This is a genomic window from Pseudomonas sp. 10B238 (assembly GCF_000970615.1).
GTDB lineage: Bacteria > Pseudomonadota > Gammaproteobacteria > Pseudomonadales > Pseudomonadaceae > Stutzerimonas.
In genome coordinates this window covers 111,949-169,619 of record NZ_KQ033934.1, presented here as the reverse complement: position 1 = coordinate 169,619, position 57,671 = coordinate 111,949, and the positions used below count along the sequence as shown (strand labels likewise).

At 60.4% G+C, this 57,671-nt stretch carries 45 protein-coding genes and 5 tRNA genes (2 of these 50 only partly in view); 31 read left to right on the top strand and 19 right to left on the bottom strand.

The annotated features are described in order from the left end of the window. The 4 genes from hflK to RT21_RS13790 form a co-directional block, all read left to right on the top strand. Positions 1 to 654: the 3' portion of an FtsH protease activity modulator HflK gene (gene hflK / locus RT21_RS13805; protein WP_046163173.1), read on the top strand. It extends 537 nt beyond the left edge of the window; only the last 654 of its 1,191 coding nucleotides appear in the window; its start codon lies off the left edge, out of view; its stop codon occupies positions 652 to 654. Then, positions 654 to 1,526: a protease modulator HflC gene (hflC, locus tag RT21_RS13800; protein ID WP_046163172.1), complete on the top strand. Its 873-nt coding sequence runs from the start codon at positions 654 to 656 to the stop codon at positions 1,524 to 1,526. The genes hflK and hflC overlap by 1 nt, the downstream gene beginning before the upstream one ends. A 282-nt stretch (positions 1,527 to 1,808) precedes the next feature. Then, positions 1,809 to 2,996, top strand: coding sequence for an ATP phosphoribosyltransferase regulatory subunit (locus RT21_RS13795; protein WP_045424420.1), 1,188 nt, complete (start codon positions 1,809 to 1,811; stop codon positions 2,994 to 2,996). Between the two features lie 75 nt (positions 2,997 to 3,071). Continuing rightward, complete coding sequence (locus RT21_RS13790) at positions 3,072 to 4,367, top strand: adenylosuccinate synthase (RefSeq protein WP_046163171.1); 1,296 nt, start codon at positions 3,072 to 3,074, stop codon at positions 4,365 to 4,367. Between the two features lie 159 nt (positions 4,368 to 4,526). On the opposite strand, the gene RT21_RS13785 is transcribed toward RT21_RS13790, so the two are convergent. Together RT21_RS13785 and RT21_RS13780 are read right to left on the bottom strand one after the other, a co-directional pair. After that, positions 4,527 to 4,613 (bottom strand) — tRNA-Leu (locus RT21_RS13785). A 102-nt stretch (positions 4,614 to 4,715) separates the two neighbouring features. After that, positions 4,716 to 4,802: transfer RNA gene (locus RT21_RS13780), tRNA-Leu, on the bottom strand. 204 nt (positions 4,803 to 5,006) lie between these two features. Here RT21_RS13780 and rnr point away from each other — a divergent pair. The 10 genes from rnr to RT21_RS13730 all read left to right on the top strand — a co-directional run bounded on the left by rnr (position 5,007) and on the right by RT21_RS13730 (position 17,974). Then, positions 5,007 to 7,544: a ribonuclease R gene (gene rnr / locus RT21_RS13775; RefSeq protein ID WP_046163170.1), complete on the top strand. Its 2,538-nt coding sequence runs from the start codon at positions 5,007 to 5,009 to the stop codon at positions 7,542 to 7,544. After that, positions 7,541 to 8,296 (top strand): 23S rRNA (guanosine(2251)-2'-O)-methyltransferase RlmB, encoded by a 756-nt coding sequence (gene rlmB / locus RT21_RS13770; RefSeq protein WP_046163169.1) that lies wholly within the window; start codon positions 7,541 to 7,543, stop codon positions 8,294 to 8,296. Before rnr ends, rlmB begins: the two co-directional genes overlap by 4 nt. A 193-nt stretch (positions 8,297 to 8,489) precedes the next feature. Continuing rightward, positions 8,490 to 10,655, top strand: a complete 2,166-nt coding sequence (locus RT21_RS13765; RefSeq protein ID WP_046163168.1) for a PAS domain-containing protein — start codon at positions 8,490 to 8,492, stop codon at positions 10,653 to 10,655. A gap of 181 nt (positions 10,656 to 10,836) precedes the next feature. Continuing rightward, entirely contained in the window at positions 10,837 to 11,259 is a 423-nt protein-coding gene (gene rpsF, locus RT21_RS13760) for a 30S ribosomal protein S6 (protein ID WP_045424432.1), read from the top strand. Positions 11,260 to 11,287: 28 nt separating this feature from the next. After that, the gene (gene rpsR / locus RT21_RS13755; protein ID WP_019340128.1) at positions 11,288 to 11,518 is read left to right on the top strand and encodes a 30S ribosomal protein S18; all 231 of its coding nucleotides are present in this window, start codon (positions 11,288 to 11,290) and stop codon (positions 11,516 to 11,518) included. A 34-nt stretch (positions 11,519 to 11,552) separates the two neighbouring features. Then, a complete protein-coding gene (locus RT21_RS13750; protein WP_045424435.1) occupies positions 11,553 to 12,446 on the top strand; it encodes a YybS family protein in 894 nt (297 codons plus the stop codon). 20 nt (positions 12,447 to 12,466) lie between these two features. Next, the gene (gene rplI / locus RT21_RS13745; protein WP_045424436.1) at positions 12,467 to 12,913 is read left to right on the top strand and encodes a 50S ribosomal protein L9; all 447 of its coding nucleotides are present in this window, start codon (positions 12,467 to 12,469) and stop codon (positions 12,911 to 12,913) included. A 109-nt stretch (positions 12,914 to 13,022) separates the two neighbouring features. Then, positions 13,023 to 14,417: a replicative DNA helicase gene (dnaB, locus tag RT21_RS13740; RefSeq protein WP_045424438.1), complete on the top strand. Its 1,395-nt coding sequence runs from the start codon at positions 13,023 to 13,025 to the stop codon at positions 14,415 to 14,417. Between the two features lie 81 nt (positions 14,418 to 14,498). Continuing rightward, complete coding sequence (alr, locus tag RT21_RS13735; protein WP_046163167.1) at positions 14,499 to 15,578, top strand: alanine racemase; 1,080 nt, start codon at positions 14,499 to 14,501, stop codon at positions 15,576 to 15,578. 110 nt (positions 15,579 to 15,688) lie between these two features. Then, entirely contained in the window at positions 15,689 to 17,974 is a 2,286-nt protein-coding gene (locus tag RT21_RS13730) for a YgiQ family radical SAM protein (protein ID WP_046163166.1), read from the top strand. Positions 17,975 to 18,023: 49 nt separating this feature from the next. Here the strand turns inward: RT21_RS13730 and RT21_RS24180 are convergent, their stop codons facing one another. Continuing rightward, on the bottom strand, positions 18,024 to 18,803 hold the full coding sequence (locus RT21_RS24180; RefSeq protein ID WP_234463435.1) for a methyl-accepting chemotaxis protein: 780 nt from the start codon (positions 18,801 to 18,803) through the stop codon (positions 18,024 to 18,026). A gap of 1,232 nt (positions 18,804 to 20,035) precedes the next feature. Beyond that, positions 20,036 to 21,649: a response regulator gene (locus tag RT21_RS13720; RefSeq protein WP_046163164.1), complete on the bottom strand. Its 1,614-nt coding sequence runs from the start codon at positions 21,647 to 21,649 to the stop codon at positions 20,036 to 20,038. 217 nt (positions 21,650 to 21,866) lie between these two features. Here RT21_RS13720 and RT21_RS13715 point away from each other — a divergent pair, with 217 nt between their 5' ends. Then, positions 21,867 to 22,922: a DUF2333 family protein gene (locus tag RT21_RS13715; RefSeq protein ID WP_046163163.1), complete on the top strand. Its 1,056-nt coding sequence runs from the start codon at positions 21,867 to 21,869 to the stop codon at positions 22,920 to 22,922. A gap of 39 nt (positions 22,923 to 22,961) precedes the next feature. Here RT21_RS13715 and RT21_RS13710 read toward each other — a convergent pair whose 3' ends face one another. The 4 genes from RT21_RS13710 to RT21_RS13695 form a co-directional block, all read right to left on the bottom strand. After that, positions 22,962 to 24,302: a sigma-54-dependent transcriptional regulator gene (locus tag RT21_RS13710; RefSeq protein WP_045431581.1), complete on the bottom strand. Its 1,341-nt coding sequence runs from the start codon at positions 24,300 to 24,302 to the stop codon at positions 22,962 to 22,964. A 107-nt stretch (positions 24,303 to 24,409) separates the two neighbouring features. After that, positions 24,410 to 26,002, bottom strand: a complete 1,593-nt coding sequence (locus RT21_RS13705) for a sensor histidine kinase (RefSeq protein WP_046163162.1) — start codon at positions 26,000 to 26,002, stop codon at positions 24,410 to 24,412. Further along, positions 25,992 to 26,225 carry a PP0621 family protein gene (locus RT21_RS13700; protein WP_046163161.1) on the bottom strand — a complete coding sequence of 78 codons (234 nt, stop codon included), beginning with the start codon at positions 26,223 to 26,225 and terminating at the stop codon, positions 25,992 to 25,994. The genes RT21_RS13705 and RT21_RS13700 overlap by 11 nt, the downstream gene beginning before the upstream one ends. Before the next feature lie 60 nt (positions 26,226 to 26,285). Then, complete coding sequence (locus tag RT21_RS13695; RefSeq protein WP_046163160.1) at positions 26,286 to 27,293, bottom strand: outer membrane protein assembly factor BamD; 1,008 nt, start codon at positions 27,291 to 27,293, stop codon at positions 26,286 to 26,288. A gap of 290 nt (positions 27,294 to 27,583) precedes the next feature. On the opposite strand from RT21_RS13695, the gene rluD reads away from it, so the two are divergent. From rluD to RT21_RS13665, 6 genes are all read left to right on the top strand, one after another. After that, complete coding sequence (gene rluD, locus RT21_RS13690) at positions 27,584 to 28,558, top strand: 23S rRNA pseudouridine(1911/1915/1917) synthase RluD (protein WP_045424455.1); 975 nt, start codon at positions 27,584 to 27,586, stop codon at positions 28,556 to 28,558. Then, complete coding sequence (gene pgeF, locus RT21_RS13685) at positions 28,555 to 29,289, top strand: peptidoglycan editing factor PgeF (RefSeq protein ID WP_046163159.1); 735 nt, start codon at positions 28,555 to 28,557, stop codon at positions 29,287 to 29,289. The genes rluD and pgeF overlap by 4 nt, the downstream gene beginning before the upstream one ends. A 180-nt stretch (positions 29,290 to 29,469) precedes the next feature. Continuing rightward, entirely contained in the window at positions 29,470 to 32,034 is a 2,565-nt protein-coding gene (gene clpB, locus RT21_RS13680; protein WP_046163158.1) for an ATP-dependent chaperone ClpB, read from the top strand. A 203-nt stretch (positions 32,035 to 32,237) separates the two neighbouring features. Next, positions 32,238 to 32,313: transfer RNA gene (locus RT21_RS13675), tRNA-Asn, on the top strand. Between the two features lie 10 nt (positions 32,314 to 32,323). Continuing rightward, positions 32,324 to 32,400, top strand: a tRNA-Pro gene (locus RT21_RS13670). A gap of 5 nt (positions 32,401 to 32,405) precedes the next feature. Beyond that, positions 32,406 to 32,481, top strand: a tRNA-Lys gene (locus tag RT21_RS13665). 156 nt (positions 32,482 to 32,637) lie between these two features. Here RT21_RS13665 and RT21_RS13660 read toward each other — a convergent pair. The 3 genes from RT21_RS13660 to RT21_RS13650 all read right to left on the bottom strand — a co-directional run bounded on the left by RT21_RS13660 (position 32,638) and on the right by RT21_RS13650 (position 36,605). Then, positions 32,638 to 33,933, bottom strand: coding sequence for an NAD(P)/FAD-dependent oxidoreductase (locus RT21_RS13660; protein WP_046163157.1), 1,296 nt, complete (start codon positions 33,931 to 33,933; stop codon positions 32,638 to 32,640). 49 nt (positions 33,934 to 33,982) lie between these two features. Continuing rightward, positions 33,983 to 34,156 carry a DUF3094 family protein gene (locus tag RT21_RS13655; protein ID WP_045424464.1) on the bottom strand — a complete coding sequence of 58 codons (174 nt, stop codon included), beginning with the start codon at positions 34,154 to 34,156 and terminating at the stop codon, positions 33,983 to 33,985. Positions 34,157 to 34,313: 157 nt separating this feature from the next. Beyond that, on the bottom strand, positions 34,314 to 36,605 hold the full coding sequence (locus RT21_RS13650; protein WP_046163156.1) for a DUF1631 domain-containing protein: 2,292 nt from the start codon (positions 36,603 to 36,605) through the stop codon (positions 34,314 to 34,316). Positions 36,606 to 36,929: 324 nt separating this feature from the next. Here RT21_RS13650 and nadC point away from each other — a divergent pair, with 324 nt between their 5' ends. Next, a complete protein-coding gene (nadC, locus tag RT21_RS13645) occupies positions 36,930 to 37,778 on the top strand; it encodes a carboxylating nicotinate-nucleotide diphosphorylase (RefSeq protein ID WP_046163155.1) in 849 nt (282 codons plus the stop codon). A 38-nt stretch (positions 37,779 to 37,816) separates the two neighbouring features. Here nadC and RT21_RS13640 read toward each other — a convergent pair whose 3' ends face one another. Beyond that, complete coding sequence (locus RT21_RS13640; protein ID WP_045424472.1) at positions 37,817 to 38,248, bottom strand: Z-ring associated ZapG family protein; 432 nt, start codon at positions 38,246 to 38,248, stop codon at positions 37,817 to 37,819. A gap of 246 nt (positions 38,249 to 38,494) precedes the next feature. Here RT21_RS13640 and RT21_RS13635 point away from each other — a divergent pair, with 246 nt between their 5' ends. The 3 genes from RT21_RS13635 to zapE all read left to right on the top strand — a co-directional run bounded on the left by RT21_RS13635 (position 38,495) and on the right by zapE (position 41,838). After that, positions 38,495 to 39,124, top strand: coding sequence for an alpha/beta hydrolase (locus RT21_RS13635; protein WP_046163154.1), 630 nt, complete (start codon positions 38,495 to 38,497; stop codon positions 39,122 to 39,124). 116 nt (positions 39,125 to 39,240) lie between these two features. Next, positions 39,241 to 40,599 carry a tryptophan--tRNA ligase gene (locus RT21_RS13630; protein WP_046163153.1) on the top strand — a complete coding sequence of 453 codons (1,359 nt, stop codon included), beginning with the start codon at positions 39,241 to 39,243 and terminating at the stop codon, positions 40,597 to 40,599. A 144-nt stretch (positions 40,600 to 40,743) separates the two neighbouring features. After that, positions 40,744 to 41,838 (top strand): cell division protein ZapE, encoded by a 1,095-nt coding sequence (zapE, locus tag RT21_RS13625; RefSeq protein WP_045424478.1) that lies wholly within the window; start codon positions 40,744 to 40,746, stop codon positions 41,836 to 41,838. 65 nt (positions 41,839 to 41,903) lie between these two features. On the opposite strand, the gene RT21_RS13620 is transcribed toward zapE, so the two are convergent. Next, positions 41,904 to 42,896, bottom strand: coding sequence for a GlxA family transcriptional regulator (locus RT21_RS13620; protein WP_046163152.1), 993 nt, complete (start codon positions 42,894 to 42,896; stop codon positions 41,904 to 41,906). Positions 42,897 to 43,062: 166 nt separating this feature from the next. Here RT21_RS13620 and nfi point away from each other — a divergent pair, with 166 nt between their 5' ends. The 4 genes from nfi (at position 43,063) to RT21_RS13600 (ending at position 47,543) form a co-directional block, all read left to right on the top strand. Beyond that, positions 43,063 to 43,788 (top strand): deoxyribonuclease V, encoded by a 726-nt coding sequence (gene nfi / locus RT21_RS13615; protein WP_046163151.1) that lies wholly within the window; start codon positions 43,063 to 43,065, stop codon positions 43,786 to 43,788. A gap of 71 nt (positions 43,789 to 43,859) precedes the next feature. Continuing rightward, on the top strand, positions 43,860 to 44,411 hold the full coding sequence (gene ampD / locus RT21_RS13610; RefSeq protein WP_046163150.1) for a 1,6-anhydro-N-acetylmuramyl-L-alanine amidase AmpD: 552 nt from the start codon (positions 43,860 to 43,862) through the stop codon (positions 44,409 to 44,411). 23 nt (positions 44,412 to 44,434) lie between these two features. Further along, positions 44,435 to 45,271 (top strand): regulatory signaling modulator protein AmpE, encoded by an 837-nt coding sequence (gene ampE, locus RT21_RS13605; RefSeq protein WP_046163149.1) that lies wholly within the window; start codon positions 44,435 to 44,437, stop codon positions 45,269 to 45,271. Between the two features lie 241 nt (positions 45,272 to 45,512). Continuing rightward, positions 45,513 to 47,543: a methyl-accepting chemotaxis protein gene (locus RT21_RS13600; protein ID WP_046163148.1), complete on the top strand. Its 2,031-nt coding sequence runs from the start codon at positions 45,513 to 45,515 to the stop codon at positions 47,541 to 47,543. Between the two features lie 89 nt (positions 47,544 to 47,632). On the opposite strand, the gene RT21_RS13595 is transcribed toward RT21_RS13600, so the two are convergent. Genes RT21_RS13595 through ada form a run of 3 tightly spaced genes read right to left on the bottom strand, consistent with a single transcriptional unit; the run spans position 47,633 to position 49,781 of the window. After that, positions 47,633 to 48,412: a TatD family hydrolase gene (locus RT21_RS13595; RefSeq protein WP_046163147.1), complete on the bottom strand. Its 780-nt coding sequence runs from the start codon at positions 48,410 to 48,412 to the stop codon at positions 47,633 to 47,635. Between the two features lie 35 nt (positions 48,413 to 48,447). Further along, positions 48,448 to 48,693, bottom strand: coding sequence for a hypothetical protein (locus RT21_RS13590; RefSeq protein WP_045424495.1), 246 nt, complete (start codon positions 48,691 to 48,693; stop codon positions 48,448 to 48,450). A gap of 50 nt (positions 48,694 to 48,743) precedes the next feature. Beyond that, positions 48,744 to 49,781, bottom strand: a complete 1,038-nt coding sequence (gene ada / locus RT21_RS13585) for a bifunctional DNA-binding transcriptional regulator/O6-methylguanine-DNA methyltransferase Ada (protein WP_046163146.1) — start codon at positions 49,779 to 49,781, stop codon at positions 48,744 to 48,746. Between the two features lie 158 nt (positions 49,782 to 49,939). Between ada and RT21_RS13580 the strand changes: the two genes are divergently transcribed. Next, entirely contained in the window at positions 49,940 to 50,830 is an 891-nt protein-coding gene (locus RT21_RS13580) for a PA4780 family RIO1-like protein kinase (RefSeq protein ID WP_045424500.1), read from the top strand. 554 nt (positions 50,831 to 51,384) lie between these two features. Here the strand turns inward: RT21_RS13580 and RT21_RS13570 are convergent. From RT21_RS13570 to RT21_RS13560, 3 genes are read right to left on the bottom strand one after another with little or no spacing between them, the layout of a single operon-like run. Then, positions 51,385 to 52,887 carry an efflux transporter outer membrane subunit gene (locus RT21_RS13570; RefSeq protein ID WP_046163144.1) on the bottom strand — a complete coding sequence of 501 codons (1,503 nt, stop codon included), beginning with the start codon at positions 52,885 to 52,887 and terminating at the stop codon, positions 51,385 to 51,387. Continuing rightward, positions 52,887 to 55,940 carry an efflux RND transporter permease subunit gene (locus RT21_RS13565; RefSeq protein WP_046163143.1) on the bottom strand — a complete coding sequence of 1,018 codons (3,054 nt, stop codon included), beginning with the start codon at positions 55,938 to 55,940 and terminating at the stop codon, positions 52,887 to 52,889. Before RT21_RS13565 ends, RT21_RS13570 begins: the two co-directional genes overlap by 1 nt. A gap of 4 nt (positions 55,941 to 55,944) precedes the next feature. Then, entirely contained in the window at positions 55,945 to 57,027 is a 1,083-nt protein-coding gene (locus RT21_RS13560; protein ID WP_046163142.1) for an efflux RND transporter periplasmic adaptor subunit, read from the bottom strand. A gap of 220 nt (positions 57,028 to 57,247) precedes the next feature. Here RT21_RS13560 and bfr point away from each other — a divergent pair, with 220 nt between their 5' ends. After that, positions 57,248 to 57,671: the 5' portion of a bacterioferritin gene (gene bfr / locus RT21_RS13555; RefSeq protein ID WP_045424510.1), read on the top strand. It continues 44 nt past the right edge of the window; only the first 424 of its 468 coding nucleotides appear in the window; the start codon lies at positions 57,248 to 57,250; the stop codon falls past the right edge of the window.

Genomic DNA, 57,671 nt, shown 5'->3' with positions numbered 1-57,671 from the left:
CAGCATGCGACTGACAGTGCTGTACGTCACGTAGTCGGCTCGACGGCGATGGACCAGGTCCTGACCGAAGGGCGTGAGGCGATGGCGGCTGAGGTTAAGGAGCGCCTGCAGCGGTTTCTTGACAACTACGGTACGGGCATCATCGTGACTCAGGTGAACCTGCAAAGCGCAGCGGCGCCGCGTGAGGTGCAGGAAGCGTTTGATGACGTTATCCGTGCCCGAGAAGATGAGCAGCGCGAGAAGAATCAGGCCGAGTCTTACGCCAACGGTGTGATCCCTGAGGCGCGCGGTCAGGCTCAGCGCATGCTGGAGGAAGCCAGTGGTTATCGTGACGCGGTGATCTCACGCGCCCAGGGTGAGGCGGATCGCTTCTCCAAGCTGGTGGCCGAGTATCGAAAGGCGCCAGATGTGACGCGTGAGCGCCTGTATCTGGAAACCATGCAAGAGCTCATGAGCAATACCAGCAAGGTGCTCGTGACTGGCGAACAGGGTCAAAACAACCTGCTCTATCTGCCGCTGGACAAGATGATCAATAGTCGCGGCGCTGCTTCTGGACAGTCCCCTGCGGCGTCTGCGTCAGGCGCTTCGACGCAGACAACGAGGCTGCCTCCGGAGCTGGATCCGCGTGAAGTGCGTACAAGGGAGGTCCGCTAATGAGCAATAAATCCCTGACCGCACTCATTGTGGGTGTGGTGCTGGCGATCGTGGCGTGGAACAGCTTTTACATCGTGTCCCAGACAGAGCGAGCGGTATTGCTGCGATTCGGTCGTATCGTTGAACCCGACGTAAAGCCGGGCATGCACCTGAAAATCCCTTACGTCAACAGTGTGCGCAAGTTCGATGCGCGTTTGATGACGCTGGATACGACGACGTCGCGCTTCCTGACGCTGGAGAAGAAAGCGTTGATGGTTGACTCCTACGCCAAATGGCGTGTTGACGATGCTGAGCGCTTTTATACGGCGACTTCAGGCATGAAGCAGATTGCAGATGAGCGACTCGCGCGCCGTCTCGAAGCTGCGCTGCGAGATCAGTTCGGTAAGCGGACGTTGCACGAGTCTGTTTCCGGTCAGCGCGACGAGCTGATGAGTCTGGTGACCAATAGTCTGAATCGTGCTGCGCAGCAGGAACTCGGGATTGAGGTGGTGGATGTCCGAGTCAAGGGCATTGACCTCCCGCGCGAAGTGAACCGTAGCGTGTTCGAGCGAATGAGCTCTGAGCGCGAACGTGAAGCACGGGAGCATCGCGCTAAAGGTAAGGAGCTGGCTGAAGGCATTCGTGCCGATGCTGACCGGCAGCGTCGAGTGCTATTGGCTGAGGCGTTCCGTGAGGCCGAAGAGTTGCGCGGTGACGGCGATGCGCAGGCGGCGGCCATCTATGCTGCGGCGTATGGGCAGGATCGGGAGTTCTATTCCTTCCATCGCAGCCTCCAAGCCTACCGAGAGAGCTTCGCCAACAAGGAAGATGTTCTGGTGCTAGATCCCAATAGCGATTTCTTCCGTTATCTGGAATCCGCAACAGCGCAGTGACTGCTGAAGGGTTGTCCGGCGGGCTGAGTGCAGTCCGCCGGGTGACCCGTTGGCGAAACGTTGTTATGATCCGCGAGCCGGGAAAGCCCGGCTTTTTTGCGTCTGCGCCCCGGAGGCAGCAGGCTGATCCGGGCATGGCCAGCCATGCCGATCCCCTTGGCGGGGCGTGGCGCTGTCGCCATGGTTCCAACACAATCGCACGCGACCGATGGGCGGCTCAGGCTGTCGCCCCGGCGTTCGTCTGCTTGACTAGGCTTGCCGTATCGAGAGGTGATTGGCGAAATGGCAACGATAGACCGCTGGCTTCTGCCAGATGGCATTGAAGAGGTGCTGCCGCCCGAAGCGGCGCGTATCGAAACTGCACGGCGTCGTGTGCTGGATCTTTTCCAGTGCTGGGGCTACGAGTTGGTTATTACCCCTCATGTGGAGTTTCTCGAGTCGCTCCTGATTGGCGCGGGGCAGGACCTTGATCTTAAGACCTTTAAGGTTGTCGATCCGTTGTCAGGTCGGCAGATGGGCTTGCGAGCGGACATCACGCCGCAAGTGGCGCGGGTGGATGCTCATACGTTGCGCCGCGAAGGGCCCAGCCGCCTGTGCTATGCCGGCAGCGTCCTGCATGCCAAGCCACAGGCCCTCGCCACGTCGCGAAGCCCGATTCAGCTGGGCGCCGAACTATATGGGGACAGCAGCACGTCCAGCGATCTTGAAGTGATCAGCTTGATGCTGGAAACCCTCATTCTCGCCGATGTGCCGGACCTACACATGGATCTCGGTCATGTGGGGATCTATCGCGGATTGGCGCGCGCCGCCGGTCTCTCTGGAGACGCAGAGCAGCGCCTCTTCGATGCCTTGCAGCGTAAGGCGATGGACGAGATCGCAGCGCTGACCGCCGACGTCGAGCCCGCCTTGGCGAGCATGTTGCGCGCATTAGCGCGGCTCTGTGGTGGTCGCGAGACGCTTGACGCTGCTCGCGAGGTGCTTGCCGGTGCGCCTGCTCCGGTTCTTCAATCGCTCGATGGTTTGGCGCATATCGCCGAACAGTTGGCGATGCGGTATCCCGAGCTGCCGTTGTATTTCGATCTTGGTGAGCTGCGCGGCTATCACTACCACACTGGTGTCGTCTTCGCGGTATTCGTCCCGGGCGTCGGCCAGTCGATCGCTCAGGGTGGGCGTTATGACGACATTGGTGCTGATTTTGGGCGGGCGCGTCCGGCGACCGGCTTTTCGACGGACCTAAAGACGCTGGTCAGGCTGGGCAATGCCGAGCTCGTTGGCCCATCGGCCGGTGTCTGGGCGCCATACAGCACCGATCCGGCTTTATGGCAGGCAATCCGTCGGCTGCGTGAGCAGGGTGAGCGGGTAGTGCAGGCCTTGGACGGGCAGCAGGGCGACGCCGCGCCAGGTGTTGGCTGTGACCGGCAGCTACTGTTGCAAGAGGGTTCCTGGGTTGTAACGCCGCTGGTCCGCTGATGCGGCCGCGTCAGACAGGTTTTTCTGATTTTCGCCGGTCATAACCGGTAATGCTTCGCCAAGAGGACAAGGTTTATGGGTAAGAATGTCGTGGTCCTGGGCACCCAGTGGGGTGATGAGGGCAAGGGCAAGATCGTTGATCTGCTGACCGACCAGGCTGCGGCCGTGGTGCGTTTCCAGGGCGGTCACAATGCTGGTCACACGCTGGTCATCGATGGCGAAAAAACTGTGCTGCATCTGATTCCGTCCGGAATTCTGCGTGAGAACGTACAGTGCCTCATCGGTAATGGCGTGGTCGTGGCGCCGGATGCCCTGATGCGTGAAATCACCAAGCTCGAAGAAAAGGGTGTCCCTGTTCGTGAGCGCCTGCGCATCAGTCCAGCCTGTACTCTCATTCTGCCGTATCACGTCGCTCTGGATCAGGCGCGTGAAGCTTCGCGTTCCGAAGGCAAGATCGGTACTACGGGTCGTGGCATTGGGCCGGCCTATGAAGACAAGGTTGCCCGTCGTGGTTTGCGCATCGGCGACTTGTTCAACCCTGAGCGTTTCACGGTCAAATTGCGTGAACTGCTCGAATATCACAACTTCATCTTGCAGAATTTCTACAAGGTCGAGCCTGTCGATTTCCAGAAGACGCTCGATGAGGCGCTGGGCTACGCCGATATCCTCCGGCCGATGATGACGGACGTCTCGGCGCGACTGCATGAGTTGCGCAAGCAGGGTGCGCGCATCATGTTCGAGGGTGCGCAGGGTTCGTTGCTCGACATCGATCATGGCACCTACCCCTATGTCACCAGCTCCAGCACCACGGCGGGGGGCACTGCCACTGGTTCCGGTTTTGGTCCGCTATATCTGGACTACATCCTCGGCATTACAAAGGCCTACACCACGCGCGTCGGGTCCGGCCCTTTCCCCACTGAGCTGTTCGATGAGGTGGGTGCTCGTCTGGCTGAGCGTGGCCATGAGTTCGGCTCGACCACTGGTCGCGCCCGTCGCTGCGGTTGGTTCGATGCGGTCATCCTGCGCCGCGCAATCGAGATCAACAGTGTCTCAGGTATCTGTCTGACCAAGCTGGATGTACTGGACGGCCTGGAAACCATCCGTATCTGCGTCGCTTACAAGGACCGTGATGGGGAGGTGCTGGTTGATGCGCCGACCGACGCGGACAGTTATCAGGGCTTGCAGCCAGTATACGAAGAGCTGCCTGGCTGGAATGAATCCACCGTCGGGGTCAAGTCGCTCGAGGCTCTGCCGGCTAATGCGCGTGCTTACATCAAGCGTATCGAGGAGCTTGTCGAGGCGCCGGTCGATATCATTTCCACCGGGCCGGACCGCAACGAGACCATCGTGCTGCGTCATCCCTACGCCTGATCACTGGCGTGAAATACAAAGACCGCCCTGGGGCGGTCTTTCTTTTGTGCGCGGCAGTCTAAATGTTGGCCGTGTGATTATGTTAGCGGGGCTGTTGCGTGTGTTGAGCCTAAGCAGAAACGAAAAAACCGAGCCAGTGGCTCGGTTTTTTCTGAAGAGTGGTGCCCAGGAGAAGACTCGAACTTCCACGATGTTGCCATCGCTAGGACCTGAACCTAGTGCGTCTACCAATTCCGCCACCTGGGCACATTGCGATGATTGCTCACCGACTTATGTCTATTGTTGGTCAAGGTCGACAAACCTTGTGTATATGAAACACTCGCTGTCGCAAGTGTCTCATCGGATAAATGGTGCCCAGGAGAAGACTCGAACTTCCACGGTGTTGCCACCGCTAGGACCTGAACCTAGTGCGTCTACCAATTCCGCCACCTGGGCACTGCAAACGATGATACTTCGTCGTTTCCGTGTTACAACGTCTACCAGACATTGTGGGCGCGAACTATACGGGCGGGGTTATGCCTTGTAAAGCCCCGTCCAGGAAAAATAATTCGCGTGAAAGCTGCCGTCGGACGGCGTTTCGCGCTTCAATAGATATAGGGCGTTCTGCCTCTATAAATGAATGAAAGGTGACATCTCTTAATGGCCGATTGGCAATCCCTCGATCCCGAGGCCGCACGTGAAGCGGAAAAGTACGAAAACCCCATCCCCAGCCGCGAATTGATACTCAAGCATCTGAGCGAGCGCGGCTCGCCAGCGGCCCGTGAGCAGCTGGTGGAAGAGTTCGGATTATCCTCCGAAGATGACATTGAAGCTCTGCGCCGCCGTTTGCGCGCGATGGAGCGTGACGGTCAGGTGATCTATACCCGGCGTGGCACCTATGCCCCGGTAGACAAGCTGGACCTGGTTTGCGGTCGCGTCAGCGGTCATCGCGACGGTTTCGGTTTTCTCATCCCTGATGACCGCAGCGACGACCTGTTCTTGAGTCCAGCACAGATGCGTCTGGTGTTTGACGGTGATCGCTGTCTGGCTCGCGTGGCCGGGCTTGATCGCCGCGGCCGCCGCGAAGGTGCGATTGTTGAGATCATCGGTCGTGCCCACGAAACCATCGTAGGCCGCTACCAGGAAGAAAGTGGAATCGGCTTTGTGATGGCTGATAACCCCAAGATCCAGCAGGAAGTGCTGGTCACGCCGGGTCGATCCATGGATGCCACGCCGGGTCAGTTCGTCGAGATCAAGATTACCCACTGGCCGACTCAGCGGTTTCAGCCGCAGGGCGACGTGGTCGAGGTCATCGGCAATTACATGGCTCCCGGTATGGAGATCGATGTCGCGCTTCGCAGCTTCGACATTCCGCATGTCTGGCCGGATGCGGTAAAACGCGAAGCCGCCAAGCTCAAGCCGGAAGTCGAGGAGAAGGACAAGCAGAAACGCGTCGATCTTCGGCACCTGCCGTTCGTTACCATCGACGGCGAGGATGCGCGTGACTTCGATGATGCCGTTTACTGCGAGAAACTCAGTGGCTGGAAGCTGTTTTCCGGTGGCTTCCGCCTGTACGTGGCGATCGCCGATGTCTCGCACTATGTAAAAGTCGGCTCGGCGCTGGATCAGGAAGCTGAAGTACGTGGTACCTCGGTGTACTTCCCCGAGCGGGTCGTGCCGATGCTGCCGGAAGAATTGTCGAATGGGCTCTGCTCGCTAAATCCGCATGTCGACCGTCTGGCGATGGTCTGCGAAATTACCCTGAGCAAGTCGGGGAAGATGACGGATTACCAGTTCTATGAAGCGGTGATCCATTCCCACGCACGACTGACCTATAACAAGGTCAGCAGCATGCTTGAACAGCCATCTTCGGCTGAAGGCAAAGGCCTTATCGGCGAGTACGGTGAAGTGCTACCCGACCTTAAGCAGCTCTATGCGCTCTATAAGATATTGCTCAAGGCGCGGCATGCCCGCGGGGCGATCGACTTCGAGACGCAGGAAACCCGCATCGTTTTCGGCGCTGGTCGCAAGATCTCGGAAATCAAGCCGACCGAGCGCAACGACGCGCACAAGCTGATCGAGGAGTGCATGCTATGCGCCAACGTGGCCACTGCACGCTTCCTTCAGGATCACGATATTCCGGGCTTGTATCGTGTGCATGATGGTCCCCCCCTGGAGCGTCAGGAGAAACTCCGAGCGTTTCTCGGCGAGCTGGGCCTGACCTTGCACAAAGGCAAAGAGGGGCCAACGCCTAAGGATTACCAGGCGCTGTTGGAGCATATCCAGGGGCGTCCCGACTTCCATGTGATTCAGACGGTAATGCTTCGCTCCCTCAGTCAGGCGGTTTACAGCCCTGACAACAATGGCCATTTCGGCCTGAACTACGAGGCATACGCACATTTCACATCGCCGATTCGCCGCTACCCCGATCTGCTGATCCATCGGGCAATTCGCAGCGTGATCCGCTCCAAGCGCGACACGTCGCACGTTCGCCGTGCGGGCGCTACCAGCATGCCTAAGGCGCGCATCTATCCGTATGACGAGGCCGCGTTGGAGCAGTTGGGCGAGCAGTGCTCAATGACCGAGCGCCGCGCCGATGAAGCGACACGTGACGTCGTGAACTGGCTGAAATGCGAGTTTATGAAAGACCGGGTCGGTGAGAATTTCCCCGGCGTTATCACGGCCGTGACCGGCTTCGGCCTGTTCGTCGAGCTGACCGATATCTACGTCGAAGGGTTGGTGCACGTGACGGCGATGCCGGGCGACTACTACCACTTCGATCCGTTGCATCATCGCCTGTCCGGTGAGCGCAGCGGTCGCAGTTTCCGTCTTGGCGACAGCGTCGAGGTGCGGGTCATGCGTGTCGATCTCGATGAGCGCAAGATCGACTTCGAGTTGATTGGCGGTGGCAGCAAGACCGGAGCCGGCGAGCGCGGAGCCCCGGACGGCCGCGGCGGACGTAAAGACGGTCGCGGCAAGAAAGGCGCTGATGCGTCTTTGTCGAAGGGCAATGAGTCGGTCAGCGATGACGTGCGCAAGAGCCGTGAGATTAAGAAGGCACTGTTAGGCGACGCCAAGGCAGGCAAAACCTCGAAGAGCAAGCCAAAGCGCAGCGGCTCGAAACCGAAGGCGGCCGCCGGCAAGGCCACGCCGAAGCCTGAGGGCGCCGCGCCTCGTAAGCGCAAGGCCAAATCATGAGCGATCTAGAAAAGGTTTATGGTCTTCATGCCGTCGAGGCGTTGCTTCGCCATCATCCGAAGCGAGTCAAACAGATTTGGCTGGCAGAGGGGCGTGATGATCCGCGCGTGCAGAATTTGCTCCAGCTGGCTGCCGAGTCGAAGGTTCGAGTCGGCCAGTGCGAGCGCCGCGAAATGGACGCCTGGGTCGAGGGCGTGCATCAGGGCGTGATTGCTGACGTCAGTCCCAGCCAGGTTTGGGGCGATGCGATGCTTGAGGAGCTGCTTGATCGCACCGAAGGCGCCCCCCTGTTGCTCGTGCTCGACGGCGTCACAGACCCGCATAATCTAGGGGCCTGCCTGCGAACTGCCGATGCGGCCGGCGCACTGGCCGTGATAATACCCAAGGATAAGTCCGCGACGCTGAACGCTACGGTGCGCAAGGTGGCCTGCGGTGCTGCCGAAGTCATCCCGCTGGTAGCTGTCACCAATCTCGCTCGGACGCTGGAAAAGCTGCAGCAGCGCGGTTTGTGGGTCGTCGGTGCGGCTGGTGAGGCCGAGCAGGAGATCTACGATCAGGATCTCAGCGGGCCGATCGTTATGGTGATGGGCGCCGAGGGCAAGGGGATGCGGCGCCTGACCCGTGAGCACTGCGATTTCCTGGTGCGCTTGCCCATGGGTGGCAGCGTTAGCAGCCTCAACGTCTCCGTCGCTACCGGAGTTTGCCTGTTCGAGGCCCTGCGCCAACGGCGCTCGGCCCGCTCCGCGAGCTAGCGTCTACTTCGCTTGGCCTGTTCTGTTAGGACCTTTGCTCTTCAGCGGAAACGGATCGTTTTCGCTGCGGTCAACTGTCCGTTCTGACTCTGACGCTCGAGCCGTCACTTTATTGGTTTGACTGGGCGTCGGGCGTAGACCTGGCGCCAGCTTTTGATCGCGACCAGCGCCAGGCTCGCATCATGGAGGTGGTATGCCGCAACGCCCGTCTTTCGAGGCTCTGTTCAGGGTTTCGCCAAATGCCTACCTGCTGCTGGATCCCGATCTGGTAATTCTGGATGCGAACGCGGCTTACCTGGAACTCACCGCACGCAGCATCGAGGAAATCGCTGGGCGGCGAATTCAGGACGCGTTTGCCGCCGACCCGCAATTTCCCGAGTCGACTCATGTCGACGAACTCCTCGACTCCTTTGCTAGGGTCCTGCGTACGAAGGCTTTGGATACCTTGCCCGTTATCCGATATTCCATCGCGGTCAGCTCCGGCAGCGGTGCAGCATATGAGGACCGCTACTGGAGCGCGACGCACACACCTTTGTTGGACGATAACGGCGAAGTCATCGCCATCCTTCAGCACACAGTGGATATCACTGAACTGCAGCAGCTGAAGGACTCCTTGCGCTCGGAAGAGTCTGCTGGTCAGCCGGCTCAACAGATCGAGGCGGCGATCATATCCCGAGCGCGGTTCATACAGGATGAAGGCAATCAACTGCGCCGGTTGTTTGCCCAGGCACCTGGTTTCGTCTGCTTTCTGCGTGGTCCCGAGCATGTGTTCGAGCTGGTCAACGAGGCGTATCAGCAGCTTACCGGCCACCGCCAGCTGCTCGGCAAGCCTGTGCGTGACGGGCTGCCCGAGCTGGAGGGCCAGGGTTTTATTACGCTGCTCGATGAGGTGTACCGCACCGGCGAACCCTACACCGACAAAGGCATGCGGGCACTGCTAAACCGCCGTCCGGGTGCCGAACCGGAGGAGCTGTACGTCGATCTGGTGTTTCAGCCAATCATCGAGCGCGACGGCCGAACGTCCGGTATTTTCGTGCTCGGCAGCGACGTTACCGAGCAGCATCGCAGCCAGCAGGAGTTGCGTGAGTATCGCGAACATCTCGAAGAACTGGTGCGTGAGCGCAGCCGCGAATTGCTTGACAGCGAGTCCGCACGTCGCACCGCCCAGGCAGCCCTGATGCAAGCGCAAAAGCTTGAGGCTGTCGGCAAACTCACCGGGGGCATCGCGCATGATTTCAACAACATGTTGCAGATCATCGGCGGCAATCTGCAGTTGTTGCGTCGCAACCTGAGCGGTGACGAAACGGCCCAGCGGCGGCTGGAGTCGGCTGTGGGCGGTGTAGAAAAGGGCGCTCGTCTGGCGTCGCAACTCTTGGCCTTCGCAAGCCGTCAGCCGTTGCAGCCACAATCTGTGGATGTCGGTGAATTGCTCGGTCAGATGAGCGAGTTGCTCAACGGTGCCCTGGGGCGCGCAGTCCAGGTTGATGTCGATGTCGCATCGGACCTGTGGCCAGTACTGGCGGATGTCGGCAATCTGCAGGCGGCGATACTCAACCTGGCCGTCAACGCGCGCGATGCGATGGGCGATGGCGGGACTCTTTGCCTGCGCTTGCGCAACCAGAGCCTGGATGCTGCTCAGCTCGCGGGACAGCCCGGCGCCGATCCCGGTCCGTACGTTGAACTTGCAGTCATCGATCAGGGAGAGGGCATGCGCCCGGAAATCCTCGAGCGCGCGTTCGAGCCATTCTTCACCACGCGCAAAGATAAAAATGCGTCTGGCCTTGGTTTAAGCATGGTCTATGGCTTCGTCAAGCAGAGCGGCGGATTCGTTGTGCTGGAAAGCGAAGAAGGCGAGGGTACGTCGGTCCGGGTCTACCTGCCGAGCCGCGTTGCGCTGGGTGAGCAGGGGAGGCGTGTTGCAGCGATTTCCGAGCAGTGCGACTCGGCATCAGCTTCATCCGAGCAGATCGAGCCGACATACGCGTCAGGCCTTAGGATTCTGTTCGTCGAGGATGACCCGACACTGCGCATGCTCACCGGAGAAGTCATGGACGAGCTGGGGCACCAGGTCAGCCTCTGCGAGTCGGCCGAGGCTGCGTTGAAGCAACTCGAGCAGCATCCATTTGACGTGCTGCTTACCGATGTCGGTCTGGCTGGCATGAGCGGTATCGAGCTGGTTCGTGAGGCCAGGTCGCGCGATGCCAGCCTGAGTGTCGTCATTGCTTCGGGCTACGCCGTCGATGCTCGGGACGTGGGTCTGGACGACCTGCGCACCATGCTCAAGCCCTACGATATCCATCAAGTCAGATCGTTGCTCGAAAGCATTCAGGCCGAACGGACCATCGCAGGGCGTAGCTAGTCGTTGGTTGGTTAAATATTCACCAAATCGCCTTGCGTGGTCGTCCGGGCTTCTCTAGAATTGCGCCCCTTGTCCGGATGGCAGGCGTTTGCTCGCCTCTCTGGCTGGCAAGACAACATAACTGATTCACTCCTTGCCTGATCCGCGTTGTGCGGCAGGCTGCAACCCGTAAGGAGCAACAATGCGTCATTACGAAATCATCTTTCTGGTCCACCCCGACCAGAGCGAGCAGGTTGGCGGCATGGTGGAGCGTTACACCAAGCTGATCGAAGAGGACGGTGGCAAGATCCATCGTCTGGAAGACTGGGGTCGTCGTCAGCTGGCTTACGCCATCAACAACGTCCACAAGGCTCACTACGTGATGCTGAACGTTGAGTGCAGTGGTAAGGCACTGGCTGAGCTGGAAGACAACTTCCGCTACAACGACGCCGTCATCCGTAATCTGGTCATCCGTCGCGACGAAGCCGTGACTGAACAGTCCGAGATGCTGAAGGCTGAGGAAAACCGTAGCGAGCGCCGTGAGCGTCGTGATCGCCCTGAATCTGACTCTGCCAATGAAAATGACAGTGACAGCGACAGCCGCGACAACAACGCTGACGAGTAATCCACGGACCTATTGAGGAGCCTATTTCATGGCACGTTTTTTCCGTCGTCGTAAGTTCTGCCGTTTCACTGCAGAAAACGTGAAAGAGATCGACTACAAGGATCTCAACACGCTGAAGGCCTACATTTCCGAAACCGGCAAGATCGTTCCTAGCCGTATTACCGGAACCAAAGCACGCTATCAGCGCCAGCTGGCTACCGCTATCAAGCGCGCCCGCTTCCTGGCCCTGCTGCCCTACACCGACAGCCACGGCCGTTAATCGAACTGTTAGACAGACGTAAAGGATAGATCGCATGCGCGCCCTGGCTGAGTTCATCATGCGCGGCCGTATGCAGGCAATTGTTGTTGTGGCTGGGTCTGCAGCGCTGCCGATGTTGTTCTGGTTGTCTGCTGCGGCGGGAAGCCTGGTGTTGCTGCGTCGCGGGTTGAATGACGCACTGGGCGTATTGGTCTGGGCTGTATTGCCCGCGCTGGTCTGGTGGTATTTCGGTGATCCGCGGACATTGCTGGTGCTGCTGGGGTCGTTCGGGTTAGCGCTGTTGTTGCGCAATCAGAGCTCCTGGTCCCGAGTAATGCTGTGTAGCGTAGGGCTCGGGTTGTTGTATGCCTGGGCGCTGGGAATGGTTTTTGGCGAGCCAATTGCGGCACTCGCCACCGAGTTGCAAAAAGTGCTCCCCGACATGTTGTCGGATGCCTATCAGCAACTTTCGGTGGATGAGCAGGCCCGGTTGGGAGCATTGCTGGCACCGGTTCTGACCGGTTTGTTGGCAGGGCTACTGCAGATCACCACGCTGCTCAGTCTGATGCTTGGTCGGTACTGGCAGGCATTGTTGTACAACCCCGGTGGCTTTGGTCTCGAGTTCCGGTCGCTGCGTTTCTCAGCGTTGCCTGCGATGGTGTTGTTGATGGGCATGCTGCTGGGACCAAGTCTCGGTGTGCAGGTGGCGATGCTGGCACCGTTGTGCAGTGTTCCGCTTGTGTTTGCCGGCATCGCGCTGGTGCACGGGCTGGTCGCAAAGAATCGGATGTCTCGGTTCTGGCTGGTGGGGCTCTACGTCACGCTGGTGCTGTTCATGCAGTTGATTTATCCGTTACTGGCCGTTGTGGCCATTGTCGACAGTTTGTTTGATTTTCGCGGTCGGGCATCTCGTGATGACGATGCGGGACCTGCGAACGGTGAAGGTTAAGTTAAAGAGGTAAGACTCAAATGGAAGTCATCCTGCTGGAAAAAGTCGCAAACCTGGGCAACCTGGGCGACAAGGTAAACGTCAAGTCTGGTTACGGCCGCAACTATCTGCTGCCGCAGCGTAAGGCTACTGCTGCAACTCCGACCAACATTGCCGAGTTTGAAGCTCGCCGTGCTGATCTGGAAAAGGCTGCTGCTGATCGCAAGGCTTCTGCCGAAACTCGCGCTGCTCAGCTGGCTGAACTGGAAGTCACCATCACCGCTACTGCGGGCGATGAAGGCAAGCTGTTCGGTTCCATCGGTACTCACGACATCGCTGACGCGCTGACCGCCTCTGGCGTGGAAGTGGCGAAGAGCGAAATCCGTCTGCCAAACGGCACCATCCGTCAGGTTGGTGAGTACGACGTTGCTGTGCACCTGCACACCGACGTTGAAGCGACCGTAAAGCTGATCGTGATCGCTGGCTGATACCGGCTATCGTCTGGCACCTCTGGTGCCTGACGGTTACCATCGGGCACGTTTCCACGCGAGTGGAACGTGCCCTTTGTTTTTCTGAATGCCAAGAATCTCGAGTGCCATGAACGACATCAGTGTGCCCCAGCAATACGACCTGGAAACCGCAGCGCTCAAGGTGCCGCCACATTCCATCGAGGCCGAACAGGCCGTGCTGGGCGGCTTGATGTTGGATAACAATGCGTGGGAGCGCGTGCTGGACCAGGTGTCGGATGGCGATTTTTACCGCCATGACCACCGACTTATCTTTCGCGCGATTTTCACCCTCGCCGAGCGCAACTCCCCGTTCGACGTGGTGACGCTCTCCGAACAGCTGGATAAAGAAGGGCATCTGCCGCAGGTCGGTGGGCTGGCGTATCTGGGTGAGCTCGCAAAAAACACCCCATCGGTTGCGAACATCAAGGCTTACGCGCAGATCATTCGTGAGCGCGCCACCTTGCGTCAGTTGATCGGCATCAGTAACGACATTGCCGACAGCGCTTATGCGCCGCAGGGGCGCACGGGAGATGAAATCCTCGACGAAGCCGAGCGGATGATTTTCCAGATCGCCGAAGCGCGCCCCAATACCGGTGGGCCGATAGGGATCAACGATATTCTGGTCAAGGCCATCGACCGGATTGACTCGCTGTTCAACGCGGGCGAGGACATTACCGGCCTGTCAACCGGCTTTGCCGATCTGGACGAGGCGACTAGCGGCCTGCAGCCGGCTGACCTGATCATCGTGGCCGGTCGTCCTTCCATGGGCAAGACCACGTTCGCGATGAACTTGGTGGAGAACGCAGTCTTGCGCTCCGACAAGGCGATCCTGGTCTTCTCGCTGGAAATGCCCGCCGACTCCATCGTGATTCGTATGCTGGCCTCTCTTGGCCGGATCGATCAGACCAAGGTGCGGACGGGTAAGCTCAGCGACGACGATTGGCCGCGCCTGACCTCAGCGGTCAATCTGCTCAACGACCGCAAATTGTTCATCGACGATACTGCCGGTATCTCGCCTTCGGAAATGCGCGCGCGCACGCGACGTCTAGCCCGGGAGCATGGCGAAATCGGCATGATCATGGTCGACTACCTGCAGTTGATGCAGATTCCTGGTTCCAGTGGCGACAACCGAACCAATGAGATTTCCGAGATCTCCCGCTCGCTGAAAGGCCTGGCCAAGGAATTCAATTGCCCGGTTATCGCGCTCTCCCAGCTCAACCGCTCGCTTGAGCAACGCCCCAACAAGCGCCCGATCAACTCGGACCTTCGTGAATCTGGTGCTATCGAGCAGGACGCCGACATCATCATGTTCGTCTACCGGGACGAGGTTTATCACCCCGAAACGGAATACAAGGGCGTCGCCGAAATCATCATCGGCAAGCAGCGTAACGGTCCGATTGGGACCACACGTCTGGCGTTCCTTGGTAAATACTCTCGCTTCGAGAACCTGGCGCCGGGCAGTTACCAGTTCGACGACGAATAACCGGCAGATGCCGCACCCGCTTGCGGGCCTGACAGAAACCGCCGGACAATAACGGCTCACTTCTGTCCTGAAGGGCTTTCCATGCGTCCCCTGGTTGCAATGGTCGATCTTGCCGCGCTTCGTCACAACTATCAGCTAGCCAAACAGTGCGCTCCAGGGCGTAAGGCCTTCGCCGTGGTCAAGGCTAACGCTTACGGGCATGGTTCGCCCGCGGCAGTCGAGTGTCTGCGCGATGTGGCTGACGGGTTCGCCGTAGCGTCGCTGGAAGAGGCGGAGCAGGTTCGATCGGTCGATTCGAATGCGAGGCTATTGTTGCTCGAAGGCTGCTTCGAGCCGAGCGAATATGTCGCAGCGGCCGAGCTTGGGTTGGACGTCGCCGTTCAAGGCGAAGCTCAGCTGGACGCGCTGCTGGCGGCACATATCGAGCGGCCGTTGAGCCTGTGGCTGAAGCTCGACTCCGGTATGCACCGCTTAGGTTTCAGCGCCGATGCGTTGCGCCGCGCCCATGCCTGCCTGCAAGGCGCGACGCAGGTTGCAGAACTCAACTTGATGAGCCATTTCGCCTGTGCCGATGAGCGGGGCCATCCACTCAACGAGGCGCAGCTGGAGCAATTCACTGGTTTGCTGGATCTCGAATTCGACAACCGCTCATTCGCCAACTCCGCCGCTGTGCTGACCATGTCTGCTGCACACATGGATTGGCTGCGCCCCGGGATCATGCTGTACGGTGCTTCGCCATTCGCCGAGTTGAGCGCTAAGACCCTGGGGCTGAAGCCGGTAATGACGCTGACGGCTTCGATCATCGCGATCCGCGAGGTTTCCACGGGCGAAAGTGTTGGCTACGGCGCCAGTTGGGTGGCCCAGCGTCCTTCGCGTATCGCCACGGTTAGTTGTGGTTATGCTGATGGGTATCCGCGTACGGCGCCGCCCGGGACGTGCGTGGCGATCCGTGGCCAGCGTGTTCCGCTGGCTGGTCGGGTCTCGATGGACATGCTCACAGTCGACATTACCGATCTGCCGCCCGCGGGCCTTGGCGATGCAGTGGAGTTATGGGGCAACAAGATCCCTATCGACGAACTGGCGCAGGCCTGCGGCACCATCGGCTACGAGCTGCTGACCAAGGTTACCCAGCGCGTGCCACGGCGCTATATCAACGGTTAGGCGCCGTTTCGTTTGCACAGCATCAGTAAAAGCCGACTAATCTGGTCGGCCTTCCTGATCATTTTTTGTGCTATATTCCGCGCCCGTTTTCGTTGCCCCGGTTTCTAGCCATGCACGCAGCCAAGCCCCTTTTTGACTATCCCAAGTACTGGGCCGAGTGTTTCGGTCCGGCGCCGTTCCTGCCGATGAGCAGGGAGGAGATGGATCAGCTCGGCTGGGATTCATGCGATGTCATCATCGTGACCGGGGACGCTTACGTCGACCATCCGTCGTTTGGCATGGCCATCATCGGGCGTCTGCTGGAAGCCCAGGGGTTTCGCGTTGGCATCATCAGCCAGCCAAACTGGCAGAGCAAAGACGACTTCATGAAGCTCGGCCAGCCGAATCTGTTTTTTGGCATCGCTGCCGGCAACATGGACTCGATGATCAATCGCTACACGGCTGACCGCAAGATCCGATCGGACGACGCCTACACCCCAGGCGGGCAAGCCGGGAAGCGCCCTGATCGGGCGAGTCTGGTCTACAGCCAGCGCTGCAAGGAAGCTTACACTGACACTCCAGTCGTGCTCGGTGGTATCGAAGCATCGTTGCGCCGCATCGCCCACTATGACTACTGGCAGGACAAGGTGCGCCGCTCGATCCTGATGGACGCCACGGCTGACATCCTCCTGTATGGCAACGCCGAGCGGGCTATCGTCGAAGTGGCGCAACGCCTTGCGCGTGGTGAGACAGTTGAGCAAATCACCGATGTTCGCGGCACTGCATTTGTTCGGCGTGACGCGCCTGAGGGCTGGTTCGAGATCGACTCAACCCGTATCGATCGTCCGGGCAAGGTCGACAAGATCATCAACCCCTATGTGAATACGCAAGATTTGCAGGCCTGCGCCATCGAGCAGGAGAAGGGCCCAGTCGAGGATCCGAACGAGGCGAAGGTCGTCCAGCTTCTGCCCAGTCCGAAGATCGAACGTGACCGAACCGTGATCCGCCTGCCGTCGTTCGAGAAGGTTCGTAACGACCCTGCGCTATATGCCCACGCCAATCGGGTGCTGCATTTGGAAACCAATCCTGGCAACGCTCGCGCTCTGGTGCAGCGTCACGGCGATCATGACATCTGGCTGAACCCGCCGCCGATACCCTTGACCACCGAAGAGATGGACTACGTATTCGCATCGCCGTATGCGCGCGTGCCGCATCCCGCCTATGGCGGCGAGAAGATCCCTGCTTACGACATGATTCGCTTCTCGGTGAACATCATGCGTGGTTGCTTCGGTGGCTGTACCTTCTGTTCCATTACTGAGCACGAAGGCCGGATCATCCAAAACCGCTCGCACGAGTCGATCCTGCACGAGATCGAAGAGATGAAGAAGCTGCCGGGCTTCACTGGTGTGGTATCGGACCTTGGTGGGCCGACCGCCAATATGTACCGCATCGCCTGCAAGAGCCCTGAGATCGAGCAGCATTGCCGCAAGCCATCCTGCGTCTATCCGGGCATCTGCGAGAATCTCAATACCGACCACAGCTCCTTGATCGAGCTGTACCGCAAAGCGCGTGCGTTGCCTGGTGTGAAGAAAATCCTGATCGCATCCGGGCTGCGTTACGACCTGGCTGTCGAATCGCCGGAATACGTGAAAGAGCTGGTCACCCACCACGTCGGCGGCTATCTGAAAATCGCGCCTGAGCATACCGAGCGCGGTCCGCTGGACAAGATGATGAAGCCGGGTATCGGCAGCTATGACAAGTTCAAGCGGATGTTCGACAAGTATTCGAAGGAGGCGGGCAAGGAGCAGTACCTAATTCCGTACTTCATCGCGGCGCACCCTGGCACCACTGACGAGGACATGATGAACCTCGCGCTGTGGCTGAAAGCCAACGGTTTTCGCGCCGATCAGGTTCAGGCTTTCTATCCGTCACCCATGGCGAGCGCCACGGCGATGTACCACAGCGGCAAGAACCCGCTGCGCAAGGTCACTTACAAGAGCGAAGGCGTGCCCATCGTCAAAAGTGAGGAACAGCGCCGTCTTCACAAAGCCTTTCTGCGCTATCACGACCCGAAGGGCTGGCCGATGCTGCGCGAAGCCTTGCAGCGGATGGGGCGCGTCGATCTGATCGGTAGCGGTAAGAATCAGCTGATCCCGGCGCATCAGCCTGCGACCGAAGGCTATCAGAGCGCCCGTCGCAAGAATTCGACCCCGGTCGGCAGCAAGAAGGCCGGACAGGGCGGCAAGATTCTCACCCAGCACAACGGTTTGCCTCCGCGCAGCCACGATGGCAATGCATGGGACAAGCGTGAAGAGGCCAAGGCGGCAGCCGAAGCGCGGCGTAAGGCTGCAGCCGGTGGCGGCAAGCCTAGCGCAAAGGGGCGTAAGCCTTCCCAGCGTCCCGCTGTCCCTCGTTGAGCCATAACTGGCGCCCATCTGAGGCGCCAGAGCTTCTATACGACCGCGTTCAGCCTTTGAACGCCAGTGTCGCCTGGTTCAGCTCGCTGGCCAGGTGCAGCATCTGTTCACTCTGCTCACGGCCACGGCTGATATGCGTCAGGTTGCTATCGCCGAGCTGATGAATACGTTCGCTGTGGCCACGGATTTCGCTGACCGCTTCGCTCTGCTGGGCGGTGGCTAGCGCGATCTGTGCGGCCATCTGCTCAATGGAACCGATGGTGACCACAATCTGATTCAGCGCCGAATCCGCCGTCTCGGCCAGCTGGGCTGTCTCTTCGGCGTGATTAACCTGGATGCGCATGGCTTGGACCGATTGATGTGCAGCGGTCTGCAAGCTCCCGATCAGCAGCTGGATTTCCTCAGTGGCACCACTGGTGCGTTGCGCCAGGGTACGTACCTCGTCAGCTACGACGGCAAAGCCACGTCCCTGTTCGCCAGCTCTTGCGGCCTCGATCGCTGCATTCAGAGCAAGCAGATTGGTTTGCTCTGCGATCGAGCGAATGACGGTCAGTACCTTGCCAATCGTTCCGGTTTCGTCAGCCAGGCGTTCGATGGCCAAGGCGTTGCTTTGCACTTCGCTAACCAGGCCGTGCAGTCCGGTCAGGCTTCTGCCGATGACCTGCTGTCCCTGGGTTACGGCGTGGCCCGCGGCGCGGCCGGCCTCGGCCGTCTGGTCTGCGCTGGTAGCGACATCTTGGATGGTGGCTTCCAGTTCACCCAGCGCGTCCCGGATCTGCGCGGTGTCGCTGCTCTGGCGGCTGGCACCTTGGTGCAGATCATTGCTCATTTCCGCGAGGCTCCGACTATTGCCAGTCACCTCTAGTGCATGTTGGCGCAGCGTGCCGACAAGCGTGAGCAGGTAGCTGCGTAGCTGGTTGAGCGACGTGCCGATTTCGACCAGCTCAGGCGTTTTGGAGCGGATATCGATAGGTTTTTCGAAATCGCCGCCGGCCCAGGCGGAGAGCGCCGGAGCCAGTTGCCCAAGCGAGCGCGTGAGTTGGCGCTGCAAACGATCAATGGCAAGTGCAACCAATAGAATCAACGCGATGATGGTGCCCTGAATCAGCCGTACTTCTGCTTGGATACGGCCGTGTTCTGCGCGGATCTCTGGCTCTAGGTCGTCGAGTGCCATTTGTAGGGATGCGACTTTCTGCTCTGTGCTGTCCATTAGTTTCAGGCGTTGCTCGATCAGTCCGCGTGTGCGTTGCAGTTCTCCCGGATATCGCTTCAGGAGGCTGGAGAGGTCGCGTTTGAAGGCGATGCCTTGGTCTTCAGCTGTCTGCGCCGGGGCTTGCTCGTCGAGGTCCAAGAGCGCAGCGAAGGTGCTTGCGCCGGATGTTTGCTCACTCGCAACGCCGAGCAGCGGTAGGGCTTTCAGCGTTTGCGCTTCCTTCGTTATTGTTTGCAGCGCTTGCTCTACCTCGGCCGCCAACTCGCCGTTGCCGCTGGCCGTCAGCTTGGCTCTCGCGTGGCTGAGGCGAAGCAGTTGTCGACTTGCTTCGAACAATGGCTGTTGATAAAGAGTGACGGCTTCATGCTGACCTTGCGCGGCATAGCGATGCAGCTGCTCCAGTACGCCTGCTATTTCACGCTCGGCTTGCAGTAGCAGGCCTTGGGGGTCTCCTGCCAGCTTGCCTGCGGCGAGCAGCTCAGTAGCGGCGAATTGGTGGAGCTGTTCCAGGCTCGGCTGCAGACGATTGGCGAACGGGCCGGGCAGGGCGCTCACATCTGCTGCCAGCCCCTCTAGCTCAGTCAGTGCGGCCTTGTGTCGTAGGGCGTCGCCACTGCTCAGGTAGGTCTGGATATTGTCGGCGACCTGATGTTGAAAACGCTGGGAAAGGCTCAGGTACTGACCCATCAACTGGTACGGACGCTCCAGCGCACGCTCCGACCACCAAAGCGTTGCGCCCAGGGCAAAGCAAATGGCGACGAGCAGCAAGGTGTTTAGGGTGGTAAGGGACTTCAGGCGCATCCTGGCCTCCGGGGATTCTGGAGGCTAGAAGATATGGCTGTTTGATGTCAGTTCTGTGACGGCCAGAACTTGTCCACTCGGTTTCGTCCAGCATGTTTAGCGCTGTATAGCGCTTCGTCTGCCTGCTGCGTCAATGATTTGATGTCCGCGCTCGGGGTGAGCTCGGCAATGCCGCAGCTAAAGGTGCAGGCCAGATCGACTGGCTGCGCCGGGTAGCGGATTTCGGAGAAGCGTTCGCGTATTTCGTCCAGCACCTTCGCGGCGTTCTGCACCGTGGTGTCGGGCATGACCACCGCAAACTCTTCACCACCATAGCGGCCGATGTGGTCGGTCTTGCGCAGGCGTTGCTTGAGAAACAGGGCGAGGCTCTTGATTACCCGGTCTCCCATTGGATGGCCATAGGTGTCGTTGACCTTCTTGAAATGATCGATATCGATCATTGCGAAGCACAACGGTTGCCCGTCGCGGCGGGCACGAGAGCTGGCGTCTTCGAGCAGTTGAAGGCTGTGCGTATGGTTGTAAAGGCCGGTCAGGCTGTCTCGGACGATCCTGGCTTTCAAGCTGCGGGCCCGCTCAGCGCGGGTGCGAACCGTGGCAATCAGATGGCTGGGTTTGATCGGTTTGGTCAGAAAATCATCGCCGCCTTCGTTCATGGCGTCGAGCTGCTTGTCGAGGTCGTCTTCGGCCGAGAGATAAATGATGGGCACGCTGACGTAGCGCTCATGCTGCCGGATCACCTTGGCCAGTTCAGTACCCATGCACTCGGGCATGTACATGTCGAGGATGATCAGATCCGGCTGGAATTCGGCGAGGTAAGTGATCGCCTGAATCGGCTCATTGAGCGTCTGGGTGATGATCCCCGCGTTGTTCAACACCCTTTCGGTGTGCGTCGCCTGGGCTCGCGAGTCGTCGATGATCAGGACGCGGAAGGGTTCGTAATGCGCAGTGCGGGTGAAGATTTCGATTTTTTCCAGAAGGCACGACGCATCGATGGTGCCTGTGAAGAATTCCAACCCTCCGGCGCGCACGGCGGCCAGTCGCATCGGTGTGTCGGTTTCCTGATGGCTGAAGAAAATCAGCGGCAGCTTTTCATCCAGTCCTTGCTGAATGCGCTCGGCAAGCCGCAGGCCTTCACCGGGCCCATTGAAATCGACGTCCATGACGATCGCGGCCGGGTGCCGCTCATGCATCGCTGCGCGGAATTCCCCATCGCTGGCGAAAGCCTGCGCATTCATGCTGAAGAATTCGAGCTGGCGAACCACGTGTTGGGCGCGTTGGTGGTCTTCCAGTGCGATGTAGACGGGTTTGCTCAACGGCGGTACGTACGCAGACTGCCCGCGCGGATCGCCATGGCGTAGACCCGTGCGTGCAAGACGGTAGACCAGCTGGCTGAGGGTGGCAATGGTGTCGCTAGACAGTCGTCCACGATTGTCGCTGATATCGCCCAGGCAATCTTCGATGCCAAGCGCGAGCAGTCGATGTTCAGTTTGCTCGAAGCGCTCGGCGAATTTTCGCAAACGCTGGTTGGCATCAGCCAGAGCAGACCGGCAAGCGTCATTCCATTCGCTGCGTTGCAGTTGCTGCCAGACTTCGAGAACCTCACGAGCCTGGTGGATGACCCGTTGTGCGAAGTGCTGTTTGAGTTCTTCCTGGTCCGACATGTCCGGTTCCCTGGCCCGCTGCGGCAGTGCTCTCAGAGGCCACTGTGATGGCCCAATGCTACCACCTATCAGTTATTAGCAATGGCTCTGGATAGGCGGCCTAGTTCTCATTATGAGGCTTGCCGCCGACCGGCTGCGTTATAGTGGTTCACATGCCGCACGCTCCGCGTGACCGGCGATCGAATCTTTGAATTTATGAAGAGAAGGACAGACGCCCATGTTGGATTGGAAGAATCGCTTCGGCCGCCTCGGCTTGTCGGGAAACTCAGCCAGAGCGGATGGGGCGACTCGCAATCCGCTATTGCTGGGGATCGCCCTGTTGATCGGCCTCTACTTATTGGTAGCCCTCTTGGTCGGGTGGTACTGGAGCTCCGAACCTGACCGGTTCCCGGTACAGCAGCATGTCCGGCAAGCCGCTGATGCTTCGCAGCAGCAGATTGTTAATGGCTACACGACGGTCGAAACCCTTAAACAGGTCGCGAGCACCTTGCTCGACAAGCCAGGCGGCTATCTGAGCAACGACATCGCGCCCCCCGGCATTTGGCTGGACAATATGCCAAGCTGGGAATACGGGGTGCTGGTTCAGGTCCGCGACCTCAGTCGCGCGCTACGCAAGGATTTCGCGCGTTCCCAATCCCAGTCGACTGAAGACCCGGATTTGTCCAAAGCCGAACCGCTGTTCAACTTCGACAATCGCAGCTGGGCTCTGCCCGCCAGCGAATCGGAATACCGCAACGGTATTCGTTACCTCAACCGCTACCTGGCGCGTTTGAGCGACCCGACCGCCAAAGCGCAGTTCTACTCGCGTGCTGACAACCTGAATAACTGGCTTGGTGATGTGGGGACCCGGTTGGGGTCGCTGTCTCAGCGTTTGTCGGCCAGCGTTGGACGTGTTCGTCTGGACGGGCAGGTGGCGGCCGAGCTTGAGCGCGAAGGCGTCAGGCAAGTGGTTGAGGAAGAGCGCGTCGAGACGTCCTGGATGCAGATCGATAACGTGTTCTACGAGGCGCGAGGACAAGCGTGGGCGTTGTCGCATCTATTGCGCGCCATTGAAGTGGACTTTGCCGACGTGTTGGCGAAAAAGAATGCCGCGATCAGCGTCAGGCAGATCATCCGCGAACTGGAAGCTGCGCAGGAACCGCTGTGGAGCCCAATGGTGCTAAACGGCAGCGGTTATGGCGTGCTCGCCAACCACTCGTTGGTAATGGCGAATTATATTTCACGAGCCAATGCGGCGATCATCGACCTGCGTAATCTGCTGTCGCAGGGGTAACGGGCGCTCCGCGACCCTTTGGGGTCGCGGTTTGTATGCTCAGTCGAGCCCCAGCTTCTTCAGCCGATACCGCATGGAGCGAAACGACAGCCCCAGCCGTTGGGCGGCGGCGGTGCGATTCCAACGGGTTTCTTCCAGTGCCTGCATGATCAGTTTGCGCTCGACCTCTTCGAGGTGGTCTTCAAGATTGTCGATCTGCGCCAGGCTTGCTTCGCCATTCTCCGGCATGCCTGGTGCATCGGAAAGCCGCAGGTCGCTGGGTTTGATTTCTTCGCCTTCACAGAGCGTGTAGGCACGCTCAAGCATGTTTTCCAGCTCGCGCACGTTGCCGGGGAAGCGATAACTCTGCAGTTTTGCCAGCGCATCGGGTTGCAGCCGGGCCGGCGTGTCGCCGCATTCCTGGGCGAGGCGGCGAAGCATCACCTCGGCCAGCTGGGCAATATCCTCGCGGCGCTCGCGCAGGGGCGGCACGCGTAATTCGATGACGTTTAGCCGGTAGTAGAGGTCCTGCCGAAAGCGTCCCGCGGCGACTTCGCTTGCCAGGTCCTTGTGGGTGGCACAAAGAATCCGCACATCGACCACGACTTCCTTGGCGCCGCCAACTGAGCGCACGGCCTTTTCCTGGATCGCCCGCAGCAGTTTCACTTGCATCGGCAGAGGCAGATCGGCTACTTCGTCGAGAAACAGCGTGCCGCCATTGGCCGCCTGGAACAGCCCAGGCTTGTCTTCCATCGCCCCGGTAAAGCTGCCCTTCTTATGCCCGAAGAATTCGCTTTCCATCAGCTCCGAGGGAATCGCCCCGCAGTTGACCGGAACGAATGGCCGCTCGTGACGGGGCCCTTGTTCGTGGATCAGCCGCGCGACCAATTCCTTGCCACTGCCGGATTCGCCACTGATGTAAACCGGTGCCTGGCTGCGCGCAAGTTTCCCGATCTGTTTGCGTAGCACATTCATTGGCGGCGAGGCGCCGAGTAAGCGGCTGTCGACTGTAAGCTCGTTTGGGTTCGGCGTGCGCAGCCGCAGCGCGGTATTGACCAGTTCGCGGAGCCGACCGAGATCCACCGGTTTGGTGAGAAAGTCGAAGGCCCCGGCCTTGAGCGCCCCAATGGCCGTGTCCAGACTGCCATAGGCGGTGATCATCGCGACCGGCAATTGCGGGTACTGCTGCTGAATGAACTGCACCAGCTCCAAACCGCATCCGTCAGGCAGCCGCATATCGGTCAAGCACAGATCGTAGTGCTCGCGCGCCAGGCACTCCTTGGCTTCCTTGAGGTTGCGGGCGCTGCGGGTGTCCAGCTTCATGCGTCCGAGGGTGATCTCCAGGAGCTCACGGATATCGGGTTCGTCATCGATGATCAGTGCTTTCTGGCGAACGGTCATGGTCTCGGTCTTCGACATGGTAGTGCGGGTCCGCAATGTTAACGCTACATGACCTTGGTTGTACCGCGGCCGTGGCCGATGTGTGACCCGTTGCCTTCTCGGCGGGCTCAGCTCAGCTTGCGCGGATGCGCAAAGACGATACGAAAGCAGCTGCCTCCCTCGTCTCGTTCACGGTAATCCAGCCGCGCCTGATTGCTTTCGCAGAGCTCGCGAGAGATATACAGCCCCAGCCCCGTACCCTTGTTCTCGGTGGTGAAGAACGGCTCGAAGATATTCTGGACCTGCTCGGCCGGCACGCCTGCACCATCGTCGAGTACCTCCAGTACGGGGAGGTCGCTCGTCTCGTCTCGGAAGAGTTTCAGCCATACCTGTGCCTGGTCATGTTTCTGGCCACTGTAGCGCAGGCCGTTCTGCACCAGATTGGTTAGCACTTGAATCAGTTGATTCGGGTCCATGCGGGTCTGCAGTGAACTGCCCTGAGTCTCTACGTGGACAATTTGCTGAGGCGGTAGCGTCTGGCGAAATTCGCTGGCGAATCGATGCACCCAGTATTTCAGGTCCAGCAGTTGTGGCTCGGCCTGGCGACGGCGCGACAGCTGCAGCACGTTCTCGATGACCAGGTTCATGCGCCGCGAGTGATCCTGAATGATCTGCGTCAGTCGTAAATCCGCAGCGTCCAGCACCTCTGATTCCTGCAGCAGCTGGGCGGCATGGCTGATCGCCCCGAGCGGGTTGCGGATTTCGTGGGCGATGCTGGCGGTCAGCCGCCCGAGCGACGCGAGTTTTAGCTGCTGGGCCTTCTGTGCGATCTGCGAGATGTCTTCAAGAAACACCAGCGTGTCTTGCTTCACGCCATGCTGCAGCGTAGCGAAGCTCGGCTGCAGCGTAGCGCCGTCAGGCGTGGCCTTGAAGTTGCGCGGCCGCAGGGTCGGATTGTCACGCCAGCGTTGCAGGCCCTTGATAATTTCCGGGCAGCGCGGCGCTAGTCGTTCGCCAGTCAGTGACTGTTGTCCGAGCAGCTCGAGAGCGCCCTGATTGGCAAGCAGCACACGTTCCTGAGGATCGAGGACAAGGATTCCGGTGCGCATGCGCTGCAGAATCTGGGCGTTCAGGGCTTCGAGGTTTGCGACCTCTTCGGCGCGCTGGCGGGCAATGGTTTCGCTGACTTGTAGCCGTCTCGTAAGGCCCTGCACCAACAGTGCGGCGGCGAAGCACAGTGTGCCAAGTGCGGCAGCCTGGACGTACTGACTGCTTGCCGCGCTGTCGCTTAGGCTGAGGTAGAACGTCAGATAGATAAGGCCGGTTGCGGCGACTGCGGCGATGAAAAAGCCGACGCGGCCGTGCAGCAGGATATTGGCGATGGCGACTGCTACGATCAGCAGGTTACCGATGCCGCTTGGCGTACCGCCTGCGAAGTAGAACAGTGCGGCCAGCAGGGTGACGTCCAGTAACGCGAGCGCCAGTACCGGCAGCTCTCGCTTGGGGTTCTGCAGCAAGACGGCTGCGAAGACGTTGAGAATCAGATAGAGCCAGGCGCCGTAGTAGAACGCCGTCGGGTTGGTCATGCGCATCAAATCGTTGTGCAGGTCGCTGCTAATGAGCAGAACCAGCACCAAGCCGATTACGACGCGATAGAGATGATAGAGCCGAAGGATTCGTCGGCCCTTGTAACCGAAAAACGTCAGGTGTTCAGTTCCCACCCGACTTGTTGTCCTGTTCCAGATGCGCCTGGCTGCAATACCACCGATTATGGCTCTGCAGTGCCTGCTCACGTGGCAGATGCACGCCGCATTGAACACAGCGAACTGTCATGACCGTGGTCTGTTGCGGTTTGCCTGCTGCAGGCTTGCTGGTCAGGCGACGCCAGAGCCAGAACGCCGCTGCAATCAGGATGATCCAGAACAACAGTCGAAACAGGCCCATATGTCTACTTCCTGGCTAAGCCGTGCGGGCCTGCCGTTCTGGCAGGCTGCGGTTGGGTACTCAGTCGAACAGGCCGAAGGTCAGATAGCTCCACCAGGAGCGGTCTTCGCTTTGCTCTTCCTTTGCAGCTTCGGTTTCCGCTTCCCGCAACACTGGGCGCAGTTCATCCGGGAGATCCTGGGCAGCATTCTCATACTGACGCACCACGTCGCGGTTGGATTGCGAGCGGTCCGGGGCTTTGTTCTCGGTATCGATCAGGCCGAGTGTGGCGCGGGACAGCCAGCTGCGGTTATCGGCCTCTTCCTGGCTAGGCACGAACTCACCCTCTTCCAGGCTGGGGTGTTGCGGGTAGTTGAGCTTGAGCGTTTCCAGGCTGGTGCCCGCGAGCTCCTCGAGGCCAAGGCGTTGATAGGCTTCGGTCATGACGGCCAGGCCATCACCGACTGCGGGCGTGCCCTGGAAGTTTTCTACTACATAACGGCCGCGGTTGGCAGCGGCGACGTAGGCCTGGCGGCGCAAGTAATAGTCGGCAACATGGATCTCGTTCGCGGCCAACAAGTTACGCAGATAGACCATCCGTGCCTTGGCATCTGGGGAGTAGCGGCTGTTCGGGAAACGAGTGGTCAGCTGGGCGAACTCGTTGAAGGAATCGCGGGCAGCGCCGGGGTCACGCTTGGTCATGTCCAGCGGAAGAAAGCGCGCCAGCAGGCCGCGATCCTGGTCGAAGGAGGCCAGGCCCTTCAGATAGTAGGCGTAGTCGACACTAGGGTGCTGCGGATGCAGACGGATAAAGCGTTCAGCCGACGAGCGAGCGGCTTCCGGCTCGGTGTTGCGGTAATAGGCATAGATCAACTCGAGCTGTGCCTGTTCGGCGAAGCGGCCGAAGGGGTAGCGGGACTCGAGAGCCTTCAGCTTGTTGATCGCACTGGTAAAGCTTTTATTGTCCAGGTCGGCCTGTGCCTGCCGGTACAGTTCCGCTTCGCCGAGGTTTTCACTGATGGTTTCGTTGGACGAACAGGCAGCGGTAAGGGCGAAAATGGCGATCAGCAGCAGGTGTTTCACTTGCATGGCGGCTTGCGTCCCTGTGACGGCTGGCTGTCTTGCGCTGAGCCGTCCTGTTATGATGGGCGCCCCGGCTGACCGGGACAAAGACGCGGTATTTAAACACAAGCGTGTTGCTGAAACCAAAGGCTGCACCCGTGTCGCTGTCGAGGGGCTGCTCAGACTCAGGATCTACCCATAGGCCTCCTGCCTGTCGATCAGAGCATCTCCCCCCTTTCTTATGTAGCGGCTCATCGCCTGTCGCAATCGGTGCGAATTGCACGGTTGCCTCTCCAACTATTGAAGCGCCCTTAATTATGTCCACGATCACCACCCAGGCCATTCATCTCCGCGCCGAGGTGCCCTACGACCTCGGCGGGCAGCGCCTTGATCAAGTTGCGGCACAGCTGTTCTCCGAGCATTCCCGTTCGCGTCTCGCCGCCTGGATCAAAGAGGGTCAGCTCACCGTCGACGGCGCTGTCCTGCGTCCACGGGATACAGTGCATGCGGGTGCCGTTCTGGAGCTTTCCGCCGAGCAGCAGGCTCAGGGCGAATGGGTGGCGCAGGACATTCCGCTGGATATCGTTTTCGAAGACGAACACATTCTGGTGCTGAACAAGCCGTCCGGGTTGGTGGTGCATCCTGCTGCCGGGCACGCCGACGGCACCTTGCTCAATGCCTTGTTGCACCATGTTCCTGATCTGATCAACGTGCCGCGTGCCGGCATCGTGCATCGCCTGGACAAGGACACGACCGGCCTGATGGTGGTCGCCAAGACCTTGCAGGCGCAGACGCGTCTGGTGGAACAGCTGCAGGCACGCAGCGTCAGCCGTATATACGAGGCTATCGTCATCGGTGTGATCATCACCGGAGGCACCATTGATGCAGCCATTGGTCGGCATGGGCAGCAGCGTCAGCGCATGGCGGTGGTCGAGGGCGGCAAGCCTGCCGTGAGTCACTATCGGGTGCTTGAGCGCTTCCGGTCGCACACTCATGTTCGGGTCAAGCTTGAAACCGGGCGTACGCATCAGATCCGTGTGCATATGACCCACATCGGTTACCCGCTGGTGGGTGACCCGCTTTATAGCGGTCGTTTTCGTATCCCGCCGGCAGCGAACCCGACGATGGTACAAACGCTGCGCGATTTTCCACGCCAGGCATTGCATGCGCGCTTTCTGGAGCTCAACCACCCGATCAGTGGCGAGCGGTTGAAATGGGAATCGCCGTTGCCGGATGACTTTGTCTGGCTGCTGACGTTGTTGCAACAGGATCGCGAGGCCTTTAGCGGGTGACCGATTGGCCGGAGAGCTGGATCCGTCCCGACTGGCCTGCACCTCGGCGTGTGAGAGCGTGCGTGACTACGCGCAGCGGTGGCGTGAGCCAGGCGCCTTTCGAAGGCTTCAACCTGGGCGATCATGTCGGCGATGTGCCCGAGCGGGTGTCTGCAAATCGACAGTACTTGCAGCGGCTGCTCGGATGCGAGCCTGCCTGGATGAGCCAGGTTCATTCGAATTGCGTTGTTGAAGCCAATCCGCGCGGTTGCCCCACAGCCGATGCCTGCTGGACGGCTGAAGCGGGTGTTGCCTGTGCGGTACTGACCGCCGACTGCCTGCCGGTATTGTTCTGCGACCTCGACGGGACCCGTGTCGCGGCTGCCCATGCAGGATGGCGTGGGCTAGCTGCCGGCATGTTGGAGGCTACCGTAGCGGCCATGGCGGTGCCTGGGCCGCAATTGATTGCGTGGCTCGGTCCTGCAATAGGCCCTGCGGTATTCGAGGTGGGCGGCGAGGTGCGTGATGCGTTCATCTCTCGCCATCCCGCTTGTTTCGAAGCCTTTACCCCCAGCCATCGCGCGGGTCACTTCATGGCCGACATCTACCAGCTCGCCCGAATCCGTCTGGCTGCGTGTGGTGTTACGGCTGTCTTTGGCGGCGGTTTCTGTACCGTCAGCGATCCCTGTTTTTACTCCTATCGCCGTGCCGCCCGCACAGGGCGCTTCGCCAGCCTGATCTGGCTGGTCTGAGTCGCGCGGCTCACGGCCTTGGCGTCTCGCATCTGACCTGCGTTAAACCACCTGCATGACCTGCGTCAAGGTCGCATGGCTTGAATCTCCAACAATCAACCTCATCTAAGGTCCATCTCGCAGGCTTTCGTTCGAGTGCGTTTCAAGTGCACGGCCTGCCTTACCTAGAAAGGTGATTACATGCGTATCGATCGTTTGACCAGCAAGCTGCAGCTTGCGCTTTCCGATGCCCAATCCATTGCTGTTGGTTTCGACCATTCGTCCATCGAACCCTTGCATTTGATGCAGGCGCTGCTTGAGCAGCAGGGCGGGTCGATCAAACCGCTGCTGATGCAGGTGGGTTTCGACATCAATGGGTTGCGCCAGGCGCTGACCAAAGAGCTTGATCAGTTGCCGAAACTGCAAAATCCGACCGGCGACATGAACATGTCTCAGGATCTGGCGCGTTTGCTCAACCAGGCTGACCGCCTCGCGCAGCAGAAAGGCGACCAATACATCTCCAGTGAACTGGTGCTACTCGCTGCTTTGGATGGCAGCAGTCGTCTGGGCAAGCTGCTGCTCGACCAGGGTGTGAGCAAGAAGGCTCTGGAAAACGCCATCAGCAATCTTCGGGGTGGTGAGGCCGTCAACGACCCCAACGCCGAAGAGTCGCGGCAAGCGCTGGACAAGTACACCGTCGACATGACCAAGCGCGCCGAGGATGGCAAGCTCGATCCGGTGATTGGTCGCGATGACGAAATCCGCCGGACCATTCAGGTGCTGCAGCGGCGCACCAAGAACAACCCGGTGCTGATCGGCGAGCCAGGGGTGGGCAAGACCGCTATCGTCGAAGGCTTGGCGCAGCGCATCGTTAACGGTGAGGTCCCGGACGGGCTCAAGGACAAGCGGTTGCTCGCGCTGGATATGGGCTCGCTGATTGCGGGGGCCAAGTTCCGCGGCGAATTCGAAGAGCGCCTGAAGGCGGTACTGAACGAGCTGAGCAAGCAGGAAGGCCGGGTCATTCTCTTTATTGATGAGCTGCACACGATGGTCGGTGCGGGCAAGGCCGAAGGCGCGATGGATGCTGGCAACATGCTCAAGCCAGCGCTTGCACGTGGCGAGCTGCATTGTGTCGGGGCTACCACCCTTGATGAGTATCGTCAGTACATCGAAAAGGATGCGGCGCTGGAGCGACGCTTTCAACGTGTGCAGGTCGATGAGCCGAGTGAAGAGGACACCATCGCCATCCTGCGCGGCCTGAAAGAGCGCTACGAGGTGCACCACGGTGTCTCCATCACAGATGGTGCAATCATCGCGGCGGCGAAATTATCGCACCGCTACATCACCGATCGGCAGCTGCCGGACAAAGCCATCGACCTGATCGACGAGGCGGCCAGCCGTATCCGTATGGAAATCGACTCCAAGCCGGAGGAGCTTGATCGTCTTGATCGACGTCTGATCCAGCTGAAGATCGAACGCGAAGCGCTGAAGAACGAGGATGACGAGGCCACCAAGAAGCGTCTGGCCAAGCTCGACGAGGAAATCGTCAAGCTCGAACGCGAATATGCCGACCTCGAGGAAATCTGGAAGTCGGAGAAAGCCGAAGTACAAGGCTCTGCCCAGATGCAGCAAAAGATCGAGCAAGCCAAGGCCGAGCTGGAAGCGGCGCGGCGTAAGGGTGACCTGGCGCGCATGGCTGAGCTGCAGTACGGCATCATTCCTGACCTCGAGCGCAGCCTGCAGATGGTCGATCAGCACGGCAAGACCGAGAACCAGCTGCTGCGTAACAAGGTGACCGATGAGGAAATTGCTGAAGTTGTCTCGAAGTGGACCGGTATTCCTGTTTCGAAAATGCTCGAAGGCGAGCGCGAAAAGTTACTGCAGATGGAAGACCTGCTGCACCAGCGCGTGATTGGGCAGCACGAGGCAGTGGTGTCGGTGGCTAATGCGGTTCGCCGGTCGCGGGCCGGGTTGGCCGACCCGAACCGTCCCAGCGGATCTTTCTTGTTCCTCGGCCCGACAGGGGTCGGCAAGACCGAATTGTGCAAGGCTTTGGCCGAGTTCCTCTTCGACACGGAAGAGGCCATGATCCGCATCGACATGTCCGAGTTCATGGAAAAGCATTCGGTTGCACGTCTGATCGGAGCACCGCCGGGCTACGTGGGCTATGAAGAGGGCGGCTACCTGACCGAGGCTGTGCGTCGCAAGCCCTACTCGGTGGTCCTGCTCGATGAGGTGGAGAAGGCGCATCCCGATGTGTTCAATATTCTGCTGCAGGTGCTTGAGGATGGCCGGCTGACCGACAGCCATGGGCGAACTGTGGATTTCCGCAATACCGTGATCGTCATGACGTCGAACCTGGGGTCGACCCAGATTCAGGAGCTGGTGGGCGATCCTGATGCGCAGCGTGCAGCAGTCATGGATGCCGTGAGCCATCACTTCCGGCCGGAGTTCATTAACCGTATCGACGAAGTGGTTGTCTTTGATCCGCTGGCCCGCGATCAGATTGCTGGCATTGCTCGCATTCAGCTGGGCCGCCTGCGGCAGCGATTGGCCGAGCGTGAGCTGAGTCTGGAGCTGACTGACGAGGCCATGGATAAACTGGTTGCAGTAGGTTACGACCCAGTCTATGGCGCACGGCCTTTGAAGCGAGCCATTCAGCGTTGGATCGAGAATCCGCTGGCGCAGCAGATACTGTCTGGTGTCTTCGAGCCTGGCTCGAGCATCTCGGGGAGGGTGCAGGATGACGAGATCGTCTTCGCCTGATGGGTGGGTGCTGGCGCCGTTCCGTCGAGCGGTGCCAGCGGCTTTGTCGCCAGCGGAGCGGGTCGGACTGCCGCATCGTGCAAATCATTGTAGTAAATCGCATTTTTTCTGTTGACAGTCGCGCCGAGAACCGTAAAATGGCGCGCCTCTGAGGGGGGAAAGCAAGCGGTAACGCAGACCACCTGAGGAGCTGGAAATGAAGTTCCGCGATAGCTCAGTCGGTAGAGCAAATGACTGTTAATCATTGGGTCCCAGGTTCGAGTCCTGGTCGCGGAGCCAAATTCCATATCGGGGTATAGCGCAGTCCGGTAGCGCGCCTGCTTTGGGAGCAGGATGTCGGGAGTTCGAATCCCCCTACCCCGACCATTTTTGGGTCGTTAGCTCAGTTGGTAGAGCAGTTGGCTTTTAACCAATTGGTCGTAGGTTCGAATCCCACACGACCCACCAAAATCGCCTCGTTAAGAGACGTGAGAAACCGGGAGATCCGAAAGGGTCTCCCGTTTTTTTTTGGCCTGGATCCCTCTCGTTTTTCACTTCTGTCGCCGGAAAGCTATCCGGTACAGCCAGCGCTTGTCCTCATAATGGCGCTGGCTACCGGCTCAATCAATGAAGCTTGAGGCGTGGCACTGTGCTGGTGCTGAGTTTGTCCCCGATCATCATCAGGCCGGTACGAGCCACGCCGTACAGCGCGATCTGATGCATCCGATACAGGGAAACGTAAAACATCCGCGCTAACCATCCTTCCAGCATCACGTTGCCGGTGAGGTTGCCCATCAGATTGCCTACGGCTGAGAAGCTCGACAGCGATATCAGGGAGCCGTAATCGCGATACCGGTAAGTGGGCAGGTCTTTGCCCTCGAGTCGCCGGGCAATCGATTTAGCGAGTAGCGATGCTTGCTGATGCGCCGCCTGCGCTCGCGGTGGTACGTTGCGATCGCTGTCCGGTTGTGGGCATGCGGCGCAATCGCCGAAGGCGAATATGTTTTCGTCTCGGGTGGTCTGCAGTGTGGGAAGCACCTGCAGCTGGTTGATTCGATTACTTTCCAGTCCGTCTATGTCTTTTAGGAAGCTTGGCGCTCGGATACCGGCAGCCCACACCTTCAAGGTGGCCGGGACAAAGTTGCCATCCTTGGTATGCAAGCCTTCATCGGTCACCTCGCTCACTGCGGCGTCAGTGAGTACCGTAACGCCCAGATCTTTGAGTGTTTGGTGGACCGGCTGGCTGATCCGCTCCGGTAGCGCCGGCAGCACCCGTGGGCCAGCTTCAATGAGCGTGATATGGACGTTTTCCGGCTTGATGCCGTTTAGGCCATAGGCGGCGAGCTCTCGTGCGGCGTGGTGAAGCTCGGCGGCAAGCTCGACCCCTGTGGCGCCAGCACCGACAATTGCCATGTTGATGGTGCTTTGATGGCCTTCAGCGGCATGGGCGCGCATGTAGTGGCTTAGCAGCAGGCGGTGGAATCGTTCTGCTTGCTCACGTGTGTCGAGAAATATGCAGTGCTCGGCGGCGCCCTTGGTACCGAAATCATTGGTCGTGCTACCGACTGCGATCACCAGCGTGTCATAGCTCAGCGTGCGAGCCGGCACCAGCTCGACTCCATGCTCATCGAAAGAGGCTGCAAGGTGTACGCATTTGCGCTCACGCTCCAGACCGCTCATACGACCCATTTGGAACTCAAAGTGGTTCCATTTCGCCTGCGCTACATAGTTGAGCTCGTCAGCGGACGAGTTCAGCGAGCCGGCGGCCACTTCGTGCAGTAAGGGTTTCCAGATATGCGTCAGGTTGGCGTCGATCAAGGTGATACGCGCCTTGCCACGCTTGCCCAGGGTTCTACCCAGGCGGGTGGCAAGCTCCAGGCCGCCGGCGCCGCCGCCAACGATTACGATGCGATGTGTCATGGAATGAACTCATAGGCTTTACGGAATTCGGTTCGGCGCCTTGTGGCGGTCATAGGACCAGGCGGCTAAGGAGGCGGCTCAGCAGCCCCAGGCCGAGTACCACTGCCAGGACTAGCACAAGGAGCAGCCACGGCCGAAAAGGCCGGCGCTCGACTTGGTGCTGAGGCGCGCTGAGGTAGTGGTCAACGCGTTCCTGGTCTTCGGGTTTAAGACGGCTGGGCATACGCACCTCGAAAGGGGATGCAGGCATTCTAGCGGTGCGAGGGCAAAAGCCAAGCGTGACGACGCTTGGCAGTTGGTTCTGGTTGGCTGGATGACAGCGTGGGGCGGGCTAGTGGGGCAATCGCGTGGGGCAGGGTTTCTACCCGTCCCACTTGTCTCTATCGCCCGTTGTTGTTTTTAAGGCTCCGAAGATTGCCAATGACCGATTCCAGGGCGCGGTCGAAGAGAAGCGCATCGTTGAGCAGGCGTATTGCACCGCGACGGAATTCTATCGCGAGGCCCATTCGGGTTTTCTCCAAAACTTTCATGCCAGTGCGGTTGACGAAAATATATTTGCCCGTGGGCTTTATCACCGCTGCAAGCTTGCAGCGGAGCTTGTGCTCTTCGTCCTCCTGAAACTCGACCCAGCTGCCGACTCGCAGGTTATCGACCTGCATGAGCGCTTCGTCGTTGTCGTCCAGATTGATTTCCGGCTCATGCTCCCGGGTTTCACCTGGGGCGAGTAAAACGATCTCCTCGTTGACCTCAACCATCGCTGAACTGGCCGGTTCGTTGACGGGATCTTCGCGTGGAGGCAGTTCCAGCTTCTGGTCGGCTGCAGAACTACCTAGGTCGAGTGGTTCGCTGGCTGGCGCAATTTTGGCCGGTTTGTTGAGCTGCTGTAGGGTCTGCACATGCAGCGCTTCGAGTCGGGTAAAGAAATCGCTGGTAGAGAAGGGGTCAAACGCCGCGCTTACCAGGCCGTCACGAAGGTTCTTCAACAGGCTTGGAACAAGCTCCAGTAGTCGCGCGCGGGACTCGAGATCTTCGTGTGGCGCAACGCTCCATATAAGGTCATCCATAGTGGCCAGCGCAGCCTGCCACTGTTCGGACTGAGTGCCATGCTTCAGGCAGGTCAGCAGTAGAACCTTGCTCCACGCTTCTTGTAGCAGTCGAACAACAACTTCGGGCAGGGTTTTGCCGAGCAGTCGCTGATTAAGCGCATGTTCGACCTCCTGGCGGGCCATTTCGGCTTTAGCGCGTCCTTCTTCGGCGTCCCGCGTGCGCTGTTCTAGCAGTTCGCTACGGCGTCGCTCGTCGCCGGTGAAGGCGAGGAAGTCGGCGAGCAGTTCGGAGAAGATGGCAGGATCATCGACAAAATCGTTCAGCAGGCGCGCCACAATCTGCTCGATTTTCTGGTACAGGCTGTCGCGCTGGACTTCGTCCTGATCGGCCCAGCCCATTGAGGCTGAGGCGATCTCATTAAGCAGACGTCGGGCTGGGTGACTGCCTCGGCTGAAGAAAGTCTTGTCCAGCACCGCTACTTTTAGCACCGGGATTTGCAATCGTCCGATCAGTGCCTTGAGTGAGTCGGGCAGGGTGCGGTCGTCGAGAATGAACTCGAACAGCATCGACACAAGGTTTATGACGTCTTCGTCGACTTCGCCGACCACGCGTGATTTGCCGCTCTTGGCGCTGACCCGATGCAGCAGTTGCTCTAGCTGGTCCTGCAGATCGAACTCATCGACCTGCTGCGGTGCGCGTGACTGCAAATGCGAGAGCAGCCGCATCAGATCGTTGCTGGAGATCGGAATGGCGTCGCTGGGCAGGTTACGGGCCGGTAGCGCACTTCCGCGCAGTTCCGAAAGCAATGCCTGGAGGCTGCCGAAAGCTTCCTGAACGCTACTGTCAACGTATGCGGGTGCTTCGCTGAAACCCGCTCCAGACCTTGAAGGGCTGTTTCCTGACGCGACTGGGCGGTTTGACGAGCGGCGTGGCTGCGCTGATTGCAGTTCCGGCAGGACGCTCGCCGCCACCAGTATCTGGTTGGATTCGGCATACAGCTGCTCAAGATCGGTCAGCACGTAACGCTCGAACAGCTTGAGAATGATCAGCTTAACCTTGATCTCGACGCCCAGGCTGCGGCAGGCCTCGAGGAAATACTCACAGAGTTGCTGGGGGCCCAGCGGATTGTTCTTGTCGTCCAGCTTTTTGCTGACGAGGACGTTGATGCGGGTTGTGAGGTGGCTGAGTGGCTGAGTGGCGCGGCTCATTACCTTCGCGACCATGGTGTCGATCGCGACCGACTCTTCCAGTTCGTCGTTCTGCACCAGCGCTAGGCTCTCAAAGGATGCTTCCTGCGGCGCGGGCTTACCGATTTCGTATTGGTTGAGTTTGGAAAAAGATTCAAAAACCTGTTGCAGGAAGCTGCGCTCGATGCCGCGGCGCTTCATACGCAGATCACGCATAGCCTCAAAAAAAGCGTTCTGTTCGGCGTTGCTGGTGGCGCGGTCGGCAATCTCAAAGAGCGAGTCGTCAGCGTTGTCGAACAGTGTCTGCAATGCCAGGCGCAGCTGCTGGGCGGCTTTATCGCGCACGCTGATGAGCGCGACAGGTAGTCTCCCTGCCGGCGAGGTGGGCTTTTGCTCGGCGCTGGCCTTGAGGTGCACCACTTTCGCATCGGTTCGCATCGAGACTCTCCGGTCGCCTGTGATTCAAGCGCTGTACATTTGTAGCATGCCGCTGATTTTAGGCGGGGGCAACGGCCGAAATCGCTTGGGCTGGGCTCGCCATTTCTGTGGCGCCAATTTATGAGTCCATTATATGCCGCTTGTTCACTAGCCTAGCGCGGTTTTGTTTTGGACATGAAGCAGCTCACAGATACTCGCGTGTTTCCTACAGGTGGTCGGAAAATGCCGAGCGCACCAAGAGCCACATGACGTTTCATCCGGTTCGGTTCATGCGTCATGACCAGCGCAACCTTTATACTTTGCTGAATTATCTGGGAGCCCACCGTGACCAATATCACTCTTGCAGACTTGTCCGCCGAAATCGAAACCAATGTACGCAAGGCGCTGATGGAGGATGTTGGCGCCGGCGATATCACCGCGCAGTTGATCCCTGCAGAGCGGCTCGCCCAAGCGGTGATCATCACTCGCGAGGCGGCCGTTATCAGTGGTACGGCTTGGGTCGACGCGGTGTTCCGGCAGCTGGACCCGCGGGTGGCTGTGCATTGGCGTGTGGTCGATGGCGAACAGGTTGCGGCGGACCGTGTGCTGTTTCAACTGGAGGGCCCTGCACGTGCGCTGCTAACTGGCGAGCGCGCGGCGTTGAATTTCCTGCAAACATTGTCGGGGGTTGCGACCCGTTGCCGACATTATGCCGATCTCGTCGAAGGCACTGGTGTGCGGCTGCTTGACACGCGCAAGACTATTCCTGGGTTGCGTCTGGCGCAGAAGTACGCAGTTACTTGTGGCGGTTGCCATAACCATCGAATCGGGCTGTACGACGCCTTTCTGATTAAGGAAAACCACATTGCTGCCTGCGGCGGGATCGCTGAAGCCGTCGCAGCCGCACACCGCATCGCTCCGGGCAAGCCGGTCGAGGTCGAGGTCGAGAGTCTTGACGAGCTGGAGCAGGCCCTACGCGCAGGCGCTGATGTGGTAATGCTTGATGAGCTTAGTCTGGCGGACATGCGCACCGCGGTGGGCGTTACGGCGGGGCGGGCGAAACTGGAGGCGTCGGGAGGGATTGATGACGGTACGCTGCGTGCGATTGCCGAGACCGGCGTGGACTATATCTCCATCGGCGCGTTGACCAAGCATGTGCGTGCAGTTGACCTGTCCATGCGTCTAACGCAATAACGCAACACGAGGCGGCACCAAAGTGCCGCCAATCAGGCTCAGTGCTTGCTTTTCAGACCGAAGTTTTCATGCAGCGTGCCGGGTACATCCGCGTCTTTGGGCGCGTAATCCTTCGGCGGTTCGGTGAACGTGGGCGAGCTGAGGCGCTCACGGTGGCTATGATTCTCCTCGCTGTGCAGCGCCGCTTGCAGGCGCTGGCGAGTCTGCTCGTCAAGCGCCAGCTTGTCCGCACCTTCTGACAGGTGATCCTGCATGTCCTGATAGCTGTTAGTCAGCTTGCGCAACAAGCTGGCCGTGGTATTGAAATGGGTCACCACTTCGCTTTGATAGGTGTCCAGGCGCTCTTGCAGTTCGTCCACCTGGCGCTGTGTGCTATTCGGCGCGCTGTTTCGCGCAATCAGGTAACCAATGACGATGCCGACGATCACGCCGACGATCGGGAGCAACCAGGTCGCGAAGGTCTGTTCCACGAATACTTCCTCTATAAAAACGGCTGTGCTGTTCAGCAGCGAAACCTTGCGCTGGCGGTCGGGCAGGGCGACTGTCGGGCCGGGACGCAGCTGCTATGCGCGGGCGCACCGCCTGATGCGGTGGTTTTTCCACGGCTTGATACGTTAACGTCTCGTTCCTGCCCTGTATACCGCAACACGCTATGGCGATCACCGCGCAGGGTGTAAGCAAGACGAGCCAATTAGCCCCAAGGTCACGGAGTTACTTTGTTGAAACGCGAAAACCCCATATCCATAGAGGGTCCGGCCGGCGTGCTGGAGGGCCTGCATTTCGATCAGCCCGAAGCGTGCGGACTGGCGCTGATCTGTCATCCCAACCCGGTCAAGGGTGGGACCATGCTGAATAAGGTGGTGTCGACCTTGCAGCGCACGGCTCGCGATGCGGGTTATGCAACGCTTCGGTTCAACTTTCGTGGGGTTGGCGGCAGTGCTGGGCACCATGACATGCACACCGGCGAAGTCGACGACGCCGAGGCCGCGCTGCGCTGGTTTCAGGCGCAGCACCCAGGATTGCCGCTGACATTGTTGGGTTTTTCCTTCGGTGGCTTCGTTGCGGCGGCGCTAGCGGGGCGGCTCGAAGCCCGAGGCGAAGCGTTGGAAAGACTGGTTCTGGTTGCGCCCGCGGTTTCGCGTCTTGTTGATCAGCCATTGGCTGAACGCTGCAAGTTGACCATCATCCAGCCCGACGATGATGAGGTCATCGAGCCAGCGTCGGTACATGCATTTTCCGCCGGGCTTCAGCATCCCCATGAATTGCTGAAAGTGGCAGAATGCGGCCACTTTTTTCACGGCAAGCTGGTAGAGCTGAAAGAGCTGGTCGCGCCGCGATTGGGCTAGCGGTGAGCTAGTCGCCGCACGTGCTGCACGATCACTCAAACTGGCCGTGGCTCGCTCCATTTTCAACGGAACGCCAGCAGGTTTGCCGCTGGCGTCGACCGAATCGAGATCAACGTATGAAAACCCGAATTCTCACCGGTATCACCACCACCGGCACGCCTCATCTGGGCAATTACGCCGGCGCCATCCGCCCGGCCATCTTGGCCAGCCGGGAGGCCGATGCCGACTCTTTCTACTTTCTCGCCGATTACCACGCGCTAATCAAATGCGACGACCCGCTGCGCATCCAGCAGTCGCGTCTGGAAATTGCTGCAACCTGGCTGGCCTGTGGCCTGGATGCGGATCGGGTGACCTTCTACCGCCAGTCCGATATTCCCGAGATACCCGAACTGACCTGGCTGTTGACCTGCGTCGCGGGCAAGGGCCTGCTGAACCGTGCTCACGCTTACAAGGCGTCAGTAGACAAGAACGTCGAACTCGGTGAAGACCCTGACGCGGGCATTACGATGGGCTTGTTCAGCTATCCGGTGCTGATGGCGGCCGACATCCTCATGTTCAATGCACACAAGGTGCCGGTCGGGCGCGATCAGATTCAGCATGTGGAAATGGCGCGCGACATTGCCCAGCGCTTCAATCACCTGTTTGGCAACGGCAAAGAGCTGTTCACCCTTCCCGCTGCGGTGATCGAGGAAAGCGTGGCGACGTTGCCTGGCCTCGATGGGCGCAAGATGTCCAAGAGCTACGACAACACCATCCCGCTGTTCGCCAGCGCTAAGCAGCTGAAAAGCACGATCGCGCGCATTGTCACCGACTCCCGGCTGCCCGGTGAGCCTAAGAATCCAGACGACTCCCACCTGTTCACCATCTACCAGGCATTTGCCACCCCGGCGCAATTGGCCGAGTTCCGCGCCGAGCTGGTCAGCGGTCTGGCCTGGGGCGAGGCCAAGCAGCGCTTGTTCGACCTGCTCGATCGCGAGCTGGGCGAGGCGCGAGAGCGCTACCACACCCTGATGCAGCGCCCGGGAGATCTGGAGGATATCCTGCAGGCAGGTGCCGCCAAGGCGCGCAAGGTCGCAACGCCGTTCCTCGGCGAATTGCGGGAATCGGTGGGGCTGCGGAATTTCCGCAGCGAAGTGGCCAGTGCCGCGCCGGTGAAGAAAAAAGGTGGCAAGGCCGCTCGCTTCGCCAGTTTCCGCGAAACTGACGGCAGCTTCCGTTTCCGTTTTTTTGCCGCCGATGGAGAAGAGTTGCTGTTGTCACGGCCGTTCAGCGATCCCAAGGCGATTGGTGCGCTGAGTCAGCGCCTGATCGCGCAGGGCGTGGATTCCCTGGAACTCCGAGCCGATGAAGACAATCAATTTACCCTGTGGCTAGACGGCGATTGCATCGCTGACAGCCCCAGCTACGCCGATGAGCAGGCTTTGGAAGCAGCCATGCTGCGTCTGCGCCAGGCATTGGCGACGCTTGCTGCGTAACTCCCGCACCGGATGCGCCGATCGTGGTCGGCGCTTCCCTGCTGATCTCATACGAGGCTCCAGCAATTGAACGACCTGAGTAAATTGCCAACCACCCAGGGCGCGGCTAAAGTGTCGGCCCCGTTTCACTACCCAGAACCCGCCATGACCCCTCTTGAGCGCTATCAGGAAGACCTGAAACGTCCTGACTTTTTCCACGATGCCGCCCAGGAAACCGCGGTGCGACATCTGCAGCGTCTGTATGACGATCTGGTCGCTGACGACCGCAACAAGTCCGGGCTGCTTGGCAAGCTGTTCGGCAAGAAGCACCAGGAGCCGGTGAAAGGCCTGTATTTCTGGGGCGGAGTTGGCCGCGGCAAGACCTATCTGGTTGATACCTTCTTCGACGCGCTGCCCATTGAGCGAAAGACCCGTACGCACTTTCACCGTTTCATGAAGCGCGTGCACGAAGAGATGCGCACGCTCAAGGGTGAGAAGAACCCGCTGACCATCATCGGCAAACGCTTTGCGGATGAGTCGCGGGTGATCTGTTTCGACGAATTCTTCGTGTCGGATATCACTGACGCGATGATCCTTGCGACCTTGCTGGAAGAGCTTTTCAAGAATGGCGTCAGCCTGGTCGCAACGTCCAACATCGTGCCGGACGGGCTCTACAAGGATGGCCTGCAACGTGCGCGCTTCCTGCCAGCGATCGAGCTGTTGAAGAAGCACACCGAGATCGTCAACGTCGACAGCGGTATCGATTACCGTCTACGTGCGCTCGAACAGGCCGAGCTCTACCACTTCCCGCTGGATGCCGAGGCGGAGCAGAGTCTGGAAAAGAGCTTCCGCAGCTTGCTGCCGGAGAAGTGCCGGGTTCAGGAAAACGAACCCCTGATGATCGAGAACCGCGAGATCGTTGCGCGCAAGGTTGCCAGTGGCGTGGCCTGGTTCGAGTTCCGTGAACTCTGCGACGGTCCGCGCAGCCAGAACGACTACATCGAGCTGGGCAAGATCTTCGATGCAGTGCTGGTTTCCAACATCGAGCGGATGGACGTTTCCAAGGACGACATGGCACGTCGGTTCATCAACATGGTTGACGAGTTCTACGACCGCAACGTCAAGCTGATCCTGTCGGCCGAGGTTGAGTTGAAAGACCTGTATGCAGGCGGCCGGCTTGAGTTCGAATTCCAGCGGACCCTGAGTCGTCTGCTGGAGATGCAATCCCACGAATATCTGTCGCGCCCGCACAAGCCCTGATAACGCTCATGCGTCACCCGCGGCAAGTCTGCTTCTCGCATGACTTGCCGTTTGTGTTTTATGACTCAGGCGCTTTTATGGCGATACTGCTGCCGATACTGATTCGGCGACAGCTCGGTGTGCTGGCGGAACAGGCGGGCGAAGAAGCTCGCGTCGTCGTAACCCACTTCGTAGCTGATGGTCTTGATGCTTTTTCGGGTCGTGGAAAGCAGAGTCTTTGCCGTTTCGATGCGCAATCGCTGGAGATAGTGCAGCGGCTTGTCGCCAGTGGCCGTCTGGAACCGGCGCATGAAATTGCGAATGCTCATGCCGTGATCGCGCGCGACATCTTCGAACCGAAATTTCTCCGCGAAATGCTCCTCAAGCCATTCCTGGATCTGCAAAACCCGGGTGTCCAGGTGAAGCTTCTGTCCGCCGAAGCCTATTCGCCCCGGATTGTAGTTGCGCCGGACCTCGAACAGGATGTCCCGCGCCATGCCTTGAGCGATATGGGCGCCGCAGTAGCGCTCGACCAGATGGATATAAAGGTCGCAGGCTGACGTGGTGCCGCCCGCACAGTAAAGATTGTCGCTGTCGGTCAGGTGCTTTTCCTGAGTGAATAGAACGCGCGGAAACCGTTCGACGAATTCATGGGCGAAACGCCAGTGAGTGGTGCCCTCACGGCCGTCAAGCAACCCCGCAGCAGCCATCCAGAAGGCCCCGCTGGCCTCGCCGCAGATCGCGCTGCCGGCCGCATGCCGCTCCTGTAACCAGGGCGAAACCTGCGGGTAGCGCTGGCAGATAGCGTCAAAGTCGCCCCAGAACGCCGGTAGGATCACGGCGTCTGCCTCATCCAGGGCTCCATCCACTTCAATGCGCGGGCCGCTGAATGTACTGACCGACAGCCCGTCCGGGCTGACCAATGACGTCTCGAACGCGGGGTTGAGATCGAGTCCCAGCTGCTTGCCGTAGCGCAGGCTGGCCATGTGGAAGAAGTCCTTGGCATGGAGCAGGGTGGAGGCGAACACACCGTCTGTTGCCAGAATACTGATACGTTTCAAGGGAGGGACGGTGAGCATGCGAGATCAGGCTGTTCCGATTGTTATTGTTTGGGGCAAAGCAGGGTAAAACTGCCGCAGTCCGGCGGGAGCGTCTTATTTTTTCGCCTGACTGTCCAGTCCCAATGAGGTGCGGCTGTGGAACCGTATTTGCGGGCGACCGTCAGATCAGGCTGAGAGGACCACCATGACAGAACCTAGATCGCAACCTCGCGCTGACCTTCAGCGTTGGAGCGGAAGCACTGCTGATGCCCGCGCAATCCAGACCCAGCTAGCCGACAAGGTCGTCCTGGCCGATGAGTTCGGTCCGTTAAAAGTGATCGCCGGCGTCGATGTGGGCTTCGAGGACGGCGGCAAGATCACCCGTGCCGCGGTCGTGCTTCTCGATGCCGAAACCCTCGAACCGCTGGCGCAAGCGCTGGCGCGGATACCGACTTGTATGCCTTACATTCCGGGGCTACTGTCGTTTCGCGAACTGCCTGCCGTGCTGCAGGCGCTCGACTCCCTCGATCAGACGCCCGATCTGATTTTTTCCGATGGGCATGGCATCGCTCATCCGCGTGGTCTTGGTATTGCGGCTCATCTGGGTGTCGTTACCGGACTGCCGACCATCGGCGTCGCGAAGAAGATCCTGATCGGGACGCATACGGCGCTCGGCGAGCAGCGGGGCGAGCAGGTCGATCTGTTGGACAAGGGCGGAAAGGTGATCGGCACGGTTCTACGCAGCAAGGACAAGGTGCGTCCGCTGATCATTTCACCGGGCAACCGGGTCAGCCTGGAAACCGCACCGCAATTAGTCATGCGTTACGTCACCCGCTATCGGTTGCCCGAACCAACCCGGCTTGCCGATCGCCTGGCCTCGCGCCGTGATGAGAAGCGCGCCGGTCCTCAGCAGCCGATGGAGTTGCAATAGCCTGACTGCTTGCAGCGGGGTGGTTGCAGGCGCTAGCCTTCAGACCCGCAGTTCAACCAGGTTTCGCCGTGATGCAGCTGGATCATGCGACAGGATGGTGCCGAGGTGTACGCCATTGCCCCTCGCCCAACTTCAACCAGCGTCCGGATGGCGAGATTTCGCTGCTGGTCATCCACAACATCAGCCTGCCGCCTGGCCAGTTCGGGACCGGGAAAGTCCAACAGTTTTTTCAGAACTGTCTGCCGTGCGACGAGCATCCCTTCTTCGAAGAAATAGCGAACCTGCAGGTGTCAGCGCACTTTCTGATCGAACGTGATGGCGCGATCACTCAGTTCGTCTCTTGTCTGGAGCGCGCCTGGCACGCCGGTGTTTCCTGTTTCGGTGACCGGCAAAGTTGCAACGATTTCTCCATTGGGATCGAGCTGGAGGGCACTGATGAAAAGCCGTTCAGCGAAGCCCAGTACGACAGCCTGATCTCACTGTGTCGCCTGCTTCAGCAGGCCTATCCGGCGATCACGCCGGAGCGCGTCTGTGGCCATAGCGATATCGCGCCGGGACGCAAGACCGATCCCGGTCCCGCATTTGATTGGCAACGTTTGCGCACGGCCTCGATCGTTGCCTGAACTGCCCTGACAGGATTCGATAGATGATTTTTCTCGTGGTGTTCTTGGCCCTGGTCATCGATAAGCTCACCGATTGGCGGCGTGCGGTGCAGGATGACGGACCCTGGCTGCGCCTGCTGGAGCGCGTCGAGGGCGGCACGGAGTCGAGGCGCGGTCCATGGCTAAGTCTGGCCATTCTGGTGCTGCTGCCGGTGCTGGTGCTCGGCTTGCTGTTGATGGCGCTCGAGCCACTGGCCTATGGCTGGCTAAGCCTTCCCCTGCACCTGCTGGTACTGCTTTACAGTCTGGGTCGAGGCCAGGGCAAGCGTGAGCTCGGGCCGTTCCGCGATGCCTGGCGTCGTGGCGATGACGAAGCTGCAGCACTGGTCGCCGAGCGTGACCTGGGACTCAGCGCGACGGATGCGCCGGGCCTATTACGTGCCGTGGAAGCACAGCTGCTCTGGCGCAGCCATCAAGGCTTCTTTGCCGTGATCTTCTGGTACGTACTGCTTGGTCCCGTGGCGGCGCTCGCCTATCGGCTGCTTGCGTTGACCATCGAGCACGCCAAGGCCGAGGCCATACGCGAGCGGGCGGGCCAGTTCAGGCATGCCTTCGACTGGCTACCGGTGCGGGTGCTGCTGGCAAGCTTCGGCTTGGTCGGCAATTTCGTTGCGGCTAATCGCGCCATGCTGGCTGATTTGTTGCACTGGGGTGTTCCTGCTCGGCAGCTCTTGGCCGAGGTCGGCCCAGTGGCGGCTGACCTGGGCGAACCCTACGCCGGGCAGGCGGGCATCGGGCGCCTCGACAGTCTCGCCGCCTTGCTCGTGCGTGCTCGCATCCTCTGGTACGCGGCAATCGCACTCTGGATTCTGCTCCTCTAGCGAATCGATGCCGCTCAGCGCTCGGTAGAGACACTCCGCACAATAGGCGCTCCGCATAAGTGCGGTGGATATGCCGGAATCGGCGTGTCTTCTGCCAGTTGTCGGGGTGTCACTCTGCCATTACCTTAAGTTACATGAGCACCGTCCGATATCCCGTATAAGTTTTCTCGCACCCTTCTCTGACGAGCCCTGCCGCAGTCTCGACGCTGATGGCAATACAACAATAATTGGGAGACGTCTTTTGAAAAGTCTGTTGTATCCGGCCATCGCCCTGATGAACCGTCTGAGCTTCGGCATGAAGTTCAGCCTGATCAGCGTTCTGTTTTTCGTCCCAATGCTGCTGACCAATTTCTATCTGGTGCGCGACTCCTACGAGGAGTTCGTCGGCACCCGCACTGAGTTGCGCAGCCTGGAACTGCTGGGCACGGCCTTGCAGCTACGCCGGGAAATGGAAGACTGGAAAGATCTGGTCGAGATCGAAGGCATTATCGGGCAGACCGGTGAAGTGCAGGCGCTGATCACCCGACTGGCCAATGCCGAAAGAGAACTTGCCGCGCGAATGCAGAACCTGACGCCGGTCAGCGATAACCCTGAGCAGGTCGCCGAATTCGAAGCGCGCCGGGATGAGCTCGGTGCTGCACTGCGTGAGGCTCAGTCGCAGCAGTCCTTGCAAGCAAAAGCCGCTATGGCGCGGGCGGTGTTGGCCAAGGCGCAGGTAATGATCAAGCTGATCGCCAGCCAGTCGGGCTTGAGTCAGGACAGTCAGCGTGATGTCCGCTTACTCTCTGAGCTTCTGACCTCGGCGACGCCAACCATCACCGCTGCGCTCGGTGAAGGTCGGGCGGTGGGCTCTTACACCTTTGGTCAGGGCTATTTGAACTCCGATGCCAGCAACAAACTGGACGACCTGCTGCTCGAGCTGGAGAAGCAGCAAGCGCAATACGGTGCCCAACTGCATGACGTGCTGGGCAGCAGCCCCGCCGCCCAGAGCCAACTTGATACACAGGCAAAGGCGAGCCGCGACTCTCTGCAGTCCAGCAGCGATATCTTCCAGGATCAGGTGATCATGGCCGAGGCGCTGGATCAGCCCTGGGAAAATTTCTACGACCTGATCAGCGCCGAGATGGCGAAAACCTATGCGCTCAACGACGCCATCCTCGCCTTCCTGGATGACCAGCTCGAGCAGCGCCTGGAGCAGAAGCAATTACTCATGGTCCTGCTGCTGGCCGCACTGGCAGTGGTGTTTGTACTGATCGTCTACCTCTACAGCGCGTTCTACATGTCTACCCGCGCATCGCTGCGCAGCCTCGGTGCCACCATGGACCGAGTGGCGGCAGGGGATATGACAGCGCGTTTCAAGGTACAAAGCCGCGACGAGCTGGGTGAGCTGGGTCAGGTGTTCAACGAGACGGTGTCGAAAATCCGCGAACTTATCGAGCGCGTCGGACATACAGTCGGCGAAGTGGAGCGTCAGGCTTCGCGCGTGGAAACCGTCTCTGGCGAGAGCAACCAGACGGTGTCCGAGCAGCGCGGACAGATCGAACAGGTCGCTACGGCTATGAACGAGATGTCGGCGACCGCGCAGGAAGTGGCCACCAGCGCTGAAGCCGCAGTGGGCAGCGCTCAGAGTGTCAATGAGGAAACCGTCAGCGGTCGCACCCTGGTCGAGGCGCAGGTGAGCGGCATCGGCCTGCTGGCCGCCGAGATCGAACAATCGGTCAGTGTGATCAATCAGCTGGCAAGCGACAGCAAAGCCATCAGCCAGGTATTGGATGTCATCAAGGGCGTGGCCGAGCAGACCAACCTGCTGGCGCTCAACGCGGCAATCGAGGCGGCACGCGCAGGCGAGCAGGGCCGCGGCTTCGCTGTTGTGGCTGATGAAGTGCGCAGCCTGGCCAAGCGCACCCAACAGTCCACCGAAGAAATCGAGCAGATGATTGGTCGCCTGCAGGGCGGCGTCGGTGCGGCGGTCAAGACCATGCACTCCAGCCACTCAATGGCTGAACAAACGGTCAGCCAGTCGGCCCAGGTTCAGCAGGCACTTGAGAACATCCTTGGTGCGGTCGGTGTCATCGTTGACCAGAATCACCAGATCGCCGCGGCCGCCGAGCAACAGACCGCCGTTGCTCATGACATTGATCGCAACATTGTCGCGATCAACGAGGCTGGGCAGCGCACCGCCGAGGGCGCAGGCCATACCGAGCAAGCGAGTCGCGAGCTCACCGAGCTGGTGGGGCGCTTGCAGCAATTGATCGGTGCATTCCGCGTCTGATCCTGCCGCTCGTTAAGCGGCGCCCAGTCGCTTGTCGGCGTTGTGTCTAGGAAGTGATGTTGGGCAGAGCGGGCCTGGGCTGAGCGCGCTCACTTCCAGCCAAACAACTCGCGGCTGTTGCGATAGCTGGCGTCTGCCAGCTCGTCTGGGCTGATGCCGCGCAGTTCGGCCAGCTCTCTGCAGATGTCCGGGAGGAATTCCGGGCTGTTGCGTTGGCCGGCGTGGCTGTGGGGTGTGATGTCCGGGGCGTCGGTTTCCAGGACGATGCTCTCGAGTGGCAGTTGCTGCAGCACACGGTGCATGCGGTGCGCCTGGGGCCAAGTACCGGCGCCGCCCAGGCCGAGCTTGTAGCCGAGCTTGATGTACTCCCGCGCTTCTTCCCAGCTGCCACTGAAGGCATGTGCGATGCCGGTGCGCTTGAGCTTGTAGCGCTTCAAGGCGGCGACCATCGGCGCGTGGGCGCGGCGAACGTGAAGCAGTACCGGCAGTTCGAATTCGTTGGCCAAGTCGAACTGTGCTTCGAGCAGCTCTTGCTGGCGATCCTTGTTCGGGTTCTCGATGTAATAGTCGAGGCCGATCTCGCCGATGGCGCAGAGCTTGTCTTGGCCGCGCAAGCGCTGCAGCCAGTCGCGCAGCGCGTCGATATGCTCCGGTCGGTGATCCTGCAGGAACACTGGATGCAGGCCCAGCGCGGCATAGACGGCTGGCTCGTCCAATGCCATCTGCCAGACCCTGTCCCAGTTCGCCTGATGCACGCCAAGCACCAGAACGCGCTCGACTCCAGCCGTGGCGCAGCGGTCCAGCACCTCACCACGGTCCGCGTCGAAGGGATCGAAGTCGAGATGAGTGTGGGTGTCGATCAAGGGCAAGGCTGGCTCTCCTTCAGTGGGTGCGTGGCAGTGCGTCAGCGGTGAGATTCTTCTTCGATCTGGATATCGCTGACGCCCAGTTCGGCCATGCGGCTGTGCTCGCTGGCGCGTTCCGGAATTTCCCAGGGCGCGTCGACGCTGGCGCGGGGCTCTTTGACGTGGTGTAGCAGGATCTCCAGCTCGGCTTGCTCCATGGCAGGCGCTTCGAAGGCGCTCATTGTCAGCGAGGCGGGTTCGCCATTGATCAGGTAATGGATGCGGTAGCGTTTCAGTTCGGTCATGGCTGGGCTCTTTGCGGTGGCATGTGACGCATCCGACCGCTAAATCGCTCTCAGGCTCCCGATTCATCACGCTCCGAGTCGAGCAGGGCGGCTTTTCGCTCGACACCCCAGCGGTAACCGGTCAGTGCCTGGTTGGCGCCCACCACGCGATGACAAGGCACCAGCAAGCCCACCGGGTTGCTGGCGCAGGCACGGGCTACAGCGCGCGCATGACTGCCAAGGCTTGCTGCCAGCTCACCGTAACGTCGGGTCTCGCCCGGCGGAATGCTCCGCAACGCCTGCCAGACTTGTTGCTGGAATGCAGTACCACGCAGGTCCAGCGGCAGCTGCGCGGCGCGGGTGGGCTCTTCCAGCTGGGTGATAATTGAACGCAGCCATTCGCCGAGCCCAGCCTGATCGGGCAGCAGATTTGCTGCCGAGAAACGGGAGCGCAGTTCTTCGAGTAACGCCTGCCGTTCATCTCCGAACAACAGTGCGCATATCCCCTTTTCGCTGGCCGCCACCAGCAGCAGCCCCAAGGGGCACGGGCTGGTGGCATAGCGCAGGGTTTCGCCGGCACCTTTGCGTCGGCGCTGGGCCGGGCTGATCGCGGCGGTGTGCTGATAGGCGCCGCGCGTGCTGCCGTAGCCGGCGTCCAAGGCTGCGCCAAGCACTGACTCGGCATCCGGCAGCTGCATCTCCAGCCGCTCTCGTCGGCGCGCTGCGGCCCAGGCGCGAGGCGTCAGGCCGGTTCGCGCCTTGAATGCGCGTGCCAGATGCGACGATGACAGGCCGATACGGGCAGCCAGCTGCTCCAGGGTCATCGGTTCGACGCTCTCATCCAGCAGGCGGCAGGCGGCGATTACCAGCTCATCGAGCTGTTCGGCGAGGCTCTTGCCTTGAGGCAAACAGCGTCTGCACGCGCGGAAACCGGCGGCCTCGGCCTCGTGGATGTGGCTGAAAAAGCTGACACCCTCGCGTCGGGGACGACGTGCCGGGCAGCTCGGACGGCAAAAGATTCGGGTCGAATGCACGGCAAACACGAAGCGCCCATCGAAGCTCGGATCGCGATCGCAGAGCGCTTGCCAGCAGTGGTCGAAATCGAGCATTGCAGTGCTCCCTGGGTGAATGAGCGCGATTGTCCGCCCTGGCCGGCTCCGATGCCAATCCACAGTACGCTTTCAAACTTGCGGGCGAGCATGGAAGCCCGTTCGTGATTGCCGTAACCTGCAGATCTGCATAGTCAAATAGGGTCTGTAAGCCGCTGATGAAAACGCCAAAACGACTCGAGCCGTTGGTCGAGGATGGGCTGATCGACGAAGTGCTGCGCCCGCTGATGAGCGGCAAGGAAGCAGCGGTTTATGTAGTGCGCTGTGGTGATGAGCTACGTTGCGCCAAGGTCTACAAGGAAGCCAACAACCGCAGCTTCAGACAGGCCGTCAAATACCAGGAAGGCCGCAAGGTTCGTAGCAGCCGCGATGCTCGCGCCATGGCCAAGGGCTCCAAGCACGGGCGCAAAGAGAAGGAAGAAAACTGGCAGAACGCTGAAGTGGCCGCCTTGTTCAGGCTGGCGGATGCGGGCGTGCGTGTGCCCAAACCGTATGACTTTCTCGATGGCGTGCTGCTGATGGAGATGATCTCCGGCGAAGACGGCGATGCCGCTCCACGTCTCAACGACGTCGACCTGCACCCCGACGATGCGCGGGAATTTCATGCCTTCATGATCCATGAAGTGGTCAAGATGCTCTGCGCCGGGCTGGTGCATGGCGACCTCTCCGAGTTCAACGTGCTGCTTGATGAGCATGGGCCAGTGATCATCGACCTGCCTCAGGCAGTCGATGCGGCGGGTAACAACCACGCTTTCGAGATGCTCGAAAGGGACGTTGGCAATATGTCCGCCTACTTCGGGCAGTTCGCGCCCGAACTCAAGTTCACCCGCTACGCCAAGGAAATGTGGGCGCTGTACGAAGACGGCAAGCTCACGCCTGAGTCCGAGCTCACCGGGGAATTCGCCGAGCCGGAAGACGCGGCGGACTTGGATGCCGTGATGCGGGAAATCAAGGCGACCCTGGCCGATCAGGCGCGCAAGGAAGCCCTGCGCAACGCAACGGACGAGCCCAGCGACGAGCCGCCCACGCCGCCCTGGATGCGTAACTGACGGCGCCTGGCGGGGCTTGATCGCTTGATCTAAGACACGGAGGGACGCTATTCGGGCGTCCCACCTTGGAGCGATCACTGTTCAGTGTCCGCGTGATGCTAGCTGCCTATGAGCGTCGGGATCGCCAGCAAGCTGGCTCCTACAGAGCGAGGGCGTTCCGGGCGCAGAGGCTCGCAAGGTTGGTCGGCGGTCCGCTTTTCGTAGGAGCGAGCTTGCTCGCGATCATCGCCCGGCGTTCCCCCGGATGCTCGCTGCCTGTGCGAGTCCTGATCGCCAGCAAGCTGGCTCCTACAGAGCGAAGGCGTTCCGGGCGCTGAGGCTCGCAAGATTGGTCGACTTTCCGCTTTTCTTAGGAGCGAGCTTGCTCGCGCTCATAGCCGGCGTTCCCGGGGTGCTCGCTGCCTGTACTAGTCCTGATCGCCAGCAAGCTGGCTCCTACAGAGCGAGGGCGTTCCGAGCGCTGAGGATCGCAAGGCTGGTCGGCGGTCCGCTTGTCGTAGAAGCGAGCTTGCTCGCGATCATCGCCCGGCGTTCACTCTAGGGCAGTCGCAGAACTACTGCTCCGAATGCTCCGAATGCTCCGGCGCTTCGCTCGTGTTGTCTGCATCCGACACCGCGCTCGGCTTCATCTCCCAGCCGCCGCCCAATGCCACGAACAAAGCCACCTGCGCAGTTGCCAGGGCGGCTCGTCCCTGCAACGCCTGCTGGCGAGCCTGTAGCGAACCGCGCTGGGCATCGAGCACCTCGTTGAGGTTCGCCTCGCCCAGTCGATAGCTCTTCTGCGCCAGCTCATAGGCGTAGGCACGATGGCGGAGGGTGGTGCGCAGCGACTCAAGGCGGCGTTGTTGCCCGTCGATGCGCACCAGTGAGCGCTCCACGTCCTCCAGTGCCTGGGCCAGTGCCTGCTGGAAACCCAGGTAGGCGCTCTCGCCCTCTGCATCGGCCAGGTCGATCGCCGCACCGCGCCGGCGGTAGTCGAGAAAGGGCAGGCCGAAAGTCGCACCGAGGCGGGCGAAATTCGAGGCGGTGGAAAAGGCATCGCCCAAGGCCAGCCCGGAGCGGCCGACTGCCGCCTGCAAGGCAAGTGTCGGGAACAGGTCGCGGCGGGCGGCCAACGATTGCAGTTGAGCTGCCTGCAGTTGCGCCGCTTCGGCAATCAAGTCCGGGCGTCTTCGCAGCAGGTCCAGCGGCTGCCCGGGCGGGATGGGCTTGTCTGCCAGCGGAACCTTGGCGTCGGCTGTTAGCCGCCGGGCGATGCTTCCCGGTGGTTCGGCGAGCAGCGTATCCAGAGCCAGCCTCGCCTCGGCCAGGTTGATTCCCAGTTCGTCCAGATCCGCCTGCAGCGAGGCACGCTCAGCGGCGCTGGATTCGACATCCAGCCGGGTGACCTCGCCCGCCTCGAACAGTCGGCGGGCGATGTGTTCGAGGCCTTTCGCCAGCTCGATCCCTTCAACCAAAAGCGCGCGTTGCCCCTCAAGGGCGCGCAGTTGCATGTAGCCCTGCGCCATGCTCGAGGCGACCGCCAACCGGGCTGCAATGGCCTGGGCCTGGGCGGATCGGATCTGCTGGCGCGCACTGTCGGTTCGCGCGCGGGTGGCACCGAAGATATCCAGCTCCCAACTGGCCTGTAGCGCCAATTCCCAGTTATCGAAGGTGATCACGTCTTCATCTGGAATGAACTGGCCGATGGGGCTGTTGGGGTTCTGCTCGTTGTTGTTCTCGATCCACTGGCGGCTGGCCGAACCGGGCAGATCGAAGGTGGGGAAGAGACCGGCGCGGGCCTGCCGCAACTGCGCACGTGCGGCGTCGACGCGCAGCATGGCCAGGTGGATGTCGCGATTGTTCTCCAGCGCCTGGCGCACGAGCCTTGTCAGCACGGGATCGTCGAATCGCTGCCACCAGTCGGCAAGCGCCTCGGCATCGGCTGGCTGCTGGCGCACCGCATGGAACCAGCTATCCGGCACGTCGGGCGCCGGGCGCTCCGGCACGCTGGAGCACGCGCCAAGGGCCAACGCCAGTGCCCAGACCAGCGGCGTGCGGGGCAATCGGCTCGGCATCAGGTTTCCTCCGGTTTGACGCGCATGAACAGCAGGTACAGGCAGGGCACCGCCAGCAAGGTGAGCAGGGTAGCGAAGCCCAGCCCGCCCATGATGGTCACGGCCATGTTGGCGAAGAAGGGGTCGAACAGCAGCGGCACCATGCCCAGCACCGTGGTGCCGGCCGCCATCATCACTGGTCGCAGGCGCGAAGCGGAGGCCTCGATGATGGCGGTCAGACGCGGCACTTCATCCTCGATCTGCCGGTCGATCTCGTCCACCAGCACCACGGCATTCTTGATCAGCATGCCCGTCAGGCTAAGCAGGCCGAGCAGGGCCATGAAGCCGAACGGTTGGCCGGTCACCAGCAGCCCGAGCGTGACGCCGCACAGCGCCATCGGCACCACCAGCCAGATCATCAAGGGCTGGCGGACCTTGGCGAACAGCAGCACCGTGACCAACACCATCGCCAGATAGGGCACCGCGAGCGTGCTGGCCAGCGCCTGCTGGGCATCGGACGACTGTTCGTGGTCGCCGCCCCATTCCAGTGAATAGCCGATCGGCAGTTCGATGTCTTCGATCAACGGACGAACGCGCTCGAAAGCGACGTTGGTGTTCTCGCCGTCGCGCGGCTCAGCACGGACTGCAATGGTCCGTTCGCGGCCGTAACGGCGAATCATCGACTCCTCGGTCGTAGCCTCAACGCCGTCCGCAACCTGGGCCAGCGGCACATAGCTGCGGGTGGCAGGGCTCCAGATCAGCCGTTGCAGCAGATCGCCCGGTTCGACGCGATCCCCCGGCGTAGCGCGCAGGAGGATTGGGATCAGCTCATCCTGATCGCGGAACACGCTGACCTGCTGGCCCTCGCTGGCCACCGACAGCGCCTGCGCCACCTGTTGGCGGGTCAGCCCTGCATCGGCCAGGCGGTCCAGGGCCAGCCGCGGACGCAGCACCGGAACGGGGGAGCGCCAATCATCGCGGATATTGAACACCTGGCCCTGCTCCTGAAGGATTCGCTGACCTTCGGCCGACAGCCGGCGCAGCTCGTCAATGTCGGGGCCGCTGATCCGCGCTTCGAGCTTGGCTTCGGCGTTGGGGCCGAACATGAATTGCGCGGCGGCGGCGTCGGTAGAAGGATAGCGGCCCGGCAGTGTCTGGTTCACTTCGCGAACCAGATCGGCGATCACCTCGGCATTTTCGGTGCGTACCAGAAAGTGCATCAGCGCCGGGTTGGGCTGTTCTGGCGCGTAGGTGAGCATGAAGCGCGACGCACCCGCGCCAACGAAGGTCGACACATCGGTTACGCCATCCAGCTGCTTCAGGTAGGCCTCGACATCTTCGGCGGTGCGGCTGGTCTCGCGAATATGCGTGCCCTGCGGCAGGAACAGGTTCACGTAGAAGATCGGTGTGCTCGACGGCGGAAAGAAGCTCTGCGGCACGCGGCTGAAGCCCAGCACGCTTAGGACCGTGAGCACCACTAAGATGCCCAGTGTCAGCCAGGGGCGACCCAGCACTCCACCGGCGATACGGCGGTAGCGGTTGTAGATCGGCCCGCTGTAGGCATCGTCCGGGTCGGTGTCATCGTCCTCTTTATCGCCCTTGCGCTCGAGCAGGTAGTGCCCGAACAGCGGCACCACCAGCAGTGCCAGCAGCCAGCTGAGCAGCAGCGACGCGGCGATGACGAAGAACAGCGAGAAGAGGAACTCACCGGTGGTGTCCTGGGACAGGCCGATCCCGGCGAAGGCCAGGATGCCGATGATGGTTGCGCCCAGCAGCGACCACTGCGTCTGCTGCAGCGTCTTGCGAGAGGCTTCGAGAATGCTTTTGCCGCGCTGTTTCTCGATCAGCATGCCGTCGCAGACCACTACGGCATTGTCCACCAGCATGCCCATGGCGATGATCAGCGCGCCGAGGGAGATGCGTTCCAGCTCGATCCCACCGATCCACATGAGCAGCAGCGTGCCGAGCACGGTGAGAAACAGCACAGCGCCGATGATCGCGCCGGCGCGTACACCCATGGCCAGGCACAGCACGCCGACGACGATGGCCACGGAAAGGAAGACGTTGAGCGCGAAGCTGTTGACCGACTCGTTGACGATGCTGTGCTGCTGATACAACGGATGCAGTTCGGCGCCCAGCGGCATCAGGTACTGCATGGACTCCAGCTTCGCCTCGACGCTACGACCGACTTCGACGATGTTGCTGCCCGACACACCGCTGACGCCGAGGGTCAATGCCGGCTCACCGTTATGGCGGATGATCTGGCGCGGGCGTTCGGCGTATTCGCGTTTCAAGGTGGCGATGGAGCCCAAGTCGACGCTTTGCTGGCCTTGGCCCACTGGCAATGCACGTAGCGCATCCAGGGAGTCGAACGCGCCGGTCGGGCGGATGTGGACGAAGAATTCGCCGGCCCGCACGCCGCCGGCTTCCACCGCTGCGTCGGCATCGGTCAGCGCCGCAACCAGCTCTTGTGGAGACAGCTTTAGTGCGGCCAGGCGTGCCTGATCGACTTCCACCAGAATTCGCTCTTCACGCACGCCGGCCAGTTCGACCTGGCCAACGCCGTCCGCGGTGATCAGCCCGCGGCGCAGGTCCTTGGCGACTTCATGCAGCTCTTCCAGCGTCAGGCCTTCACCGGTCAGAGCAAAGAAGATGCCGTAGACATCGCCAAAGTCGTCGTTTACCAGCGGTGGGTCCAGGCCCGGAGGCAGCTGTTGTCGAGCATCCTCGACCTTGCTGCGCAGCTGATCCCAGATCTGATCGAGCTGCTCACCCGAGTAACGGTCCTGAATTTCGACGCGGATTTCCGCCAGGCCTATCATCGAGCGCGAGCGGATCTGCTTCACCTCGGAAAGCTCCTGGATGGCGCTTTCCAAGGGTTCGGTCACTTCCTGCTCGACTTCGAGTGCGGTCGCGCCGGGATACTGCACCGTGACGATGGCTTCCTTGATGGTGAATTCGGGATCTTCCAGCCGGCCCATTTCGAAGAACGCGACGACGCCCCCGACCAGGCAGATCAGGACCAGCACCCAAATGTTGACCGGTTTGCAGATGGCGTAACGTGCTAAATCCATCCGCTTACTTCCGCCGCTCGGCTTTGATCGGCTGGTCTTCCGACAGCTTGCTGCCGCCCGCCACCACCACCAGCATGTCGTTGTTCAGCTCGCCGCTGACCACCGCGTGATCGTTTTCGATGCGCTCGAGCTGCAAGTCCTGGCGCTGGGCATGGCCGTCCACCGCCAACCAGAGGTAATGGCTGCCGTTTGGCGCTGTTTGCACCGCGTTGAGCGGCAGGCGAAAACGCGGCGGCGTATCGCTTTGCGAGGCGGCAGGCCGCTGAAGGCGAACCCGCATGGCCATTCCCGGCAGCAGGTTGTAGTCCGCGGGCGGCTCGCCCTGCAGGGTCAGATTGTAGGTGCGTGAGCCCTCGCGAGGCTGGGTGCTGTGTTCCTTGTAGGCCAGTGGCAGGGTCAGGTCGGCGATGACCAGTTCGCCCACGGCCTCCAATGTGCTGTTCAGTGGAATGCTCAGCGCCGCGCTCTCTGGCAGGTCGACCGCGACCTCGATGTGCTGGTTGTTCTGCAGTTCCAGTACGGGCGAGCCTGTGGCAACCACCATGTCCGGTTCGACCAGGCGCCGCGCGACCACACCGTCGAACGGTGCCTCCAGCGTGCTGTGATTAACGTTACGAAGGGCGCTGTCACGGGCGACCCGCGCCGCCACCACATTGGCCTGCAGGGGTTCGACCGCGGCGGGAGCTATAATCCCCTCGGCCAAAAGGGCGCGTTTACGGGTCAGGTCTGCCTCCAGCTGGCGCAGCCGCGCCTCGGCTTCGCGCAGTTGCAGCTCGTAGTCGGTGTCATCGAGCTTGGCCACCGGCTGACCTTTTTCAACGCGTTCGCCCTCGTCGACGAGGATCCGCTCGACGCGGCCCGGCACCTGGAATGCCAGCTGCGTGCTGGTCACGCTATCGACCACCCCCGGAAAGCGCAGCGCCTCGGGGCCGTTATCAATGCGCTGCAGGGGCTCGACGAAAGCGACGCGTGGCGGGACTTGCGCAGGTTTCGTGTCCTCGGAGCAGCCAGACAGCGCCAGCAACATGCAGATCGAAGCGGTGATATTGAGATGCGGTGAGTGGCCTCTCGACGATAAAAGCGGCATCCGTTCTCCTGGACGATAGGGCGAGCAAGACATCGCGGTGCAGTGCGAAACGCCGCGACAGAACCAGTAGAACCCCGCTCTGGCTCGGGAGTTCGACCTATGCTGAAGTGACCCGCTGGTCAGCCGGTTTTGCCTGCGGCAATGGGGCTGCGGTCAATCTGCCGTCGATTGGGCGTATCATTGCCCGGCGTTCAAAATGTCAGTGCAGGAGAGAGTCGCAATGCAAGGTCAGCCACAGGTCATCGAATATCTGAAAGAACTGCTGCGTGGGGAGCTGGCGGCGCGCGATCAGTATTTCCTGCACTCGCGGATGTATGCCGATTGGGGCTTCACCAAGCTCTACGAGCGAATCAATCACGAGATGGAAGAGGAAACCCAGCACGCCGACGCGCTGCTCAAACGCATCCTGTTCCTTGAAGGCACTCCGGACATGACGCCTGAGGCGATGCACCCAGGCCAAACGGTCCCCGAGATGTTGCGAGCCGATCTGGCACTCGAATACAAGGTGCGCGAAGCCTTGGCCAAAGGCATCACGCTGGCCGAGCAGCATGGCGATTACCAGACGCGTGAAATCCTAGAATTGCAGCTGATGGACACCGAAGAGGATCACGCCTACTGGCTGGAGCAGCAGCTCGGCATGATCG

Coding starts and splice junctions, on each gene's coding strand:
- hflC (WP_046163172.1), top strand. CDS start 654: ATGAGCAATAAATCCCTGACCGCACTCATTGTGGGTGTGGTGCTGGCG.
- RT21_RS13795 (WP_045424420.1), top strand. CDS start 1,809: ATGGCAACGATAGACCGCTGGCTTCTGCCAGATGGCATTGAAGAGGTG.
- RT21_RS13790 (WP_046163171.1), top strand. CDS start 3,072: ATGGGTAAGAATGTCGTGGTCCTGGGCACCCAGTGGGGTGATGAGGGC.
- rnr (WP_046163170.1), top strand. CDS start 5,007: ATGGCCGATTGGCAATCCCTCGATCCCGAGGCCGCACGTGAAGCGGAA.
- rlmB (WP_046163169.1), top strand. CDS start 7,541: ATGAGCGATCTAGAAAAGGTTTATGGTCTTCATGCCGTCGAGGCGTTG.
- RT21_RS13765 (WP_046163168.1), top strand. CDS start 8,490: ATGCCGCAACGCCCGTCTTTCGAGGCTCTGTTCAGGGTTTCGCCAAAT.
- rpsF (WP_045424432.1), top strand. CDS start 10,837: ATGCGTCATTACGAAATCATCTTTCTGGTCCACCCCGACCAGAGCGAG.
- rpsR (WP_019340128.1), top strand. CDS start 11,288: ATGGCACGTTTTTTCCGTCGTCGTAAGTTCTGCCGTTTCACTGCAGAA.
- RT21_RS13750 (WP_045424435.1), top strand. CDS start 11,553: ATGCGCGCCCTGGCTGAGTTCATCATGCGCGGCCGTATGCAGGCAATT.
- rplI (WP_045424436.1), top strand. CDS start 12,467: ATGGAAGTCATCCTGCTGGAAAAAGTCGCAAACCTGGGCAACCTGGGC.
- dnaB (WP_045424438.1), top strand. CDS start 13,023: ATGAACGACATCAGTGTGCCCCAGCAATACGACCTGGAAACCGCAGCG.
- alr (WP_046163167.1), top strand. CDS start 14,499: ATGCGTCCCCTGGTTGCAATGGTCGATCTTGCCGCGCTTCGTCACAAC.
- RT21_RS13730 (WP_046163166.1), top strand. CDS start 15,689: ATGCACGCAGCCAAGCCCCTTTTTGACTATCCCAAGTACTGGGCCGAG.
- RT21_RS24180 (WP_234463435.1), bottom strand. CDS start 18,803: ATGAGCAATGATCTGCACCAAGGTGCCAGCCGCCAGAGCAGCGACACC.
- RT21_RS13720 (WP_046163164.1), bottom strand. CDS start 21,649: ATGTCGGACCAGGAAGAACTCAAACAGCACTTCGCACAACGGGTCATC.
- RT21_RS13715 (WP_046163163.1), top strand. CDS start 21,867: ATGTTGGATTGGAAGAATCGCTTCGGCCGCCTCGGCTTGTCGGGAAAC.
- RT21_RS13710 (WP_045431581.1), bottom strand. CDS start 24,302: ATGACCGTTCGCCAGAAAGCACTGATCATCGATGACGAACCCGATATC.
- RT21_RS13700 (WP_046163161.1), bottom strand. CDS start 26,225: ATGGGCCTGTTTCGACTGTTGTTCTGGATCATCCTGATTGCAGCGGCG.
- RT21_RS13695 (WP_046163160.1), bottom strand. CDS start 27,293: ATGCAAGTGAAACACCTGCTGCTGATCGCCATTTTCGCCCTTACCGCT.
- rluD (WP_045424455.1), top strand. CDS start 27,584: ATGTCCACGATCACCACCCAGGCCATTCATCTCCGCGCCGAGGTGCCC.
- clpB (WP_046163158.1), top strand. CDS start 29,470: ATGCGTATCGATCGTTTGACCAGCAAGCTGCAGCTTGCGCTTTCCGAT.
- RT21_RS13660 (WP_046163157.1), bottom strand. CDS start 33,933: ATGACACATCGCATCGTAATCGTTGGCGGCGGCGCCGGCGGCCTGGAG.
- RT21_RS13655 (WP_045424464.1), bottom strand. CDS start 34,156: ATGCCCAGCCGTCTTAAACCCGAAGACCAGGAACGCGTTGACCACTAC.
- RT21_RS13650 (WP_046163156.1), bottom strand. CDS start 36,605: ATGCGAACCGATGCGAAAGTGGTGCACCTCAAGGCCAGCGCCGAGCAA.
- RT21_RS13630 (WP_046163153.1), top strand. CDS start 39,241: ATGAAAACCCGAATTCTCACCGGTATCACCACCACCGGCACGCCTCAT.
- zapE (WP_045424478.1), top strand. CDS start 40,744: ATGACCCCTCTTGAGCGCTATCAGGAAGACCTGAAACGTCCTGACTTT.
- RT21_RS13620 (WP_046163152.1), bottom strand. CDS start 42,896: ATGCTCACCGTCCCTCCCTTGAAACGTATCAGTATTCTGGCAACAGAC.
- nfi (WP_046163151.1), top strand. CDS start 43,063: ATGACAGAACCTAGATCGCAACCTCGCGCTGACCTTCAGCGTTGGAGC.
- ampD (WP_046163150.1), top strand. CDS start 43,860: ATGCAGCTGGATCATGCGACAGGATGGTGCCGAGGTGTACGCCATTGC.
- ampE (WP_046163149.1), top strand. CDS start 44,435: ATGATTTTTCTCGTGGTGTTCTTGGCCCTGGTCATCGATAAGCTCACC.
- RT21_RS13590 (WP_045424495.1), bottom strand. CDS start 48,693: ATGACCGAACTGAAACGCTACCGCATCCATTACCTGATCAATGGCGAA.
- ada (WP_046163146.1), bottom strand. CDS start 49,781: ATGCTCGATTTCGACCACTGCTGGCAAGCGCTCTGCGATCGCGATCCG.
- RT21_RS13580 (WP_045424500.1), top strand. CDS start 49,940: ATGAAAACGCCAAAACGACTCGAGCCGTTGGTCGAGGATGGGCTGATC.
- RT21_RS13570 (WP_046163144.1), bottom strand. CDS start 52,887: ATGCCGAGCCGATTGCCCCGCACGCCGCTGGTCTGGGCACTGGCGTTG.
- RT21_RS13565 (WP_046163143.1), bottom strand. CDS start 55,940: ATGGATTTAGCACGTTACGCCATCTGCAAACCGGTCAACATTTGGGTG.
- RT21_RS13560 (WP_046163142.1), bottom strand. CDS start 57,027: ATGCCGCTTTTATCGTCGAGAGGCCACTCACCGCATCTCAATATCACC.